This window comes from Pseudomonas sp. ASL9, from assembly GCF_056680335.1.
Genome location: NZ_CM155277.1, coordinates 4995515 through 5051950 on the forward strand (window position 1 = coordinate 4995515; position 56436 = coordinate 5051950).

General features: G+C 57.4%; 48 protein-coding genes, 1 other RNA gene and 4 pseudogenes (2 of these 53 only partly in view). 22 read left to right on the forward strand and 31 right to left on the reverse strand.

What is annotated here, in order from left to right; all coding sequences use genetic code 11:
* The 5 genes from AC1ME2_RS22970 to AC1ME2_RS22990 all read left to right on the forward strand — a co-directional run.
* Window positions 1–273, forward strand: the final stretch of a protein-coding gene (locus AC1ME2_RS22970) for a GntR family transcriptional regulator (RefSeq protein ID WP_480437041.1). The gene continues 387 nt to the left of window position 1, outside the view; the window shows 273 of its 660 coding nt (coding positions 388–660); the start codon falls outside the window, past its left edge; it ends in the stop codon at window positions 271–273.
* 4 nt (window positions 274–277) lie between these two features.
* The gene (gene smc, locus AC1ME2_RS22975; protein ID WP_480437043.1) at window positions 278–3766 is read left to right on the forward strand and encodes a chromosome segregation protein SMC; all 3489 of its coding nucleotides are present in this window, start codon (window positions 278–280) and stop codon (window positions 3764–3766) included.
* Between the two features lie 274 nt (window positions 3767–4040).
* A complete protein-coding gene (zipA, locus tag AC1ME2_RS22980) occupies window positions 4041–4895 on the forward strand; it encodes a cell division protein ZipA (protein ID WP_480437044.1) in 855 nt (284 codons plus the stop codon).
* A gap of 99 nt (window positions 4896–4994) precedes the next feature.
* On the forward strand, window positions 4995–7355 hold the full coding sequence (ligA, locus tag AC1ME2_RS22985) for an NAD-dependent DNA ligase LigA (protein ID WP_480437045.1): 2361 nt from the start codon (window positions 4995–4997) through the stop codon (window positions 7353–7355).
* 392 nt (window positions 7356–7747) lie between these two features.
* On the forward strand, window positions 7748–8914 hold the full coding sequence (locus tag AC1ME2_RS22990) for a zinc-binding metallopeptidase family protein (RefSeq protein ID WP_480437047.1): 1167 nt from the start codon (window positions 7748–7750) through the stop codon (window positions 8912–8914).
* A 77-nt stretch (window positions 8915–8991) separates the two neighbouring features.
* On the opposite strand, the gene AC1ME2_RS22995 is transcribed toward AC1ME2_RS22990, so the two are convergent.
* On the reverse strand, window positions 8992–9486 hold the full coding sequence (locus tag AC1ME2_RS22995; protein ID WP_480437048.1) for an N-acetyltransferase family protein: 495 nt from the start codon (window positions 9484–9486) through the stop codon (window positions 8992–8994).
* Between the two features lie 389 nt (window positions 9487–9875).
* Here AC1ME2_RS22995 and ffs point away from each other — a divergent pair.
* Window positions 9876–9972, forward strand: an RNA gene (ffs, locus tag AC1ME2_RS23000) — signal recognition particle sRNA small type.
* Between the two features lie 309 nt (window positions 9973–10281).
* On the opposite strand, the pseudogene AC1ME2_RS23005 reads toward ffs, so the two are convergent.
* Window positions 10282–10489, reverse strand: a pseudogene (locus AC1ME2_RS23005) (energy transducer TonB family protein); the annotation flags it as partial.
* 202 nt (window positions 10490–10691) lie between these two features.
* On the opposite strand from AC1ME2_RS23005, the gene AC1ME2_RS23010 reads away from it, so the two are divergent.
* Entirely contained in the window at window positions 10692–16142 is a 5451-nt protein-coding gene (locus AC1ME2_RS23010; RefSeq protein ID WP_480437051.1) for a trifunctional serine/threonine-protein kinase/ATP-binding protein/sensor histidine kinase, read from the forward strand.
* Window positions 16143–16256: 114 nt separating this feature from the next.
* Here AC1ME2_RS23010 and tnpC read toward each other — a convergent pair whose 3' ends face one another.
* Window positions 16257–17789 (reverse strand): IS66 family transposase, encoded by a 1533-nt coding sequence (gene tnpC / locus AC1ME2_RS23015; RefSeq protein ID WP_480437053.1) that lies wholly within the window; start codon window positions 17787–17789, stop codon window positions 16257–16259.
* 17 nt (window positions 17790–17806) lie between these two features.
* Window positions 17807–18166 carry an IS66 family insertion sequence element accessory protein TnpB gene (gene tnpB / locus AC1ME2_RS23020; RefSeq protein ID WP_323569419.1) on the reverse strand — a complete coding sequence of 120 codons (360 nt, stop codon included), beginning with the start codon at window positions 18164–18166 and terminating at the stop codon, window positions 17807–17809.
* 186 nt (window positions 18167–18352) lie between these two features.
* Here tnpB and AC1ME2_RS23025 point away from each other — a divergent pair, with 186 nt between their 5' ends.
* From AC1ME2_RS23025 to AC1ME2_RS23045, 5 genes and pseudogenes are all read left to right on the forward strand, one after another.
* Window positions 18353–18940 carry a TetR/AcrR family transcriptional regulator gene (locus AC1ME2_RS23025; protein WP_480442296.1) on the forward strand — a complete coding sequence of 196 codons (588 nt, stop codon included), beginning with the start codon at window positions 18353–18355 and terminating at the stop codon, window positions 18938–18940.
* A gap of 194 nt (window positions 18941–19134) precedes the next feature.
* A pseudogene (locus tag AC1ME2_RS23030) lies at window positions 19135–19617 on the forward strand (hypothetical protein); the annotation flags it as partial.
* Window positions 19618–19639: 22 nt separating this feature from the next.
* On the forward strand, window positions 19640–20314 hold the full coding sequence (locus AC1ME2_RS23035) for a type 1 glutamine amidotransferase domain-containing protein (protein ID WP_480437054.1): 675 nt from the start codon (window positions 19640–19642) through the stop codon (window positions 20312–20314).
* A gap of 59 nt (window positions 20315–20373) precedes the next feature.
* On the forward strand, window positions 20374–20673 hold the full coding sequence (locus tag AC1ME2_RS23040; RefSeq protein ID WP_480437056.1) for a putative quinol monooxygenase: 300 nt from the start codon (window positions 20374–20376) through the stop codon (window positions 20671–20673).
* Between the two features lie 102 nt (window positions 20674–20775).
* Window positions 20776–21012 (forward strand): annotated as a pseudogene (locus AC1ME2_RS23045) (3-phosphoshikimate 1-carboxyvinyltransferase); the annotation flags it as partial.
* A 20-nt stretch (window positions 21013–21032) separates the two neighbouring features.
* Here the strand turns inward: AC1ME2_RS23045 and AC1ME2_RS23050 are convergent.
* Window positions 21033–22091, reverse strand: a complete 1059-nt coding sequence (locus AC1ME2_RS23050) for an SDR family oxidoreductase (RefSeq protein ID WP_480437059.1) — start codon at window positions 22089–22091, stop codon at window positions 21033–21035.
* Between the two features lie 130 nt (window positions 22092–22221).
* Between AC1ME2_RS23050 and AC1ME2_RS23055 the strand changes: the two genes are divergently transcribed.
* Together AC1ME2_RS23055 and AC1ME2_RS23060 are read left to right on the forward strand one after the other, a co-directional pair.
* Window positions 22222–23091: a LysR family transcriptional regulator gene (locus AC1ME2_RS23055; RefSeq protein ID WP_480437061.1), complete on the forward strand. Its 870-nt coding sequence runs from the start codon at window positions 22222–22224 to the stop codon at window positions 23089–23091.
* 170 nt (window positions 23092–23261) lie between these two features.
* Window positions 23262–23834, forward strand: a pseudogene (locus tag AC1ME2_RS23060) (IS630 family transposase); the annotation flags it as partial.
* Here the strand turns inward: AC1ME2_RS23060 and AC1ME2_RS23065 are convergent.
* From AC1ME2_RS23065 to AC1ME2_RS23080, 4 genes are all read right to left on the reverse strand, one after another.
* Entirely contained in the window at window positions 23823–25055 is a 1233-nt protein-coding gene (locus tag AC1ME2_RS23065) for a ubiquitin carboxyl-terminal hydrolase family protein (protein WP_480437064.1), read from the reverse strand. The pseudogene AC1ME2_RS23060 and the gene AC1ME2_RS23065 overlap by 12 nt on opposite strands.
* A gap of 98 nt (window positions 25056–25153) precedes the next feature.
* Window positions 25154–25531, reverse strand: a complete 378-nt coding sequence (locus AC1ME2_RS23070) for a VOC family protein (protein ID WP_480437066.1) — start codon at window positions 25529–25531, stop codon at window positions 25154–25156.
* A gap of 16 nt (window positions 25532–25547) precedes the next feature.
* On the reverse strand, window positions 25548–27152 hold the full coding sequence (locus tag AC1ME2_RS23075; protein WP_480437068.1) for a GMC oxidoreductase: 1605 nt from the start codon (window positions 27150–27152) through the stop codon (window positions 25548–25550).
* The gene (locus AC1ME2_RS23080; protein ID WP_480437071.1) at window positions 27145–27591 is read right to left on the reverse strand and encodes a hypothetical protein; all 447 of its coding nucleotides are present in this window, start codon (window positions 27589–27591) and stop codon (window positions 27145–27147) included. The genes AC1ME2_RS23075 and AC1ME2_RS23080 overlap by 8 nt, the downstream gene beginning before the upstream one ends.
* A 427-nt stretch (window positions 27592–28018) precedes the next feature.
* Between AC1ME2_RS23080 and AC1ME2_RS23085 the strand changes: the two genes are divergently transcribed.
* Window positions 28019–28522 carry a TlpA disulfide reductase family protein gene (locus AC1ME2_RS23085; RefSeq protein WP_480437072.1) on the forward strand — a complete coding sequence of 168 codons (504 nt, stop codon included), beginning with the start codon at window positions 28019–28021 and terminating at the stop codon, window positions 28520–28522.
* 44 nt (window positions 28523–28566) lie between these two features.
* Here the strand turns inward: AC1ME2_RS23085 and AC1ME2_RS23090 are convergent, their stop codons facing one another.
* Together AC1ME2_RS23090 and AC1ME2_RS23095 are read right to left on the reverse strand one after the other, a co-directional pair.
* On the reverse strand, window positions 28567–29592 hold the full coding sequence (locus AC1ME2_RS23090) for a TonB-dependent receptor (protein ID WP_480437073.1): 1026 nt from the start codon (window positions 29590–29592) through the stop codon (window positions 28567–28569).
* Window positions 29593–29675: 83 nt separating this feature from the next.
* A complete protein-coding gene (locus AC1ME2_RS23095; RefSeq protein ID WP_480437075.1) occupies window positions 29676–30062 on the reverse strand; it encodes a DUF2946 domain-containing protein in 387 nt (128 codons plus the stop codon).
* Between the two features lie 452 nt (window positions 30063–30514).
* Here AC1ME2_RS23095 and AC1ME2_RS23100 point away from each other — a divergent pair, with 452 nt between their 5' ends.
* Complete coding sequence (locus AC1ME2_RS23100; protein ID WP_480437076.1) at window positions 30515–31570, forward strand: HoxN/HupN/NixA family nickel/cobalt transporter; 1056 nt, start codon at window positions 30515–30517, stop codon at window positions 31568–31570.
* Window positions 31571–31676: 106 nt separating this feature from the next.
* Here the strand turns inward: AC1ME2_RS23100 and AC1ME2_RS23105 are convergent, their stop codons facing one another.
* A complete protein-coding gene (locus AC1ME2_RS23105; RefSeq protein ID WP_480437077.1) occupies window positions 31677–32567 on the reverse strand; it encodes a DUF2167 domain-containing protein in 891 nt (296 codons plus the stop codon).
* A 275-nt stretch (window positions 32568–32842) separates the two neighbouring features.
* Between AC1ME2_RS23105 and AC1ME2_RS23110 the strand changes: the two genes are divergently transcribed.
* The gene (locus tag AC1ME2_RS23110) at window positions 32843–33304 is read left to right on the forward strand and encodes an aminoacyl-tRNA deacylase (protein ID WP_480437078.1); all 462 of its coding nucleotides are present in this window, start codon (window positions 32843–32845) and stop codon (window positions 33302–33304) included.
* A 62-nt stretch (window positions 33305–33366) separates the two neighbouring features.
* Window positions 33367–33606 (forward strand): DUF2789 domain-containing protein, encoded by a 240-nt coding sequence (locus tag AC1ME2_RS23115; protein ID WP_480437079.1) that lies wholly within the window; start codon window positions 33367–33369, stop codon window positions 33604–33606.
* A 29-nt stretch (window positions 33607–33635) separates the two neighbouring features.
* Here AC1ME2_RS23115 and AC1ME2_RS23120 read toward each other — a convergent pair whose 3' ends face one another.
* Together AC1ME2_RS23120 and AC1ME2_RS23125 are read right to left on the reverse strand one after the other, a co-directional pair.
* Entirely contained in the window at window positions 33636–35330 is a 1695-nt protein-coding gene (locus AC1ME2_RS23120; RefSeq protein ID WP_480437080.1) for an acid phosphatase, read from the reverse strand.
* Window positions 35331–35473: 143 nt separating this feature from the next.
* Window positions 35474–36259, reverse strand: coding sequence for a substrate-binding periplasmic protein (locus AC1ME2_RS23125; protein ID WP_480437082.1), 786 nt, complete (start codon window positions 36257–36259; stop codon window positions 35474–35476).
* A 164-nt stretch (window positions 36260–36423) separates the two neighbouring features.
* Here AC1ME2_RS23125 and dnaX point away from each other — a divergent pair, with 164 nt between their 5' ends.
* From dnaX to recR, 4 genes are all read left to right on the forward strand, one after another.
* A complete protein-coding gene (gene dnaX, locus AC1ME2_RS23130) occupies window positions 36424–38592 on the forward strand; it encodes a DNA polymerase III subunit gamma/tau (protein WP_480437085.1) in 2169 nt (722 codons plus the stop codon).
* A 64-nt stretch (window positions 38593–38656) separates the two neighbouring features.
* Window positions 38657–38983, forward strand: a complete 327-nt coding sequence (locus AC1ME2_RS23135) for a YbaB/EbfC family nucleoid-associated protein (protein ID WP_297832022.1) — start codon at window positions 38657–38659, stop codon at window positions 38981–38983.
* Between the two features lie 202 nt (window positions 38984–39185).
* Window positions 39186–40220 carry an NADP-dependent oxidoreductase gene (locus AC1ME2_RS23140; protein WP_480437086.1) on the forward strand — a complete coding sequence of 345 codons (1035 nt, stop codon included), beginning with the start codon at window positions 39186–39188 and terminating at the stop codon, window positions 40218–40220.
* A gap of 61 nt (window positions 40221–40281) precedes the next feature.
* On the forward strand, window positions 40282–40884 hold the full coding sequence (gene recR, locus AC1ME2_RS23145; RefSeq protein ID WP_480437087.1) for a recombination mediator RecR: 603 nt from the start codon (window positions 40282–40284) through the stop codon (window positions 40882–40884).
* A 52-nt stretch (window positions 40885–40936) separates the two neighbouring features.
* On the opposite strand, the gene AC1ME2_RS23150 is transcribed toward recR, so the two are convergent.
* The 17 genes from AC1ME2_RS23150 to ccoN (AC1ME2_RS23230) all read right to left on the reverse strand — a co-directional run.
* Window positions 40937–41485, reverse strand: coding sequence for an adenine phosphoribosyltransferase (locus tag AC1ME2_RS23150; RefSeq protein ID WP_480437088.1), 549 nt, complete (start codon window positions 41483–41485; stop codon window positions 40937–40939).
* Window positions 41486–41550: 65 nt separating this feature from the next.
* On the reverse strand, window positions 41551–42285 hold the full coding sequence (fnr, locus tag AC1ME2_RS23155) for a fumarate/nitrate reduction transcriptional regulator Fnr (RefSeq protein ID WP_480437090.1): 735 nt from the start codon (window positions 42283–42285) through the stop codon (window positions 41551–41553).
* Between the two features lie 184 nt (window positions 42286–42469).
* Window positions 42470–43852, reverse strand: coding sequence for an oxygen-independent coproporphyrinogen III oxidase (gene hemN, locus AC1ME2_RS23160; RefSeq protein ID WP_480437091.1), 1383 nt, complete (start codon window positions 43850–43852; stop codon window positions 42470–42472).
* Window positions 43853–43985: 133 nt separating this feature from the next.
* Window positions 43986–44669, reverse strand: coding sequence for a sulfite exporter TauE/SafE family protein (locus tag AC1ME2_RS23165; protein ID WP_480437092.1), 684 nt, complete (start codon window positions 44667–44669; stop codon window positions 43986–43988).
* On the reverse strand, window positions 44662–44892 hold the full coding sequence (ccoS, locus tag AC1ME2_RS23170; protein ID WP_480437093.1) for a cbb3-type cytochrome oxidase assembly protein CcoS: 231 nt from the start codon (window positions 44890–44892) through the stop codon (window positions 44662–44664). Before ccoS ends, AC1ME2_RS23165 begins: the two co-directional genes overlap by 8 nt.
* A gap of 25 nt (window positions 44893–44917) precedes the next feature.
* Complete coding sequence (locus tag AC1ME2_RS23175) at window positions 44918–47365, reverse strand: heavy metal translocating P-type ATPase (RefSeq protein WP_480437094.1); 2448 nt, start codon at window positions 47363–47365, stop codon at window positions 44918–44920.
* Window positions 47366–47374: 9 nt separating this feature from the next.
* Complete coding sequence (locus AC1ME2_RS23180) at window positions 47375–47914, reverse strand: FixH family protein (protein ID WP_480437095.1); 540 nt, start codon at window positions 47912–47914, stop codon at window positions 47375–47377.
* A gap of 12 nt (window positions 47915–47926) precedes the next feature.
* Window positions 47927–49342, reverse strand: coding sequence for a cytochrome c oxidase accessory protein CcoG (gene ccoG, locus AC1ME2_RS23185; protein WP_480437097.1), 1416 nt, complete (start codon window positions 49340–49342; stop codon window positions 47927–47929).
* 566 nt (window positions 49343–49908) lie between these two features.
* Window positions 49909–50886 carry a cytochrome-c oxidase, cbb3-type subunit III gene (ccoP, locus tag AC1ME2_RS23190; protein ID WP_480437098.1) on the reverse strand — a complete coding sequence of 326 codons (978 nt, stop codon included), beginning with the start codon at window positions 50884–50886 and terminating at the stop codon, window positions 49909–49911.
* Window positions 50883–51074 carry a cbb3-type cytochrome oxidase subunit 3 gene (locus tag AC1ME2_RS23195; protein ID WP_480437099.1) on the reverse strand — a complete coding sequence of 64 codons (192 nt, stop codon included), beginning with the start codon at window positions 51072–51074 and terminating at the stop codon, window positions 50883–50885. The genes ccoP (AC1ME2_RS23190) and AC1ME2_RS23195 overlap by 4 nt, the downstream gene beginning before the upstream one ends.
* Window positions 51075–51079: 5 nt before the next feature.
* Entirely contained in the window at window positions 51080–51688 is a 609-nt protein-coding gene (ccoO, locus tag AC1ME2_RS23200; RefSeq protein WP_480437100.1) for a cytochrome-c oxidase, cbb3-type subunit II, read from the reverse strand.
* Complete coding sequence (gene ccoN / locus AC1ME2_RS23205; protein WP_480437102.1) at window positions 51688–53130, reverse strand: cytochrome-c oxidase, cbb3-type subunit I; 1443 nt, start codon at window positions 53128–53130, stop codon at window positions 51688–51690. Before ccoN (AC1ME2_RS23205) ends, ccoO (AC1ME2_RS23200) begins: the two co-directional genes overlap by 1 nt.
* Before the next feature lie 69 nt (window positions 53131–53199).
* Window positions 53200–53460: a hypothetical protein gene (locus AC1ME2_RS23210; protein WP_480437103.1), complete on the reverse strand. Its 261-nt coding sequence runs from the start codon at window positions 53458–53460 to the stop codon at window positions 53200–53202.
* 190 nt (window positions 53461–53650) lie between these two features.
* Entirely contained in the window at window positions 53651–54601 is a 951-nt protein-coding gene (gene ccoP / locus AC1ME2_RS23215) for a cytochrome-c oxidase, cbb3-type subunit III (RefSeq protein ID WP_480437104.1), read from the reverse strand.
* Window positions 54598–54801, reverse strand: a complete 204-nt coding sequence (locus tag AC1ME2_RS23220; RefSeq protein WP_480437105.1) for a cbb3-type cytochrome oxidase subunit 3 — start codon at window positions 54799–54801, stop codon at window positions 54598–54600. Before AC1ME2_RS23220 ends, ccoP (AC1ME2_RS23215) begins: the two co-directional genes overlap by 4 nt.
* Before the next feature lie 3 nt (window positions 54802–54804).
* A complete protein-coding gene (gene ccoO / locus AC1ME2_RS23225) occupies window positions 54805–55413 on the reverse strand; it encodes a cytochrome-c oxidase, cbb3-type subunit II (protein WP_480437107.1) in 609 nt (202 codons plus the stop codon).
* Between the two features lie 10 nt (window positions 55414–55423).
* Window positions 55424–56436, reverse strand: partial view of a cytochrome-c oxidase, cbb3-type subunit I gene (ccoN, locus tag AC1ME2_RS23230; RefSeq protein ID WP_480437109.1) — the 3' portion only. It continues 412 nt past the right edge of the window; only the last 1013 of its 1425 coding nucleotides appear in the window; its start codon lies beyond the right edge, outside the window — the gene reads right to left on this strand; the stop codon is at window positions 55424–55426.

The following is a 56436-nucleotide window of genomic DNA, read 5'->3' on the forward strand; positions in this document are numbered from 1 at the left end:
GTTGAAGAGAGCTTCAACGTAATGCGCGCTGCTTACCCGTTCGCTAATAACCCGTACCTGCAAGAAACCGTCGAAAACCTGCAACCGTCCATGAGCCGTAACTATTACCTGGCACTGGATCAGCGCAAGGCGGAAATGAGCGAATACCTGTCCCTGTTCGCGCAACTGCTCGACGCGGTCGTGGCGCGCGACCACGCGCAGATTCGTAATGTGCTGGGCAGCTACGCCGAGCGCAGCTGCAAGTTGGTGTTGTCCGCCCTGGCGGCAGGCTAATTCCATGCGGCTCAAGTGTATAAGGCTGGCCGGCTTCAAGTCCTTTGTGGACCCGACCACCGTCAACTTCCCGAGCAACATGGCTGCGGTCGTGGGCCCTAACGGTTGCGGCAAATCCAACATCATCGACGCCGTGCGCTGGGTGATGGGCGAAAGCTCGGCGAAGAACCTACGCGGCGAATCGATGACCGACGTCATCTTCAACGGCTCCACCACCCGCAAACCCGTCAGTCAGGCCAGCATCGAGCTGGTATTCGACAATTCCGATGGCACCCTGGTGGGCGAATACGCCAGCTACGCGGAAATCTCCATTCGTCGAAAAGTGACCCGCGACAGCCAGAACACGTACTTCCTCAATGGCACCAAATGCCGTCGTCGTGACATCACCGACATCTTCCTGGGCACGGGGCTGGGCCCGCGTAGCTACTCGATCATCGAGCAGGGGATGATCTCCAAGCTGATCGAGTCCAAACCTGAAGAACTGCGTAACTTCATCGAAGAAGCCGCCGGTATCTCCAAGTACAAAGAGCGTCGCCGCGAAACCGAAAACCGTATCCGCCGCACCCATGAAAACCTCGCCCGCCTGACCGACCTGCGCGACGAACTGGAGCGTCAGCTCGACCGTTTGCACCGTCAGGCGCAGGCGGCCGAGAAGTACCAGGAGTACAAAGGCGAAGAGCGTCAGCTCAAGGCGCAACTGTCGGCCCTGCGTTGGCAGGCGCTGAATGAACAAGTCGGCCAGCGCGAAGCGGTGATCGGCAATCAGGAAATCGGTTTTGAAGCGTTGGTGGCTGAACAGCGCAACGCCGACGCCAGCATTGAGCGTTTACGCGACGGTCATCATGACCTGTCCGAGCGCTTCAACCTGGTGCAGGGCCGCTTCTATTCGGTGGGTGGTGACATCGCCAGGGTCGAGCAAAGCATCCAGCACGGCCAGCAGCGTTTGCGTCAGTTGCAGGACGACCTGCGCGAGTCGGAGCGCGCGCGACTGGAAACAGAGTCGCATCTGGGTCACGACCGCACCTTGCTGGCAACCCTTGGCGAAGAGCTGGAAATGCTCGAGCCCGAACAGGAAATCACCAGCGCAGCCGCCGAAGAATCCGCCGCAGCGCTGGAGGACTCCGAAAGCACCATGCACGGCTGGCAGGAGAAGTGGGACGCTTTCAATCTGGACTCCGCGGAACCGCGGCGCCAGGCCGAAGTGCAGCAGTCGCGCATCCAGCAGTTGGAAAGCAGCATGGAGCGATTGGGCGAACGGCAACGGCGTTTGGGCGAAGAGCGACAGTTGCTCGCCGCAGACCCGGAAGACGCAGCAATTCTCGAACTCAGCGAAGAACTCGCCACCCGCGAAATGACCCTGGAAGAGCTGCACGCCAGCGAAGAACAGTTGGTCGAGCGCCTGGAACAACTGCGTGGCGAGCTGCATCAAGCCAATCAGGCGCAGCAGCAGGCTCAGGGCGATCTACAGCGCCTTAACGGTCGGCTGGCCTCGCTGGAAGCCCTGCAGCAAGCGGCGCTCGATCCGGGCACCGGTACCGCCGAGTGGCTGCGAGAACAGCAACTGGCCGAACACCCACGACTGGCTGAAGGCCTGCGGGTCGAGTCGGGTTGGGAACTGGCGGTGGAAACCGTGCTCGGTGCCGACCTGCAAGCGGTGTTGGTGGATGACTTCGCTGTACTGGATCTGGCCGGTTTCGAACAGGGCGACCTGCGCCTGCTCAGCCCGTCGGCCGAGGTGATGCGAATCCCTGGCAGCTTGCTGGACAAGGTTGAAGCGTCGGTCGACCTGTCGGCGTGGCTGGGGCAGGTCAAGCCGGTAGACAGCCTTGAAGACGCCCTGGCCTTGCGCGCTCAGCTCGGGGCAGGGCAGAGCCTGATCAGCCGCGATGGTTACTGGGTGGGGCGGCACTTCTTAAGGGTGCGCCGCGCCAGTGAAGCAGAAAGTGGTGTGCTCGCCCGTGGTCAGGAATTGCAGCGCCTGGGGCTGGAGCGTGAGGAGCGCGAAGCCACCCTGGCGGCCCTTGAAGAACAGCTTGTCACCCTGCGTGAACAGCAGTTGCAACAAGAAGACGCCCGCGAGCAACTGCGTCGGCGCTTGCAGGATGAAGCGCGTCAGCAAGGCGAACTCAAGGCTCAGCTGTCTGCTGGCAAAGCCAAGGTCGAACAGTTGACCCTGCGCCGCATGCGTCTGGACGAAGAGCTGGGCGAATTGGGTGAGCAGCGCGCTATCGAACACGAACAACTCGGCGAGTCCCGCCTTCAATTGCAGGACGCGCTGGACAGCATGGCCATCGACACCGAGCAGCGTGAATTGCTCCTGGCCCAGCGCGACAGCCTGCGTGAACGTCTCGACCGGGTGCGCCAGGAAGCGCGTCAGCATAAGGACCATGGCCATCAATTGGCGGTGCGTCTGGGCTCGCTCAAGGCACAGCATGACTCCACTCGCCAGGCCCTTGAGCGGCTGGAATTGCAGTCCGAGCGCCTGAACGAAAAGCGCGAACAGCTCAGCCTGAACTTGGAAGAGGGCGAGGCGCCGCTAGAAGAGCTGCGCCTCAAGCTCGAAGAACTGCTGGAAAAACGCATGGCCGTCGACGACGAAATGCGCCAGGCGAAGATGGCGCTGGAAGACGCCGACCGCGAATTACGCGATGCCGAAAAACGCCGCACTCAGGCTGAACAGCAATCGCAACTGGTACGCGGCCAGCTTGAGCAGCAACGCATGGAATGGCAGGCGCTCACGGTGCGGCGCACAACCTTGCATGACCAGCTACTCGAAGACGGCTACGACCTGCACGGCGTATTGGCCACGCTGACCAGCGAGGCCAACGAAAAAGACGCTGAAGAAGAATTGGAACGCATCGCCCAGCGCATTCAACGCCTCGGCGCGATCAACCTCGCGGCCATCGACGAGTACCAGCAACAATCCGAACGCAAGCGCTACCTTGATGCACAGAATGCCGACTTGGTCGAAGCGCTGGACACCCTGGAAAACGTCATCCGCAAGATCGATAAAGAAACGCGTAATCGCTTCAAAGAGACCTTTGATCAGATAAATAGCGGTTTACAGGCACTTTTCCCAAAAGTTTTCGGTGGTGGCAGCGCTTATTTGGAACTGACGGGCGAAGATTTACTCGATACAGGTGTGACAATTATGGCGCGACCACCTGGCAAGAAGAACAGCACCATCCATTTGCTGTCCGGTGGCGAAAAAGCCCTGACTGCATTGGCTCTGGTTTTTGCTATTTTCAAATTGAACCCGGCGCCGTTTTGCATGCTCGACGAAGTTGACGCACCGCTGGATGACGCTAACGTAGGACGTTACGCCCGACTCGTGAAGGATATGTCGCAGACGGTGCAATTTATCTACATTACCCACAATAAGATTGCCATGGAGATGGCAGATCAGTTGATGGGTGTAACCATGCACGAGCCTGGGTGCTCGCGATTGGTTGCGGTGGACGTGGAGGAAGCAATGGCGATGGTGGATGCCTGACGTGCAGGCCTTGTAGGGCGCGAGAAATGGCATTTTAATGGCCACTTTGCTATGGGAATGCGCGGCGTTATCAAGCGTCTGAGGAGTTTTGGTCACTTTTGAGCGGCCGGCCCTTTGCATCAGACGGTGTAAAGTTATCTTTGGTCGTGCTAGTTTAATGACCACTTTTTCTTTTGCGTGGGTAAAACGCCTGTCAGAACATAGAGTTGGCGCCACGTTTTAAAGGGGTTTCGGCCTTTATTTTTCAGCATTTTTATTAGAGGCACTGGATTACATGGAAATCGGTCTGCGCGAGTGGCTGATCGTCATCGGCATTATTGTCATTGCCGGTATTCTTTTTGATGGCTGGCGCCGGATGCGCGGCGGCAAAGGTAAATTGAAATTCAGGCTGGATCGGAGCTTCTCCAATCTACCAGAGGACGACGAAGCCACGTCCGCCGAGGTGCTGGGGCCGCCGCGTGTGCTGGATAACCAGAAAGAGCCGCAATTGGATGAGCACGACCTGCCGTCGGTGAACATCAGTTCGCGTGATTCCAAGCGCAAACGCAAGGACGAACCGCATCAAGGCGACCTGAATCTGAACCTCGAACTGGACGGGCCAAGCTTGTTCACTGATCGTGATGACGATTTTCCGGACGAGAACAAACCCGTGCGACGTGCGGACGATACGGCGCGCCGTACCGAAGATCTTCCTCCGGTTGAAGAAGTGCTGGTGATCAGCGTGATCTGCCGTGACGAGAGTGGCTTCAAGGGCCCTGCGTTGCTGCAGAACATTTTGGAAAGCGGTTTGCGTTTCGGCGAGATGGATATTTTCCATCGTCATGAAAGCATGGCCGGCAACGGTGAAGTTCTGTTCTCCATGGCCAACGCGGTCAAGCCGGGCGTATTCGATCTCGATGACATCGACCACTTCAGCACCCGTGCCGTGAGCTTCTTCCTTGGCTTGCCCGGTCCGCGTCATCCGAAACAGGCCTTCGAAGTCATGGTGGCCGCTGCTCGCAAACTGGCCCACGAACTCAACGGCGAATTGAAAGATGACCAGCGCAGCGTCATGACCGCGCAGACCATTGAGCATTACCGTCAGCGTATCGTCGAATTCGAACGTCGTGCATTGACCCATCGCCGCTGATAGCGCTGGTGCTGAACCTGCTCCCACAGGGATTTTGCACAGACCGAACCAACATTGAGCAGCTTCGGCTGCTTTTTTGCTTTTCGAGAGAACACACGTATGACCGCCATCGAAACCCGCATCCTGGCACTGCGCGCAGAACTGGATCAGCACAACTATCGTTACCACGTCCTCGACGAACCGAGCATCCCTGACGTCGAGTACGACCGCCTGTTCCATGAACTCAAAGCCCTGGAAACCGAGAACCCGCATCTGGTGACCCCCGATTCGCCGACTCAACGGGTTGGTAGCGCAGCGCTGTCGGCGTTCACCCAAGTGCGTCACGAAATCCCCATGCTCAGCCTGGGCAACGCCTTCGAAGAAAACGACATGCGCGAATTCGACCGCCGTGTCACTGAAGGCCTGGACCTGCCAGTAGGCGACCTGTTCAGTGACGGCGCGCAGGTGCAATACAGTTGTGAACCGAAACTCGACGGCCTGGCGGTCAGCCTGTTGTACCAGGACGGCGTGCTGGTCCGCGGCGCCACCCGTGGCGATGGCACCACAGGTGAAGATATCAGCGTCAACGTGCGCACCGTACGCAACATCCCGCTCAAGCTTCACGGCAGTGGCTGGCCGCAAACCCTCGAAGTGCGCGGCGAAGTGTTCATGTCCAAAGCAGGCTTTGAACGGCTCAACGCCAGTCAAATTGAAGTGGGCGGTAAAACCTTCGCCAACCCGCGTAATGCTGCGGCCGGCAGCTTGCGTCAGTTGGACTCGAAGATCACCGCCAACCGTCCGCTGGAATTCTGCTGCTACGGCCTGGGCCAGGTCTCGGAAGAGTTCGCCGATACCCACACAGGCAACCTGCAAAAGCTCAAACAATGGGGCGTCCCCGTCAGCCGTGAGCTGAAACTGGCCAACGGCATCGATGAATGCCTGGATTACTACCGCGATATCGGTGAGCGACGCTTGTTGCTGCCCTATGAGATCGATGGCGTTGTGTTCAAGGTCAACAACCTGGCCTCTCAGCGCGAACTGGGCTTCCGCGCCCGCGAACCGCGCTGGGCCATCGCCCACAAATTCCCGGCCATGGAGGAACTTACCGAACTGCTCGACGTGGAGTTTCAGGTCGGCCGGACTGGCGCAGTCACGCCAGTCGCACGCCTCAAGCCGGTCAAGGTCGCGGGTGTCACTGTCGCCAACGCCACGCTGCACAACATGGATGAAGTAGCGCGTCTAGGTTTGATGATCGGCGACACGGTGATCATTCGTCGTGCCGGTGACGTTATCCCGCAAGTGGTGCAGGTCGTCCTCGACCGTCGCCCTGACAACGCCCGCCCCGTACAGATTCCGGAAACCTGCCCGGTCTGCGGCTCTCACGTCGAGCGCACACAACTGGTCAAACGCAGCAAAGGCAAGGAAACCATCAGCGAAGGCGCCGTGTACCGTTGCGTCGGTCGACTGGCCTGTGGCGCGCAGCTCAAGCAGGCGATCATCCATTTCGTTTCCCGTCGGGCGATGGACATCGAAGGCCTGGGTGACAAGAGCGTCGAACAGTTGGTGGATGAAGGGTTGGTGGCATCCCCGGCTGACCTCTACACCCTGAAGTTCGAGCAGATCGTCGACCTTGAAGGGTTTGCCGAGGTCTCCAGCAACAAACTGCTCAAGGCCATTAGCGACAGCAAAAAGCCAACCCTGGCGCGGTTCATCTACGCCTTGGGCATTCCCGACGTTGGCGAAGAGACCGCCAAGGTGCTGGCGCGCTCGCTGGCCTCGCTGGAGCGTGTTAAGCAGGCGCTGCCGGAAGTGTTGACGTATTTGCCGGATGTCGGGCTGGAAGTCGCCTACGAGATCCATAGCTTCTTCAGGGATGACCACAACATCAAGGTCATCGAGCAATTGCTTGAGCGCGGCCTGGAATTGCAGGATCAGGGCGAACTGGGCGCCGAGTTCGCCGCCAGCACCACCTTGGGCGGCATGATCGACAAACTGCACATTCCTGCGATTGGACCGGGTGCGGCGCAAAAACTGGCAGACAAGTTCGGCTCGCTGCAAGGCATCATCGACGCCGACTGGCTGGACATGCGCCAGGCCCTGGCCGAGAAGCAGGCGAAAGCCGTGCGTGATTTCTTCGACGTCAAAGAACATGTCCAGCGTGCGCTGGAGATCGAAGCGCAACTCAACGACTTCGGCATGCACTGGCAGAGCGAGAAAAAAATCGTCGAAGGCTTGCCGCTGGCCGGGCAAACCTGGGTGCTGACCGGTTCGCTCGAGCGGATGAGCCGCGACATCGCCAAGGAAAAACTCGAAAGCCTCGGCGCAAAAGTCTCAGGCTCCGTCTCCGCAAAAACCCACACCATAGTCGCCGGCCCTGGCGCAGGCTCGAAGCTGACCAAAGCCAATGAGTTGGGGCTCAAAGTGCTGGATGAAGAAGCGTTTGTGGTGTTTCTGAAGAAGCACAATATTGAAGTGAGCTGACATAAATCTCTGTAGGAGATGTCGCCCCGTCTGCGACGCCGCGCTGTCGTGCAGCAAACTGGGTCCAAGGAGCTGCCGAAGGCTGCGATAGGCCGGGGTCGCGGGCGACCGGCACGACCTTCAGCAATCCAGAGTTTACGACTGCCACGGTCGGACGCGACCCCGGACCGATTCGCAGCCTTCGGCAGCTCCTACGAATCTGCGTTTTGCTGAAAATATAATGACATTTATACTTTGTTTTTCAATCACTTATAGGTTTTTTGATCGGAGCGAATTTATTCGCGAAGAATGCGACTCGGTGTGTCAGGCGTAACACCCCTGTGCGACATGAAATGCACGGAACCGTCTCCGCAACGGATGATCCAGTGCAAGCACGCCCAAAGGAGATCGTCATGTACCGCTTCTTCGAGCAACTCAGTTCCCGCATCGCCGCACCGTTTGTGGGCGAGGCCAAGCTCAACAGCAAGGTCTGGCAGTGCCGCTGCGGACAGTCGATCTTCTTCCCCAACACCCGGTGCCTGGCCTGTTCGGCCGCGCTGGGTTATTTGCCGGAGCAGGGCAGGCTGGCCGCGCTCGAACCTGGGCCTGATCAAAATACCTGGCGCCTGATCGACGAACCCGGTGCAGGGCTTTATCGACGCTGCGCCAATCTCGACACGCCCGCTGCGTGCAACTGGCTGGTGCCTGCGCACAACCTAGGTGAGTTCTGCATTGCGTGCAGCCTCAACCGAACCATTCCCGATTTGTCGATCCCGGAAAACGCCGGTCGCTGGTGCAAAGTCGAAACCGCCAAGCGCCGCTTGGTTGCGCAATTGATTGCACTGGGTTTGCAGGTCATTCCGAAAACCCAGGACGAAGATACCGGCCTGGCCTTTGATTTCGTCGGTATCGACCTGGAAGGCAAGCGGCCTTCCACCGGCCATGCCAACGGCTTGATCACCCTCAACATCGAAGAGGCCGACGACGCACATCGCGAAGCCATGCGCGTGAAGATGCACGAACCGTATCGCACCTTGCTCGGGCATTTTCGGCATGAAGTGGGCCACTATTATTGGGATCGTCTGATCCCCGGCAGCCCCTGGGAAAATGGTTATCGCAACCTGTTCGGCGATGAGCGCGCCAGCTATGCCGATGCCCTTGAGCGCCACTATCAGAACGGCCCCCCGGCTGACTGGCAACAGGGCTTCGTCAGTGCCTACGCCAGCATGCACCCTTGGGAAGACTGGGCCGAAACCTGGGCCCACTACCTGCACATGATGGATGCCGTCGACACCGCGCTCGGTTTCGGCATGAGCGCACGGGACATGGACTTCGACTACCAGCCATTTCTCCCGGAAACCCTCTACGCCCCCCTGCACCCTGGCGGTCCGGCCTTCCTCTCATTCGTCAACGCCTGGATCGAACTGGCCGGGATGCTCAACGAACTGTCCCGGAGCATGGGCCAGCCCGACTTCTACCCCTTCGTCCTGTCGCCAGCCGTCATCACCAAACTGCACTTCATCCACTTGGTCATCCAGCAAGCTGGCGGCAGGGCGGACGAAGCACTGCTCGACGTGTAGGAACGAATTCATTCGCGATCGACTGCGCAGCGGTCGCGGTGCTGGCCTGGCTCGTCGCGGCGGGATGCGTAGAAGAGCTACGGGCGCCGCAAATCCAACGCCAACCGCCGCTCAAACCCAATGCGCCCGCGATACGCTTCCCCTGTGTCCACCCAGCCCTGGCCAAGATAAAGCCCAAGCGCCGTCTGATTATCCGCATCCACCGACAACATCAACTGCGCCACATCAGGCCACACCGAGCGCGTCATAGCAGGAACAGCCCGCAAAAAAACCTTCCCCAGGCCATGCCCCTGCATCCTGCGATCAAGCTGCAGGGCATGCAGCGTGGCGGCATCCTGATCTGCCCAGTGCGGTAAATACGGCCCTCGCTTTAGCATAAAAAAACCAATGGGATAGCCGTCGGCAACCAGCGCAAAACCTCTGATATTGTCATTGGGTTTACCCTGCAGCGCATTCAGCGCGCTGTAGATATCCCCGGAAAACGCCTTCTGCTCCGGCAACACTTGAAGGTGTTGCAGTTGCTGGCGTTGAACATCTGACAGGTCTTCATAACAGACCAATTGAGTTTGCATCGATCGAATCCTGCGAGGACGCATCGCGTCACGGCCAGATAGGGTAACGCAAAAGCTCAAATACCGAATCCACTTCACTCTGCGGGAGCAGGCTTGCCTGTGAAGGAATACCAAATCCACTTCACTCTGCGCGAGTAGGCTTACCTGTGAAGGAATACCAAATCCACTTCACTCTGTGGGAGCAGGCTTGCCTGCGAAGGGCTTCCACGGTCAGTCAGGATAACGTCTACGCTTCGCATCGCCCGACCTGCCCGGAACGCCAGCGTCCTCCCGCCACACAAGTGCTTGAGCCCCCTCAGATTTTTTAATTTTAACCAACGGTTGTAACTTACTGTCAGACCGGTACAATGGCGCCGTTCGCCGTCAGGTGAACGTCGTTATGGTGACCCCATCGGTCCCCCCGCAACGATTACCCGTGAACCTGGTCAGATCCGGAAGGAAGCAGCCACAGCGGGAACATTGTGTGCCGGGGTGTGGCTGGTGGGGTTGCCTCCATAACGCAGATCCTTGATCCTACAAGGATTTATGAGTCAAAAATCTCGAAATATGACAGTACTTAAGTACACCTAAGTGGTGCACTGTGCTGGCGATCCTACGTTGCTCACTTTTCTCTCACCATCGAAATCTTTCAGCTAGCAGCGTCATCGGTGATTTTTCAGTAGCTGAGGGGTAGGGATCAAGTTTCGTTGTTCTTTTGAAGACCTGTCAGGTTCAAATCCCTATATATCCACCATTATTAGAAAAGCCCTGCAGATAAAGTGAACTGCACCCGACGCGCGTGCCGAGTGCTATTGATCACGAGGTTAGAGCCTTGGGCGCGAATGTCATTTTGAATGAACGGTAAGGTTGGAAATTACTCGGCTTCAGCCCGTTCATTTCTAATAAAGGGACTAATGTTTTTGACCGCCTTCACCGCCGCGCTATCGAAAGGAGTGTCTCCACTGGACTCGGCAATGTTGACTGAGGTCACCGTGCCATCCGGTAACATATTGATCCGCAGCACCGTAAGCGTCCGGGCAACACACCTTTTTGCTGCTCTCTGGGGTCTCAGATGCCGCGCTAGAGGGACCTGAGGGTCGTCGAGCAGTGAAAGTGGAAGTCTTTTTGCTTCGGTCTATAGTCCCTGCACAGGCGCTGCTATACAGTCTTCTGGAGTAAGGGCCGGAATGCGAGGCGCTTTTTGAGGTGCAGGACATGGAGAGGTCATGAGCGAACTGCCGGGATTTATAGCGCGAGAAGAAATTTATCGGAACGAGTCAACGGTCGTCATGCGGGCGGTGCGGCAGCAAGACAATCTTCCGGTTGTTATCAAATATTCAGCCAATGAATATCCTCCTCTCAAGCAAGCGGCAAGTCTGCGGAATGAGTTCGATATTTTGCAAGGGCTCCAATCGCCTCAGGTTATTCAAGCCTATAGCCTGGAGCGGCTACACAACAGAATGCTTTTAGTCCTGGAGGATTTCGGCGGTTCACCGATCCTTCACTATTTTTCCGGGAAAAAAATCTCCATCCAGGTTTTCCTGGAAATCGCGATTGAGGTGACTGACGGTCTCCTCGCAATCCACGAATATGACATTGTTCATAAAGATATTTCCCCAACGAACATTCTTTTCAATCCGGACACTCACGAAGTCAAAATTATAGATTTCGGGATTTCCACCCGCATTTCTCACGAAACCCAAGTACTCAAGAATCCCGATGGGTTTGAGGGAACGCTGGCCTATATTTCGCCAGAGCAAACCGGGCGAATGAACCGTACCCTCGACTTCAAAACGGATCTGTACTCCCTGGGAGCGACCTTTTATCACTTGCTGGGAGGCATGCCACCCTTCGAAAACACCGATGCGATGGAGCTGGTGCATGCGCATATCGCCCGGCAACCTCGCCCGCTCAGCCAGATCAATGAGGAGATACCTCAAGTAATATCAGATATTGTCACCCGGTTGATGTCCAAAGCGGTGGCGGATCGCTACCAGAGCGCAATCGGGTTGAGACACGATTTGCAGCAGTGTCTGAGTCAATGGGTTGAACGAGGAGAAATTAATCCGTTCCCACTGGCTGAGCGAGATGTGTCCACAAAACTCGAAATACCACAACATATCTTCGGGCGCGAAGCTGAAGTCGACACGTTGCTACAAGGTTTCGATCGTGTTGTTCAAGGCGATACAGAACTTCTTCTGGTGGGGGGATATTCGGGTATTGGTAAATCGTCCCTGGTCAGGGAGGTGCACAAGCCTATCGTCAGGCAAAAGGGTTACTTCATTGCCGGCAAGTATGATCAATTCGATCGTGGGGTTCCGTACTCTGCGCTCGCGCAGGCTTTCGATCAAATGGTGCAGAGCATCCTGACCGAGTCATCCGAGCAAGTCGCCTCCTGGCGATCCCAGGTTCAGGACGCGCTGGGTCCTAATGGTCAGATCATCGTTGATGTCATCCCGCTACTCGAACAGCTGATTGGACCACAACCCGCTGTTCCGACACTTCCCCCCACAGAAGCGCTGAGTCGTTTTAACCAGGTTTTCCAGAACTTTGTTCGCGTCCTGGCGCAGGCCAGGCATTCCCTGGTTATCTTTCTTGATGACTTGCAATGGGCAGACAATCCTTCCCTTGTCCTGCTGGAAGGTCTTCTGTGTCAAAGTAATATTGCCCACCTCTTTGTCATCGCCGCCTATCGGGACAACGAAGTTGATGCAGCGCATCCGTTCATGCTGGCCGTGCAGGCCATCAGGAAGTCCAAAACCAACGTCAGTGCCATTGTCCTTTCTCCGTTGACACCTGGCGATGCAGGCGCGCTCATTTCGGGAACACTTCGTAGTAGCCAGGAGCACACAGTTCCTTTGGCTCAGTTGCTGTATGAGAAAACAGGAGGCAATCCATTTTTTCTGATTCAGTTGTTGTACTCGCTTCATGAAACTCATCAACTGACCTTGAGCCCTGACGATGCAAAGTGGCGTTGGGATATAAAAGAGCTGCAAAGTACCGGTATCACTAACAATATCGTTGAGTTGATGAGCGCTCGACTTAAACATTTACCCAAGCGGTGCATGGACTTCCTCAAGACGGCGGCGTGTATCGGTAGCCAGTTTGATCTCAAGATGCTATCGACTGTCTCGCAAACGCCGTACCACGTGACGGCGCAACATATCTGGCCCGCGTTGATTCAGGGTCTTATCGTTCCTATCTCCAAGGATTACCAGGCCGCTCACGAGTTAATACCCGCGCAGACCTATTCGAGCAAAAATGCCGAGCCCCTTCGAGCCGGACTCAATGAAGCATTGCGTGAAGAGATTGAGTCGGGGCGATTCAATGCACATTATCGTTTTCTCCATGACCGTGTGCAGCAGGCGGCTTATCTGTTGATTCCGGAGCAGGACAGAAAATTCGAACATCTAAGAATCGGTCGCCTTCTGTTGGCAGGATGCAACACTGAAGTTCAACGTGAGGAGATGCTCTTCGAGGTGACGAGACATCTCAATATCGGTATCGATCTGGTCATTGATGAGTCCGAAAAAGTAGTACTTGCCAAGCTCAACTTTCAAGCCGGCAAGCGCGCCAAAGCGGCCGCCGCCAACAAGGCGGCCGTTCAACATTTTTCCATCACCCTTAGCCTCTTGGGTCCACAGGCATGGCGACAACACTATGAGCTCCTGTTTGAACTGCACAACAGTCAGGCTGAGTGTCAGTATCTGATCGGAAACTTCCAGGCGTCTGACCGCCTCAGTATGGAGGCTGTCACTCACGGCAGAAGTCAAGCGGACAAGGCGACGGCTTATTCCACTCGCGTTCAATTATTCATGACAGGATCGGAGTTTTCGAAAGCCCTTCAGGCTGGGATCGAAGGCCTCACGCTGCTGAATTTCAACGTGCCGAGGAGTGACGACGAAAAGACACGAGCCTGTAACGCGGAACTGGCGGGAATCAACGAGCGCTTGCACGGTGTTGCGGTCGCGACCCTGGTCGAGCTCCCGGCGATGAAGGATCCGGTGAAAAAAACTGCCATGGATCTTCTGGTGCCCACCTGGTGTGCAGCCTACTTCGCAGGCGATATGAAATTGAGCGCCCTCACAGTGTATTGGATGGTCTCGACCTCATTGGAATATGGCAATTGCGATGCTTCTGCGATGGGCTATGTACTCCACGGCATGCTGCTGGCGATTGAAGGAAACTACCGGCGAGGTTTCGATTTCGGCATGCTTGGGAAAACCTTGAACGAGGAGAAGTTCGTCAATCCTGTCTATACGCCTAAAGTCTGCAACATGATGGCGAATTCACTGAATCCCTATTTCAACCACCTCGAAAGCAACTTGCCGTACTACATGAAAAGCTACACGACCGGCCCTCAAATCGGAGACATCTTCTATAGTTTATGGGCCGCTCACCTCATGATTTTGGTCAGAACGATGAAAGGCGACAATTTGGACGACGTCTTGAGAGAGTCCGACAAATACGTACATTTCGTCAGGGATATCAAAGACGGGAATATTATTAATGCCTATGATTTGCATCGCCAGATTCTGCTTGGTCTTCAGGGGCTGACGAAAAGTCCGGGCTCGCTCGACACAGATACCTTCAATGAAGCTGAGCATGTGCAGTATTTTCAGGACAGCAAATTCCACGTTGGAACGCTTTGGTATGGCGTTTTCAAAACGGGATTACAGGTTATGCTGGGGCAGTTTTCCGAGGCCTTGCAGACCGCCGAGCTCACTGAGAGTGCCATTCCCTACGATATTGGACTGTGGTCGACCACCAACCACTTTTTCTATCAGTCCTTGGCCATCACCAAGGCCTATGCCGACGTCGCTCAGCCGGAAAAGACCCGCTATAACGAACGCCTGAAGAGGAATCTGGAAAAATTCAAACTCTGGTCGGAGAACGGCCCGGCTAACTTCTTGCATCGCTATCAATTGATGAGCGCAGAGCAGGCGCGGCTGGAAGGGCGGGACGCGGACGCGCAGACGCAATACGATCTGAGTATCGAGAATGCCGCAGCAGGGAAGTTTATCCATGATGAAGCGCTGGCGCTGGAATTTGCAGCACTTTTCTATTTGCAGAAAGGCCGTAAACGAGTGGCCCAGGTTTACTTGAGCGATGCCTACTATGCCTACAGGCGCTGGGGGGCGAGTTCAAAAACCAATCTCTTGGAGCAAGAGTTTGGTGAGCTCTTGCTTAATGCCGGGGTTAAATTAGACACGATCAAAACCGGAAATACCGTAGCGGTGACTCGCTATATCTCGGTGACCGACGGTAATAGCAGTCTCGACTTCGCCACGGTGATCAAGGCAAACCACGCGATATCCCAGGAAATCGTCCTGGACAAGTTACTGGGCACGTTGATGTCGACACTGATGGAAAACGCTGGGGCTGAACGAGGGGTTCTGATTTTTGAGAAGCACGGGGAACTGTTCATTGAAGCGCAAGCAAGTATTCAAGGTTCCGCCGTCGTTAGACGCCCTTTGCAAGATTTTCCGGACCTGATCCATGGCGTCGTCAACTTTGTCCACAGAACGCACGATAACCTTATCCTGGACGATGTCTATCAAGATCATCGATTTATCAATGACGAGTATGTGGTGAGGGCAAAGCCGAAGTCAGTGCTCTGTTTACCCGTTATGAACCAGGGCCGGCTGCTCGGCTTGGCCTATTTTGAAAACAACCTCTCCAGCAATGTGTTTACCGTGAACCGAATCACGGTACTTGAGCTGCTGATATCCCAAGCGGCTATTTCTATCGAGAACTCCACGCTCTACCAAGAACTCGAGCAGCGGGTACAGGAACGTACCCAGGAACTCAGAGAGGCCCAGAGCCAACTCGTTGCAACTGCCCGTCAGGCCGGCATGGCCGAAATCGCCACCAACGTCCTGCATAACGTTGGCAACGTCCTGAATAGTGTGAATGTCTCCGCCAGCCTGGTGACTCTCAAGCTGAGCACCAGCAAGATCTCAGGGCTCGGCAGGGCGGTAAAGTTGATGAACGAGCATGCCGAAGACTTGGGCGACTTCATCTCTCGAGACGAAAAAGGCAAGTTTCTGCCGGGGTACCTGAACCAACTGGTGGACACCCTGGCCCTCGAACAGCAGAGCATGACCGCCGAACTGGCGCAATTGACCAAAAGCGTTGAGCACATCAAAGAAATCGTCGCCACCCAGCAATCTTATGCGGGCGCTTCCAGTATCGTCGAGACCGTGCAGATACGGGCTCTGGTGGAAGATGCTTTGCGTATGAACGCCGGGTTACTCGCAGCGCGTCGGATAGAGGTTCTGAAAGATTTCGCAGAAGCTCCCGTGCTGCAACTGGACAAGCACAGGGTGCTGCTGATCCTGGTCAACCTGATTAAAAATGCCTGCAGTGCAATGGACAATAGACCGGATCGACACTCTCAGATCACGTTACATATTGAGGTGGCGCAGGGGCAGACCTTGACGATCAGCGTGTTCGACAATGGAGAGGGTATTGCGCAAGAGAACCTGGAGCGCATTTTTGCGCATGGATTCACCACCCGCAAAGACGGCCATGGTTTCGGTTTGCATAGCTGCGGTCTGGCAGCCATGGAGATGGGTGGTTCGCTGAAAGCGAATAGCGATGGGCCGGGAAAAGGTGCGACCTTTACGCTTGAGCTGCCGATCAAAGCCTCGAATGAGGGCGTTACTCTAACGTGAAGATGGGACCATCGGCTTGTCACCGGCCTCATTGATCGCGCGTGAGCTGAAACAATGGGACAGTGGATTGTAAGCGACCCATAAACCCCACGTACCGTTAGATGGGGTTTACGTTTACCTTGGCATCTCTGGCGAGCAGTTCCAAGGCAGCAAGGCTTCGAAGTCTTCTACCGACGAGGCTTGTGGCAGGCGTTCAAGTACGTGGCGCAGCCACGTATAGGGCTCCTGGCCGTTGGCTTTGGCAGTTTCGACCAGGCTGTAGATCTGGGCACTGGCGGTGGCGCCCTTGGGTGTGTCGCTGAACAGCCATGCCTTGCGACCTATCACAAACGGCTTTACTGCTCTTTCGGCGACGTTGTTGTCGATGGGTAAAAAGCCAGCCTCTGTGTAGCGCTCAAGCTTGCTCCAGTTGCTGGCCAGGTAACTGACGGCTCGGCCGAGCACGCTCTGCGGCGTAATCTGCGGATGTGTTTTCTCTAGCCAGCTTTTCAGTTGCGCCAAGACCGGCAAACTCTTTTCCTGCCGACCGACAAAACGTTGTTCATCGCTTACGTCTTTCAGTTCACGCTCGATACCGTACAGCTTGTTAATCATCGTCAGGGCTATATCGGCACGGCCAGTTTTGCCCTTGGGTTGCACTTTTTGCGCTTCGACGAACTTGCGTCGAACGTGCGCCAGGCAAGCCAGTCGCGTAACGCCCGGTTGCACACCCAAGGCGTTATAGCCGGCGTAATCGTCGGTCATCAGGTAACCCCGATAACCTTCAAGCAGGCGCAGCGGCACCTCCTGCGCACGGCTGGTCGTGTAGTCAAACAGCACTACTTTTCGATCCGGCGGCCCGCTGGCCTGCACCCACATCCAGGATTGGCTGGTCGGGTCTCGACCCGGCTCTTTCAGGACTTGCACCCGAGTTTCATCGCAGTGGACGACGGGGCTTTCCAGCAATCGGTCCCGCATTAAATTCAGCAGAGGCTGCAAGTGTTCGCCGCACTGGATAACCCAGCGCGCCAATGTCTGGCGCGGGATATCCACGCCGTGGCGGCTGAGTACTGTTTCGAAGCGATGCAGCGGCAGTCCGTCGACATACTTGGTGGTCAGCAGCATCGCGAGGACACTGGGGCTGGCCATGCTCTTTTCAATCAACTGCGCCGGTTTGTCAGCGGTGACCGGGGCGGTTTCACAGCCACGGCACCCGTAAATTTTGCGGATGTGTTTGATGACGCGGATCTGCATCGGCACGATCTCCAGCTGTTCGCTGGTTTCTTCACCGATGGTGTGTTTGCGGCAACCGCAGGCACAGGTCAGTTCGTGTTCGGGCAGCTCGTGGATGACTTCAATGCGCGGCAGGTCGGCAGGCAGTGGTTTGCGTTTGCCACGACGTTTGGTGGGGGCAACGACTTCTTCGTCAGACTCTTCACTGACCGGAATCACGATGCTTTCGGGCTCATTAAAGAGCGCGAGTTGCGGCGTCTGCGGATCGACTGTTTGCTCGGACTTGCGACCGAATAATCGGTCGCGCAACAACTTGATCTGCTCTTTCAGATCGACGATCTGGCCCTTGTCTACTTGACGCTCACCGAGCATCTGCACAAGCATTTGCTTGAGCAGAACCGGATCATCAGGAAGGTTATCAGGCATCAAATTCATGCCCGGATTATATCCGATCAGGCGACGAATCGAGGGGTTAAAACTTGATGTGGGCGGTTGCGCCAGAGGTCAAAACCATCCAGCAACCAGTTCAGTTCTTGAACGGTCAGCACGATGGCCTCGTCAGTGATGTCGGGCGATGTTTTGAAACGTTCGGACTCCAGGCGCTTAAGCCAGAGGCAAAAACCGTTGCGCTCCCAGTAGAGTATTTTCACTCGATTACGGGGGCGATTCAGGAAGACGAAGAGTACAGGGTCGAACACTGCGACTTTGATATCCAGTTCGACCAGAGCGGCCAGGCCGTCGATTGACTTTCGAAAGTCCACCGGCTTGGGGTAGAGATACACTTTTTCAACTTTGGCGTCGGGTCGCATCATGACGGTGCTGGCTCCAGAGAGAGATCGGGAGCACAGCGTCAGGCATTAGCCGACGGCTTGGAATGTGTGCTTTATGGCGCGCTTACAGTGGATTCAAGCTGGCTGGACGATAGTCGGACAAGGCTACAATGGCGACATGAAAAATCCTCTAGACGACTGGTCTATTTAGTGAGTATTCTCTGCACCATGAAAAACACGTACGACGATACCCGGCAGCATCTACTCGACACCGGTCTGCGAATGATGGCTGTCAAAGGGTTCACCTGCGTGGGCCTGAACGAGATTCTGCAAACCGCTGGTGTACCCAAAGGCTCGTTCTATCACTACTTCAAATCCAAGGAATTGTACGGTCAGGCGTTGCTGGAGGACTACTTCCATAAGTATCTGGTCGAGATGGATCGGCGGTTCTCACTGGAAGGGCAGACTGCCAGTGAGCGTCTGATGGGCTACTGGCAGAAATGGCAGCTCAGCTACTGCGAACCCTGTGATGAACAGAGGTGCCTGGTGGTCAAACTCAGTGCCGAGGTGGCTGATCTGTCCGAATCCATGCGTATTACCTTGCGTGATGGTGCGCAGCAGATCATCGAGCGAATCGCCGGCTGTATTGAAGACGGTCAACGCGATGGTTCGCTGCCCAAACTCGATGCCGGACAGAACGCTGCGACGCTCTACCAGCTCTGGCTTGGAGCGAGCTTGCTGACCAAATTGCACCGCACCAGCCAGCCCTTGGAACAGGCGATGACCATGACCCGGACAGTGCTCGGCAGCCAATAATCAACAGGATGTAAGCCCGCCTATTGATGGTGGGTTTTTTTTGAAGTTGTTTCTAGTTGACTGGTCTAATAAATCGATTTTTTAGATGAGTATAGCGACCGGCAAACGGGGCATGTCATCAGCTTTTCGAAGCTGCCCCAAACCCCTCTGACCATAAGGAACATACAAATGTCACAGTCTACTCAGATGAATCGGCCGCACCGGTAGCCGTGGCCGACGTCATGGTCGGCGCGACGGTGAGTCGGGTGCAGGTCTCGAATCACCCAGATTATGCGGTCGGTGCCACGGTCGGGCAAATCGGCAAGCTCAAGGGCTGCCATGTAGTGGGTGTCGCAGGCGGCCCGGAGAAATGCCGGCATGCGGTTGAGGTGCTGGGGTGTGGGTTGATCGCTCAGTACAACGCGACGTCCCTGTTGGATGGGCCCGATCGGCTGGCGCTATTGATGCGCACGGTTCTGAGTAGACGAATCAAGATTCAGGGCTTCATTATTTTTGACGACTACGCGTCGCGTTATGACGAGTTTTACCAGGGCATGTCGATCTGGTTCAGCGAGGGTCGAGTCAAGTATCGGGAAGATTTGGTGAATGATCTCGAGAATGCTCCTCAGGCTTTCATCGGCTTGCTTGAGGGCAATAATTTCGGAAAGCTGGTGATACGTGTCGGCAACGACGATTGATCTCAACAAGCAGGAGAACGTTATGAAGATTCTGATGGTATTGACCTCCCACGACCAACTCGGCGACACCGGAGCCAAGACCGGCTTCTGGCTGGAAGAGTTCGCGTCCCCTTATTACGTGTTCAAGGACGCCGGTGCCGAAGTGACCCTGGCCTCACCCAAGGGCGGCCAGCCGCCACTGGATCCGAAGAGTGACGAGCCAGGAGCGCAAACCGCCGCCACCGAGCGCTTCCGCAAGGACCCCGCGGCTCAGGCTGCACTGGCAGCTACGTTGACGCTCAAAGGCCTGAAAGCCGACGACTACGATGCCGTGTTCTACCCGGGTGGACATGGGCCGTTGTGGGATTTGGCGGAAGACCGCGACTCGATCGCCCTGATCGAGGCATTCGCTGCCGCCGCCAAGCCGATTGCAGCTGTTTGCCATGCTCCGGGGGTATTCCGGCACACCAAACGAGCCGATGGCGAGTTCCTGGTCAATGGTAAAAAGGTCACCGGCTTCAGCAACTCCGAAGAAGCCGCGGTGCAATTGACTGATGTGGTGCCGTTTCTGGTCGAGGACATGCTGCAAGCCAACGGTGGCATCTACTCGAAAACCGCGGACTGGCAGAGCCACGTCGTGACGGATGGCCTGTTGGTTACAGGGCAGAACCCAGGCTCGTCCGACGCCACGGCTGAGGCGGTCTTGGCACTGGTCTGATGGTTCGAGTCCTTCGGCCGTCTCATTGATTTTTTTGTGTGACTCAAAAGGTAGTCGATATGACCCGTGAAATTCGTGTAGTAGCCATCCTTGAAGCAAAGTCCGGCAAGGCCAAGGAGGTCGAGCAGATTCTCAAAGCCTGCGTGGCGCCCTCGCGAGCCGAAGCCGGTTGCCGTTTCTATACCCTGCACGTTGATCTGGAGAATACGCAACGCTTTGTATTTGTCGAACGCTGGGCCGACCAGGCGGCGATCGACTTTCACAAAAAAACCGACCACTACCTGGCCATGGCCAGCGCAGCAGCCGACTTGTTGCTCGACCGACAAGTCTTGCTGCTGAACGAAATCGACGTGGCCTAGGTCCGTTTGATCCCTCGGCCGAGGCCAACTACAAGCGCCAGGGCAGGCGCTGTTTCTGGGTAACGCCGGGACTGCGATGCGCTTCCTGACCGCAGCAGTGGCGACGGTGACGACCTGCTGGTGGCTGCCGACCCTGAGCTGGCGGGTACTTCCTGCGATGCGCTGATCGATACCCACGCTGACCATCGGATTGCCATGTGTTTTGCGTTGGCGGGATTGAAAGTGAAGGGGGTCCGGATTCTCGACCCTGATTGCGTGGCCAAGACGTACCCGGGTTATTGGCAAACGCTGGCTTCTCTCTGCGTGCAGATGGACACCGAGAGCGCTCCGGTTGACTGAACAGTCCTGAATGGCAGCGATCAACCCTGACGTTGGTTAAGACTGGTGAGGTCTCTCATTGAGGTGGTCGGCAGTTTGCCATGGGTCAGATACCAATTGACCTCATCTCGAAGGGTCTCGGTGATTGGCCGGAATGCCAGGCGCAGTTCGGCTTGACTCTTTGAGAGGTCAAAGTGAGATCGGTCTATCTCTCTACGCATCACTCGCACGGTGGCCATGCTGAGCAATGCCGGCCGCCCGCTGATACGCGCGATGATTTCCTGGCAGCCGGCGACGACCCAGAGCAGCAATGGAGGAATAGCGCGAGTGGGCGCGGTGATCCCGGTCACTTCCTGGTACACGCGCATCAGGTCGCCCATGCTGATGTGCCTGCCAGCCGCGAGGTAATGCTCACCTCGTCGGCCGTTATCAACGGCCGAAATCATCGCGGCCGCTACGTCACGCGCATCGACGAAGGAGACGGTCGCCGGGGGGATGCCGGGCAGCTTGCGTTGCATGAAGTCGAGCGTGAATTGTCCGGCCGAAGTCGGTCCGATATCGCCAGGCCCGTGCATCCAGCCCGGCATGACGAATACGCCGAACATGTCCGGATGACGCAGCAGAAAGTCCGACACGACCCTGTCGCAAAGGATCTTGCTGCGGTAATAGTCGTCTGCCTCGCTCACCTCCCGTTTCATGCTCTCGTCAATTAACGCACCCGGTGGGCCATTGACCACCGCGATCGAGCTGGTATGGACGAAACGGCGGATGCCGGCAGCATAGGCGGCATTCAGCAGGTCGTTCGTACCCTTAACGTTGATGCGCTCCAGCAGGGTCCAGTGTCGGCCACCGTAATAACTATCGCGGAAATAGGCCGCGGTATGGAACAACGCATCACACCCCACCAGTGAGTCGGCGAAGTCCGCCACGTTCTGCATGTCGCCTTCGATGATCTCGATGTTCGAGAGTCCATTGAACTGCTCCCGCGCCTTATGTCGAGAGCGGACCAGCGCACGCACGGTCATTCCTTTGGCGATAAGCGCACGGACCAGGTTGTTCCCGAGCAGTCCGGTGGCTCCGGTGACAAATACGGTTTGCATGGTCTAGTCCTTTAAGTGGTCTTTTCGTTTGAGAGGACTGGTATACCGTGAGGCTGTTTTGCGAAAAACAGTGATAGATGCACAATAGCTTTGCGAATATGCAAAGCAACGGCCTGAACAGGATTTAAACGTGGAAACCAATTGGGATGACCTGCGCCTTCTCCTCGCGATCTCGCGTCGGGGTAGCTTTCTGCAGGCTGGACGAACACTGGGTATGGCGGCTTCCACGTTGTCGCGGCGCATTAGCCAACTAGAGGAGGCGGTTGGTGAGCTGCTGGTAGAGCGCGGAGTGGAGGGCTGCCGGATTACCGAACGCGGTCTGGCCCTGGTGGCAGTTGCCCAGGCGGCGGAAGAAGGTTTGCAGCGTCCCTATGGCGCAGCGGCCGACCTCGATAACGCGGTACTTTCGGGCAACGTCGTAGTGACCGCTGGCGAGGGCTTCTCTCCTTATGTCATGGAGGCGGCGGGACGCTTCACCTCTCTGCATCGGCACTGCTCGGTGAAGTTCGTGATGGAAGCCGAGTTTTGCAAGGTCGCACGCGGAGCCGTGGACATTGCCATTCGCACCAGTCATCTGGGGGAGCCGTCGCTGATCTACCGGCCTCTCGGCAACGTCGTCTATGGCATTTTCGCAGCGCCTGCCTACGTTGAGCGGGCAGGGGGCGGACTGACACCGGAGACAGTGTCCAGCATTGCGCTACTACCGCCGCTGGATGCGCTTGCGCACATGCGTGCCGCGAGGGTGGCGAAACTGAGGGGCGCTCAGATCAGCGTGAACTCTTTTGCCGCACAGGTGGAGGCGGTAAAAAGAGGGCACGGCGTCGCGGTGCTACCGCGCATTTTGGCGGGCGGATTGATTGAGCTGTTCCCGGAAATCGAACTTCCCGAGATGGAGGTCTTTCTCGTCACACGTCCACAAGCCCTGAAACAGCCTCACATCAAAGCGCTGTTTGGAATCCTGGATGACGTTCTTCGATCCGCACTTATCAAAAAACTGTAAGTAATTGAAAAATAAAAATATATTTATTGGATTTTCAGCCAACCGCTGACCCTCTGAGCTGACTTGTCTGCGATCGGCTGCGATCGGCTGCGAAGCGGTCGCAAATAGGCTGGACACGATATCGCTGGAAGGTCCTTCGTGTCGGACGCGACCCCGGCCTTTCGCAGACAAGACTGCGCGTCCCGGTCTCTCTGGCTGATGGATTGACGCCCAAGGCTGTCGGCGAGCAGTTGCAGGTCACGCCGCCGACAGTATTCAAGTGGCGAAAACGTTGTCTGGAGGCGGGAATCGAAGGGTTGAGTGATCTGCCGCGCAGCGGCCAGCCACTCAAACTTGGGCCCGAAAAAATCAACGAAATCCTGACACTGACCACCCGGCGCGTACCCCAGGAAGCCACTCACTGGAGCGTTCGCTTGATGGCCAAGTATGCGCGGGTCACCACGTGGCAGGTTCGGCAGGTCTGGGCCGCTTTCGACCTCAAACCCCATCGTCTGAAGACCTTCAAAATCAGCAGCGATCCCCATTTCGCCGACAAGGTAATCGACGTGGTCGGGCTCTATCTGAACCCACCAGATAACGCCATTGTGTTGTCGGTTGACGAGAAAACCCAGATCCAGGCGTTGGATCGCATCCGGCCGATGCTGCTGCAGCTACGCCCAGGTCAAGTTGAACGCCGGACGCATGATTACAAGCGCCATGGTACGGCGAGTCTGTACGCGGCTTTCGACATCTTAACCAGCCGTTACAGGTTGCAAGGTGATACTCCAGACGTCTTTGCCCTGAACGGTCGATTGTTCGACCGCCATGACCTGGAACGCCGTGCCTGGCGCGAAGGTGTATTCGATTTTAGTTGGGTCATCCGATAGCGCCGTGATGTAGCTGGCCGCATCCCAGACCCAGGCATCCGTTGGTGGATTGGCGGTCAGGACAATGCCGTTCTGATACTTCATGGCTTCGTCCAGCGAGCTGCCGAAACTCCAGACCATCTTGGTGGTGATGATCTGGCCGACCTTAATGTAAGTGTCGAGCGCATCCTGCAGTGGTATCTGCAAAGGGACATTGTCTGACCCTTCATTGAGGGGGCATTGCAGGAACTCGATTCCGAAATGTTCGGTTCCCAGTTGGGAAATATCCATCTGCCCGCTGAACAGTTGAGGCTGACTTACAACGCTGGTTCGTGGCAACGCCTGGAACGCCGCGCACAGCAGGCGGTTTTCGGTATCGCTGAATGTTTGCAGGGCTGTGGCAACCTGCGTCAATTGTGTCTGGACATCTTGCTGAGAATTGGCTGGCGTCATCATGAACGAGTTCATGTAATCGGCGTCTTGCGGCGTGTAGGTTCCCCAGTTTGATTCCCAGATCGCAGCCGCAATACTCGGCTGGTCAAGGGGATAAGGTGTCGGTCCCATGCTGGTGTATTCAAATATTTTCATCAGGACGATGCGGGTGAAGGATGCGCTCGTCCAGTCATAGACGGCCATCGCCAACTGAAAACTGTAGGGTGAGAACGGGAACAGTTGTAGTCCTAGCGCAGCAATCTGCGCCGTGGTTTTGCCAGGCGCGTCGGGGATGTTCTGGTAGGGGACGTACTTGTCAGCGATCATCTGATCGAGGTAGTCGGCGTCAGCGGCTGAAATCGTCGGCAAGGGTTTTAGCTGGCCGGATTGGGTGATGCCCGTGCTGCTCTGCGTGACGTAGAAAACCCCATTACCCGGCAGGCTCAGCGCGAGCTGCACGGTGGGATTGGGTGTGTAGTCGAAGTTTTTTCCGTTGAGATCTACAACATCCATGACCGGCCCAGTGGGGAAACCGTTCTGAAAATCGGTAATGTCCAGGAAGCCCTGGTCTGCGACGATCAGGCGGCTGGAAACGCCTTTACCGCCACGAAGAGCCCCCAGCGGTTGGCCGTCACTGAACCATAACGAAGCGTTTGACGGGTTATCGATGCTCTGAAACTGCCACATGATCAAGCTCCTCCATAAAAGTAATGTGCAGAGCAAAGAAGCCGTGGCGTTGCATGGCGATCTTTGCCCTTACTCATCCAGCCGGCGCGCTCAGTGTGTTATGGCACGCTTGGGTCGTTCTCCCAGAAACCAAAGGCATTGCCCAGCGGGTCGCGCAACTCGGCAAAAAATCCCACGCCTGGTACCGGCGTTTTACCCATCACTACAGGAGCGCCCAGTGATTGCGCGCGCTGCAGATACTCGTCGATGCCCACCACCGTGTAGTACTGCATGGGGCCGCTGGGCGTACCCGGGCCGGACATGATCGCCAGGTAGGCGGTCTGCGGAGTCTGCCCGTCGGCCCCGGTGATCTCCCAAAAGGTGTTGGGTGGCTGGTAGCGAAAGTGCCAGTCGGGGAACAACGCGGCATAAAAATTCTTGCCCGTTTGCTCCGCGTTGTCGGGAATGATGCAGTGAAAGTTCAGCGATCCGGTCATGGCACAAACTCCTTTTTTAAGCCGTTTTTGGCACTTTTCCCGCCAGACGCGCCAACGCAGTGTCGCTGCCCATCGCTTTCAAAACCAAGGCCACAAGGGTGAGCGTGGGGTTGGCGGCGGGCAGAGTGGGCATGACGCTGTTGCTGACAACGTAGAGGTTGTCCACGCCGAAGACCTGCAACTCGGTGTTGACCACGCCTTCTTTGTCGTTGCTGGCCATGCGCGTGGTGCAGGCCACATGATCGCCGCGCTGGGGATAGGTGTCCGAGCGGATGTCGCTGCAGCCCATGGTGCCCAGTACGTTTTCGAGAATGTTCCTGTATTCCTGGGCGGCCACGGGATCGTATAGGGGGGCAGGGGTGTCGATGAGGGTGCGCGGCAGTCCGAAGCGCGTATAGCCGGTGGTGGGCGTGACGCGGTTCTGGTACTGCGGTAATGCCGAAAGGTTGCCGTAGAGCTGAAAGGCTGCGGGCGCGGTGCAGGCCGCCTGAATCTGGCTCACGCTCTGACCTTGGGCCATCAGCAGGCCCAGATCAATATTGGGTGTTTCGTAATTCATCGAGATGAAAAACTTGCCCTTTTTCTGGTAGGCCGGTGTGTCGTAGGCACGTGAACACAGGCTGGGAAAGCCCAGCTCCTCCTCAAAGGACTGCGGATTGGACTGGTTGCCAGAGGCGTAGAAAAACTGCGTGGCGCTGACGAAGCGACCCACCAGATCGTTGTCATTGCCAATGCCATGAGGCCAGAAACTGGAGGTGGAGGTCAGCAGCAGCTTCGGAATCTCGAAAGCGCCGTTGCACAGGATGACCGCCTCGGCGTCCAGCTCCACGATGTCGCCGGTGGCCAGGTCGGTATAGGTTACGCCCGCCACCTGCTGCTTGTTGATCATGCGGATGGCGGTGACCGCAGCGCCCAGGCGCACGCTCACATTCGGGTTGCCGGCGAGCAGGGCCAATGGCTGATCGCCCGTAAAGCGGCCGGCCACCGGACAGTAGTCGCATGTGCCAGTGGTACGGCAGGGGCCAGCGTTGCCATTGGCCTTCCCGTAGCGCGCCACGGGCAGGTGACCGTAGCCGATCTGCAGTTGCTCGAAGGCCTTGATGAAGGGGCCCGCCGAGATGGGATAGGGCGCGGCCCCATAGGCATAGGGCTGGCTGCGCGGCGGGCAATTGTCGCCGGAGTCGCCGCTGGCGCCCAGGTACTGCTCGGCCTGGTTGTAGAACGGTTCCAGCGCGTCGTAGCCAAAGGGCCAGTCGATGCCCTGGCCGGTGTTTGTGTAAAGCGCGAAGTCCTCGGGCATGAAGCGAGGCACCCAACCGCCCCAGTGCAGCATGGTTCCGCCTGCCCCGAAGATCCGTCCGCCCATGATGTCCCAGGGATTGGCGCCAGTAGCATCAAAATCGCCGGGCTCGTCGTAGAACGCCGCATAGGGCGTGTTGTCGGTACCCCCTCCGCGCGCCAGATGGTGGAACCACCAGCCCGGGTCCGCCATGGGAATGTTCGGTCCGGTTTCCAGGACGGTCACACCGTCAAGGCTCGAGCACAGGCTGGCCATGAGGCTGCCTGCGACGCCGGAGCCGACGATCACAATGTTGGCTGATTCTTTACGTACCTTAGACATGATTGCCTCCCAGGGTCTGAACTTGGACGCTGACGGGGAGGGCGCGATAGGGCGGCGGCTGCTGCAGGAAGGAACCACCGCCCATCCAGCCGTTGTAGTTCTCGTAGCCGAAGGCCTTGAAGCCTCCAAAAGCGATGTTCCAACGCATGAACTCCAGCAGTACGAAGTTCGCTACGTTGGATGGATTGGTGGGGTGATAGCGGTTTTCAGCGAGGAGCGCCGCCATGGCTGGCGGCGGTGAACCGTATTGTTCGAGCAGTTGCTGGTACTCGGCCACGGCTTGCTGGTAATAGCCTTGATAGGCCGGGTCGCGTTGCATCTGCCATTGCAGCACCTGCTGGAATTGCGTCTGAGGCATGGCGCAATCAGCGGAGGTGCCCCAGTTCTGGCCGATATAACCGAACACGGCCCAGAGTACGTCGATCTGGTCATCGTTCATGCGGATTTTCCTTTATCCATTTGTTTGGAATCGTGGTTATAGAACCGATGAAATGAAGAGTTGAGTGTCCGTTTCGAAAACAGCCACCACCCTCTCACCGGCGCTTCGCTATGTCTGAACGACGTTGATTCGTCTGCTTAGAACGATCCTCTGTTTTTTGCCTGACCCATGCGTGCTCCTCCCTGTTGATGCATTCTCGCGAACACAATCACTGATATCACTATGCCAGTGCAAGCTCGAAAGCGCGGCGGATAATGTCCGTGTCAACAGTTAGGTACGGCTTACTGTGATCGAGGCGTTGATTTGTATATTTCGTACTGTTTTGTGCTCCCTGAAAAATCTGAACTGGACCCAGCGCTTCAGCCCGTTCGACTGTAATATTTGTGCCCTTAGCTGTTGATTCGATAAAGCCCTGAGGTAGTGTCCGATGTCGGCAAAAAAAATACTGTCATTGCTGGTGTTGTGTTGCAGTTTTGCTTCCCTGTCTGCTCGTGCTGTCGATGTAGGTGAGCATGCTCCGGCGTTGACGGCGAAGACGCTCAATGGCGATACGTTCGATTTGCAGGCTGAAGCCCATCAGGTTGTTATCGTGAATTTTTGGGCGTCTTGGTGCGAGCCGTGTCGCGAAGAAATGCCGGCGCTGGAAACTTACTACCAGCAGCATAAAGGTGAAGGGCTGAAGGTTATTGCGATCAGCATGGATGAGCCTGAGGATGACGCGATGGTGCATAAAGTCATGGCCCACTACAGCTATCCTGCGGCGTTTCAGCGTGATGCAAACTTCAAGGGGTTTGGCCGCATCTGGCGTATGCCGATGACGTACGTCATCGACCGGCAAGGGGTGGTGCGCAAGGATGGCAGTGTGGGCGAACCGAAGATCGATCTGACCTTGCTGGATACGCTCGTTACGCCGTTATTGAAAGCGCATTAAGCTGCTGGGCGAAAGTCGGCGGCGAGCCACCGACTGCCTGGGGCCTAGAACGAATAGCGAGCGCCCATCGTTGCCGTGTAGCGAGGTGCAAGCTGCACACCGTTGACGTTTTGGTACACCGGCAACTGCACAAAGCTGTACAGCGAGATTTTCTGGCTGATCGGGACCGTCACGCCAGGGCTGAGATACGCCAGCGTTCCGCCGGTGCTGATGGTGTCAGCCTGGGCGCCTTCGTCACGCTCAACGTGCCGCACGTTTAGCTGGAGTTGCGGCATGACGTAGGCGTTGCCCATATAACGCAGGCCCACATTCAAATTGATGCCATCGCCGGGGCGATATTGGTCGCTTGAGTCCATGGCCCTCTGCACCATCCCTTGGGCGAAATAGTCCCAGTTCTTGTTCAGCGCATCCATGTAATAGACGCCCAGAATGGCATCGGTGGTGCCGGATCCGGGTTGCAGGCCACGATCGATCGCCACGGGGCCGGGGGCGGTAGGGTCGCTGGACTGGGCGGTATCGTCATGGGCACCGGTGGGCAGTTTTACGCCAAACAACACACCGAAATTATGCTGCGGCGTGAACCCCTGGTAACGGCCGATGATTTTGACATCGCCCAAGCTTGAAGTCCTGGAGCCATATTGGCCGCCGCCATCGCCCGTCGTTACGCCGTCCGACGCCGTTCCCAGCGTGCTATGGCTGCGAAAGATGTAAGGCACCTGCAGGTCTACTCCCCAACTTGGGTTGAAGCTGTAGTCCAGGCCGAGCGTCAGGTAATCGTTGCGTGTGTATTTTTCAACTTCCTGCGCATCGCCCTTGTTGGAGATCTGGCTGGCAGCGGTTGGAGAAATGGTGCTGGTGCCGCTACGGAGCTGGTCTTGATTCAGGTAGTCGTAGCGGATATCCAGCTTCAGCCCGGATGAGCTGCTGATGCCTAGGTTGTCCCAGTCGGAGCTGAGCGTGCAGCCGCAGCTGGCGCAGGCCAAGGCGACGTGCGGAAATAACGCCGCGATAGACAGCGCGGCGAGCGGCACTACATTAATCCGGGTGCGGCGGCGTGATGGCATGACCATGGTGTGGGCATTCCTTGGTTAAATTGCAACGCATAAAGGTGACCATCCCGAGAAGGCTGGGATGATGGGTCATCGCAATAAAATCAAGAAAAGACAGGAGGGCCGCGTGGCTCGGCGATCAGCCAGACTGCACTGGCGTAGGGTTTATAGACCGTTCGAGCAAGCGCTATGTCTGCGCGGCCGGACAGCTGCCACTGGATGATGCTGGGTGGTAAGCCGACGTCTACCGCGTGAACGACGCACAGCAGGCAATGGCATTCGTGATACTGATCCGGCGCGGTGGGGTTGTCGGTGCCGGGGGGCTGGGCGTGGCCGGTCATGCCGCTCATACCGGCCATGTTGCAGTGTTCGCCCATCTCCATCGACTGCCCGTGAGCAGCCGGAAGCATCAGCATCACGCTTGGCAGTAATACTGCAAACATGGCCAGGTAAATGGCGAACTGGCGCAATGAGCGGGGCAGGTGAGACATGGGTACGAAGAGTACGTCGCGTATTGGCTTTTCGCCGACATGGCCAAAGCGTCCGGATGGTAGCGCTTCAACAGGAAGACGGCAATTTTGATCTCGTATGGCCATCCCTTTAGTCGTCTTGACGGGCCGGTCGCAAAGAGAGGATCCCCGTTCAGGCACATCGACCTGCCTTGTCCCCTCCCTTTACGCTTCGTCAATGCAGGCGAAGATACGTCGAATGAACCCTTGATCTACTCAACCGTAGTGCGATAGCCGTGGCTCCGTACGTGAGTCAGGTACACTGCATGTGCTTTTAAAATATGTTGTTACGAAGGGGGAAGCCGGTTGAATCCCGGCACGGTCGCGCCACTGTATCTGGCTTATAAGCGCACAGCTTATAGCCCAGGAGTCAGACCTCCCTTTGCAACGGTTTCCGATCCCGCCTGGACGCGCATTCCTAAAGGTTATGCTTGATGATTCTTCAACTCTCCCAGATTTTCAGCGACTCAAACACCCATGTGCGCGCCAGGCTTTTTGGCATTTATGGGTTGTTAATCGGTATTAACGTGCTTGCCTGGGTTTGGGCGTTGGTGGCCTTCCATGACTATCCCTTACTGCTAGGGACCGCTTTATTGGCATACGGCTTTGGTCTGCGGCATGCAGTCGATGCCGATCACATTGCCGCCATCGATAACGTCACACGCAAACTGATGCAGGAGAAAAAGCGTCCGGTGTCCGTTGGCTTCTTCTTTTCTCTTGGGCATTCGACTGTCGTGGTACTTGCCTCGATGGGTGTCGCGCTGGCCACCTCGGCAATGAAAGGTAGTTTTGACCACTACAAAGAAATCGGCGGGGTCATCAGTACGTCGGTCTCGGCGTTGTTTTTGTTTGTCATTGCATTGATGAACCTGATTATTCTGAGGTCAATCTACAAGGCGTGGCGTCACGTCAGAGCCGGTGGGGTCTATGTCGAAGACGACTTCGATATGCTGTTGGCTGATCGAGGTTTTCTTGCCAGATTTTTCCGGCCTTTGTTCCGCTTGATCACCCGTAGTTGGCACATGTTCCCCATGGGATTTTTGTTTGGTATGGGGTTCGATACTGCAACCGAAATTGCCTTGCTCGGTCTCTCTGCAAGCCAGGCATCACAGGGGTTGTCTCCTTGGGCAATCATGGTGTTCCCGGTGCTGTTCAGTGCTGGTATGTCACTGGTTGATACGCTTGATGGTCATCTGATGCTTGGCGCCTACGGTTGGGCGTATATGAAGCCTATTCGCAAGATTTACTACAACATGACGATTACGCTTGTATCGGTCGTGGTGGCGGTCGTCATTGGCAGTATTGAAGCGCTGGGGCTGATCTCGGGCAAGCTGGACTTGCAGGGTCCGGTGTGGAGCGTGGTTGGCAAGCTCAACGATAATTTCGGCACGCTCGGCTACATCATTATCGGGATCTTCTTATCGAGTTGGGTCATCTCAGTGATGGTCTACCGCCTAAAGAACTTCGATGCCCTGGACGTGAAGCGCTAGAGGCTCATCGCGCGCCTTGATAGACAGTCAGGCCTGACGGTATGTCTCGCGCAGTGCAGCGCTGGGCCTGACGTTCACGTTTTGAGGTGCTGGCAGGGCAACATGCCTAAGGTTTGCGATTAAACAGCTTACGCACGAACCCTGCTGCCACGAGCACGCCAACGACGATGAATTTTTTAGCCGCAAGCAACACCAGTCCCAGTTTGGCGAACAGTCCGGCCTTGCCGGCGATCCCGCCGGCAACCAGGGCTGCAAGTCCGTATTTGGCCAGTTTGTCGGTGCCGGGGTCGTAATCGGCGTAGCGGTTGCCGTCGGTGAAGTTGGTGAAGGCCAGTATGTTGGGTAGTTCTTTCTGGATGGTCGGCAGATCAGTCATCGATGCCACGGCATTGAGTTCCAGCACGCCCGACCGCCCGAGCACGCGGATGCTGTAGTTGAGGGTGTTGTCCGGCGCGTTGTCGACTTTCAGTTCCCGTGCCCAGAACATTTTGTGGCTCTGTTCGTCGTAGCGCGGTGGCTCGGCCCAGCCCAGTAGTTCCAAGCCGGCATAGCCTTGTTTGATCCGTTCTTTATTGTTTTCCACGTCTTCGTCCTGCATTTGCTTCAGCAGTTCGGTGTAGTCGATTTTGGCCGCGTCATCGTCCGAGATATGCCCGTCGTCCTTGTAGCCCACCAGCACGCCCCAGCCTGCGCGCGACATCGGGCTGGTTGCCTGCGGAATGATCATGCCCAGCGTCTTGTTGCCGGGCGGGTTGCCCCAGCCGTCAACGATCAACCGCTCGGTGTCGTCCGGCGTCAGGTAGTAGAAGTCGTCGTTGAGATTGAGGGTGGCAATGCCACCGGGCAGGTCGATGGTGCCGTGTTGTGGCTTCAGCGAAGCCAGAAACTGTTCGGCAGTCTGTTTGGGTTTTTCGGCATCGCTGGCCGTGCCGGCAATGGCATAAGTGTTCGCGGCACACAGCGTGAATGCCGCCAGCAAGCAGCGCAGACGTTTCATCGTAATCTCTTACATGTCGAATTAATTTGGCTGGCAGCTTATCCGAAGCGGCCATGGGATCACTAGAGGCGGATGGCCAAACCAGAAAGTTCAGGCGGGTGGGTGATGCGGGATCAAGACAACACCTGTTCTTAGTTCATTCTCGGCTATCGACGTCGCTGCATAGTCTTAACTGTTACAGCCATCCGCCCGCCGCCACGCTGTACGCTGCCTAGACTCTAGTTGGGATTACAAGCAACTGCCTTGCCGCTCCGTGCAGGGCATGGAGGTGCATCATGCGTTTGGCAAGAACAGTACAACGTAGCCTGGAACAGGCACATTGCGACTACGACATCGTGGCTCATCCGCATTCGGCAACGAGTATGGAGTCCGCTCGGGTGGCCAGCGTTCCGGCAGAACGGCTGGCTAAATCGGTGATTATCGATGACCGGCACGGGCATTACATGATGGCCGTGCTACCCGCCGATAGGCATTTGGATTTGAGCAAAATACAAGCCAGTGGGGATTGGCAACTCACTCGCGAAAGTGGCTTGCCGCACTTGTTCGGCGACTGTGAGCGTGGCGCGATTCCGGCACTGGGCGAGGCGTATGGCATCAAGATGCTGATCGATCCGATGTTGACCCGCCAGGAGGATATCTACCTGGAAGCCGGTAATCACCACTATCTGGTGCACATGCGCATGGACCAATACCTGAAACTGGTGCCGCATGCCGAGGTGCGCGAGGTCAGCCAGTGACACCTATCAATCCCAGCACCAGGTTGTGGCCGCAGCGCCCAACCTGGGCCCAGGAGTGACCCATGGAATCACCTGTGCATAGCCTGCCGTCTCTGTTTCAACAGCTGGGGCTTGCGGCCGACCCGGTCGGCATTGATGTATTCCTTGCCACCCATTCACCGCTCAAGGCCAACCTTGCGTTAGCGGACGCTTTTTTCTGGACGCCCGCACAGGCTGCATTTCTACGCGAGGAAATCCTTGAAGACGCCGACTGGGCCGAGGTTGTCGATCAGCTTAACCTGATGCTGCGAAAGATAGGCTGAACACCACCGTTCATTCTACGGAGGCGTTGCTATGCCTCGAAAAACTGCAACGCCTGGGTCAAGTCCCCCATGGGCTCCTGCCCCCTTGTGAGCATTTCCTCATCTCGCTCCTTCAGCCCATCCAGCTTCTCCAGCCCGTGTACCCGAGTAATTAACCGCAGGATTGAAGCGGTGTCATAGACGGTATGGTCAACAACCCCTCTGCGGGCAAAAGGCGAGACAACCAGCGCAGGAATGCGTGTGCCAGGGCCCCAGCGGTCGCCTTTTGGCGGGGCGACGTGGTCCCACCAGCCGCCGTTTTCATCGACGGCGATGACGATGACCATGTTTTCCCATTGCGGGCTATTGCGCAGGACTTTAATGGCGCGAGTGATGTGCCGGTCTCCTGAGGCGACGTCGGCGTAACCGGCGTGCATGTTGAGGTTGCCTTGGGGTTTATAGAAGGTGACGGCAGGCAGCTTGCCGGCTTCGGCATCGGCGAAGAATTTATTGGTTCTGGACTCATCACCCAAACCTCCATCACGCAAGCGTTTGCTGCGTTCTGCGGGGTTACCGGGGCCGAGGTTTTTGAAGTAGTTCAACGGCTGGTGGTGGTACTGAAAGTTCGGGATTTTCGGAATGCCGGCAGAGTCTTTGAACTGGTCGATGGTGGCCTGCCACCCGCCGGCGTACCACGCCCAGTCGATGTTCTTCTTCGACAGTTTGTCGCCGATGTGGTCGTGGGTCTGCGGCACCAACACGTTGGCCAGACCCGGTTTTGAGTAATCCGGGCGATCGGGGTCGCGCAGCCAGGTCGGCCAGTACGGCGGGGCCAGGGTGTTGACGGCGTAACCGTCGGGCGTCAATGCGCTGGGGCCGAATTGCGGCGGGCCGGTCATGGCGCTGGCGGGGGATTTTTCCAGCGGCTTGAGCCGCGTCTCGTGCGGATTGTCGCTCTGCAGCGTGGCGATTTGTTGTTTGGCCGGTGAGTTCGCGGCGTCCGGGTAAAACGGCACAGTGGCGGACACCAGGTACTGGTGATTGAGAAACGAGCCACCGAAAGCGCCCTGAAAGAAGTTGTCGCACAGCACAAACTCCGCAGCCACGTCCCACAGCCGCAGGGAGTACTGGGTTTGCGCGTAATGGCCCATGGTCAGGGCACCCGAATCGGCCCAGGCGACGAAGCTGTCGTTTTTGCCGCCGTTGATTTGCATCTGGTTCTGATAAAACACGTGCCACAGGTCGCGGGTGACCACGCTCAGCGGCAAGTCTTCGCCATTGGGGCCTTCGAGGGCAAAGGGCGCGTTGATCAGGTGCTCTTGAAACTGGGTTTCGGCGGGGTAGGTCACGCCGTCTACGGTTTGCGGGCCTATCTGCAAGACACCGCCCCACACCGGGGGCAGGGTTTCCAACAGACTGCCGTCACGGTCGCGTTGCTGATAGTCGCTTGATTGAAGTGCCGCCAGCGGTTTTTCAACACCGGGGAAGTTACCGAAAAGGTTGTTGAAACTGCGGTTTTCGGCGTAGATCACCACCACCGTTTTAACCTTGTCGCGCAGCGCCTGATCCAGTGCGGCACCGGTTAAAGGCTTATTGCCGGGCGGCAATTCGTTACCCGACACATAAGCGCTGAGGGTTGCGCCGACGCCAAGCGCCGCGACACCACCAAGGAAGCGCCGTCTACCGGCATCGGAAGGGTTGTCGTCAGAAGGCAGCTGTAACGCGTCGTCGTCTTTATCGCTCATGGCGGTTATCTGCTCACATTGTTGTAGTGGGTAACAAATGATCTCGGAGGAGGGTAATCAGCTAATGTGGCACTCATGCTACAGCGTGGGCGTGACGCGTTTAGTGATGAACGCAGCGGCGGATTGGGCTGCCCCTCCGGCTACTAGCCGCCTGCGGGTGAATGCTGTTCGGGGGTTAACGGTGCCTGTGCGCCATAGCGCTGAATGATTTGATCAATCTCCCCTGACATTTTCATGCGCAGCAACGTGCGCAGAATTTTCTGCACCGGCACGTTCGGGTCGTTGCGCACGAGGCAGCCTACCGCTTGTTCTTCGATGATGGAAACACTGCGCAATTGTTTATCCGGCGGCAGGTGACGGTTGTGCCATCTGAGCGACCATTCATTGGCCACGGCATAGCGATAGCGGCCAGCCGCCAGTTTTTGTAGAACCTGCTCTTGGCTGCGGGTGTCTTCGCGCTGCAATTGATGGTTGTCGAACAGGTGTTGCAGGAGCGGATAGGTATAGCCCAGGACGGTGCCGATGCTTTCTTTATTGAGCTGGTCGGTGCGGATCGGGGTCGCATTGTCGGCGGTGCTGATCAATAAATTGCGTTCGATCATCAGCGGCAGGCTCCAGGTGTAGTCACCGGATAAGTTGGGTATCCAGGATTGCGCTGCGTAACAACGCACATCGACTTCGCCGCGGTCCAGGGCGCTTTGCACGCGCATGCGGGCCAGCACATGGTATTCAGCGGGGAGGCCGACCTGGCGGGCCAGACTTTGCATGATGTCGAACAGAAAACCGGCATCGGGCTGGTCGTCGTCGATCTGCACCATTGGCATCGACCAGCTGTCGGCAATCGAAAAGCGCAAGGGTGCCTCAGCGGCGTAGCTGGAGCATGAATAGGAGCAGATCAATAGCAACAAAGCGCTCAGTAACAGCCGCATTCGATTCCTTTGCGTGAGCAATACGATGTAAATCTGGATAGGTCGGTGCCGAAGTTTCCTCCATTTGAGCAGCGTAGTCACATTAGACAATGACATCGGATGCAATTTTGCCCTTGCTCCGCTAGCATTAGCGGTCTTCCGCTTCCCAGTTGCGACGGTTTTCGATGAGTTATCAGGTTCTTGCACGTAAATGGCGTCCGCGCTCGTTCCGCGAAATGGTCGGCCAGACCCATGTGCTCAAGGCCCTGATCAACGCGCTGGACAGCCAGCGGCTGCATCATGCCTATTTATTTACAGGCACCCGTGGCGTGGGTAAAACCACGATTGCGCGGATTATCGCCAAATGCCTGAATTGTGAAACAGGCATCACGTCGACGCCTTGCGGGACCTGTTCGGTCTGCCGGGAGATCGATGAGGGGCGTTTCGTCGACCTGATCGAGATCGATGCCGCGAGCCGGACCAAGGTCGAAGACACCCGTGAGCTGCTCGATAACGTGCAGTACGCACCGAGTCGTGGGCGCTTCAAAGTCTACCTGATCGACGAAGTGCACATGCTGTCCACTCACTCGTTCAACGCCCTGTTGAAGACCCTGGAAGAGCCGCCGCCCTACGTCAAGTTCATCCTGGCGACCACCGATCCGCAGAAGTTGCCAGCGACCATCTTGTCGCGTTGCTTGCAGTTCTCCCTGAAAAACATGACGCCGGAACGTGTGGTCGAGCATTTGACTCACGTGCTCACGGTCGAAAATGTACCGTTCGAAGACGACGCGCTGTGGCTGTTGGGCCGCGCTGCCGATGGTTCGATGCGCGATGCCATGAGCCTGACCGATCAGGCGATTGCGTTCGGCGAAGGCAAGGTCATGGCGGCGGATGTTCGCGCCATGCTGGGCACCCTGGATCACGGTCAGGTGTACGACGTGCTGCATGCGCTGCTGGATGGCGATGCGCGCGGGTTGCTTGAAGCCGTGCGTCATCTGGCCGAGCAAGGGCCGGACTGGAGCGGCGTGCTTTCGGAAATTCTCAACGTTTTACACCGCGTGGCCATTGCTCAGGCGCTGCCCGAAGGCGTCGATAACGGTCATGGCGACCGGGATCGGGTGCTGGCACTGGCTCAGGCGTTACCCGCCGAAGACGTGCAGTTTTATTACCAGATGGGCCTGATCGGTCGCCGTGATTTACCGCTGGCGCCAGACCCTCGGGGTGGTTTCGAGATGGTTCTGCTGCGGATGCTGGCTTTTCGCCCCGCTGACAGCATTGATGCGCCGAGGCAGCCGCTAAAGCCAGTGGGGATCAACCAGGCCACAGTTGATTCCAGGCAAGCAGTGGTCGGCGCAACGTCTGTTGCGCCGGTCGTGGCAGCCGCTCCGGTGGCGGCTGTAGTGCCTGCGCCTGTCGAGCCCGTGGTTGAGCGTCAGGCGCCTGTTGCGCCGCAGATCGTGCCTGAACCTGCTCCTGCAGAAGAGGTCGATCTGCCCTGGAATGAGCCCAAGGCCGTGCAGCCGGTCATTGAACCTGAACGGGTACCAGAAGCAGACGCCGAACCGACGTCTGAGTCGGAGTCTGAGCCCGTTGCTGAAACCGTCCCCGAGCCGATGCTCGACACTGTCGCCGAGCAGCCGGACCTGACACCCATGCCGATACCGGCGCCCGCAAGCCCGGTTCCCGACGCACCTGACGTGGTTGAGCCCGAGGACGTGCAGGCCGCCGCCAAGGTGGTGGCACCGGCCATGCTTGAGCCGATTCCAGAGTCAGTGGCGTTCGTTCCTGCGCCCATGGAGCGTGAAGACGAGCCGCCGGACGATGACGAGTTTTTCGATGTGGAGGTGGACCTTGATCCCGCGTCGTATAGCTACCTGGATGAACTGGCCCACGACAGTGTGACCGAGGTCGTGGCGCCTGAACCGTTGCCGGCCTTGACGCCTGCGACAGGGTTGGCGCTGGACTGGCTGAATCTGTTTCCGAAACTGCCCGTGTCGGGCATGACGGGTAGCATCGCAGCCAACTGCACCTTGATGGCCGTGGAGGGCGATAACTGGTTGTTGCACCTGGACCCGGCCCACAGCGCGCTGTTCAATGCCACGCAATTACGCCGACTCAACGACGCCCTGAATCAATACCACGGGCGAACGTTGAACCTGAGCATCGAGTTGATCAAGCCCGAGCAGGAAACACCTGCCCAGGCGGGTTCGCGCCGCCGTGCCGAGCGCCAGAGCGAAGCAGAAGCATCGATCCATGCCGATCCGTTCATCCAACAAATGCTGCAACAGTTTGGCGCGGTGATCCGAGAGGATACGATTGAACCTGTTGATGCTCCGGTGGCTCAGATTCTTTAACTGATGTGCGGGGTGCCTGTGGCGCTACGCAATAATGATCAATCAAAACTTGAGGTGAATTCCCATGATGAAAGGTGGCATGGCCGGCCTGATGAAGCAGGCACAGCAGATGCAAGAAAAAATGGCCAAGGCACAGGAAGAACTGGCCAATGCCGAAGTTACCGGCCAATCGGGCGCAGGCCTGGTCAGCGTGGTGATGACCGGTCGTCATGACGTCAAGCGCATCAGCCTGGACGACAGCCTGATGCAGGAAGACAAGGAAGTCCTCGAAGACCTGATCGCCGCTGCGGTGAATGATGCCGTGCGCAAGATCGAGCAGAACAGCCAGGAAAAAATGTCTGGCATGACGGCGGGCATGCAACTGCCACCGGGCATGAAGCTGCCGTTCTAAAACGTTTCAGCGTGACCAGAAGCCAGGCCCTGTGCCTGGCTTTTTTGTTGCGAAGAGGGTCCTGCGAGTCGAGCGCGACCCCGGCTTCGTGGGCGAGACCGCACCTGCACGTTTTTACACCGTAAGGTATTGACCGAACCCCCACTCACCCGCATGGTCTGCTGTTTATTAGCCCGAATTTATTGATTAAGGAGCTGCTCTGATGGCGCAAAAATTGATCCTCAACCAGCGCGTCGTGCTGGCCTCTCGCCCCAAGGGGGCGCCCACACCAGAGAATTTCCGTCTGGAACGCGAGGCGTTGCCTGATCTGGAGGACGGCCAGGTGTTGCTGCGTACGCTCTACCTGTCCCTCGACCCTTACATGCGTGGGCGCATGAGCGACGCGCCGTCTTATGCCGAGCCCGTGCAGATCAATGACGTCATGACGGGCGGGGCGGTGAGCCGTGTCGAGCAGTCACGTAATGCACATTTCAAACCAGGCGATCTGGTCGTCGGCATGACCGGCTGGCAGACCCACAGCATCTGCGATGGCACGCAAGTGCTACCGGTGCCCAAGGATTTGCCCAGCCCCTCGATGGCTGTTGGCGTATTGGGTATGCCGGGCATGACTGCGTACATGGGGCTGATGGAGATCGGCAAGCCCAAAGCCGGGGAAACCCTGGTCGTGGCTGCGGCGTCCGGTGCGGTCGGATCGGTAGTGGGGCAGGTGGCCAAGCTCAAGGGGTTGCGCGTGGTGGGCATCGCCGGCGGCGCCGAAAAATGCCGTTACGTGGTCGATGAACTGGGGTTTGACGCCTGTGTCGATCACAAAAGCGAGCACTTCGCCGATGAGCTGGCGAAGGCTTGCGGCAATGGCATTGACATCTATTTCGAGCTGGTCGGCGGCAAGGTGTTTGATGCGGTGTTGCCACTGATCAATGCCCGTGCGCGGATCCCCTTGTGTGGTTTGATCGCTCAATACAACGCGCAGTCGTTGCCGGAAGGTACCGACCATTTGCCACTGCTGATGCGCACGTTGCTGACCAAGCGTGCGCGGATTCAGGGGTTTATCGTGTTTGAGGAGTACGGTGATCGCCACGCGGAGTTTCTCGCCACCATGCTTCCGATGATTAAAGAGGGCAAAATCAAGTTTCGCGAGGATATTGTCGAGGGGCTCGAACAAGCCCCCGGGGCCTTTATCGGGCTGCTGGAAGGACACAACTTTGGCAAGCTGGTCGTGCGGGTCGCTGACGCTTGAATTGACGCTAACCGGAGGCGCGGGTATAAACCGCGTCTCGTTGTCTTGTCGGACCTTTCTCATGAGCTTCAGCCCCCTGATCCGCCAATTGATCGACGCCCTGCGCACATTGCCGGGTGTCGGTCAAAAAACTGCCCAGCGCATGGCCCTGCAATTGCTTGAACGTGACCGCAGCGGCGGCTCGCGTCTGGCGCTGGCATTGAGTCAGGCCATGGATGGCGTCGGCCATTGCCGGCTCTGCCGCACCCTTACCGAAGATGATCTGTGCCCGCAGTGCTCTGATGTCCGTCGCGACGACACGCTGCTGTGCGTGGTCGAAGGGCCTATGGATGTCTATGCAGTGGAGCAGACCGGCTACCGTGGTCGCTACTTTGTACTCAAGGGGCACTTGTCGCCGCTGGACGGTCTCGGTCCGGAAGCCATCGGTATCCCGCAATTGGTCACCCGCATCGAACAGCAGGGCACCTTCACCGAAATCATCCTCGCCACCAACCCGACGGTAGAAGGCGAAGCCACCGCGCACTACATCGCCCAGTTGCTCAGCAACAAGGGCCTGATCACCTCCCGCATTGCCCACGGTGTGCCGTTGGGTGGCGAACTGGAGCTGGTGGATGGCGGCACATTGGCGCATTCGTTTGCCGGGCGTAAGCCGATAGCGTTGTAAAGAGGGCGCACACCCGCCCTGCGAGGACCTCCTGCAGGTTGACCGGAGGTCCTTATCTATCCGTCAATGCAAAGCTGGTCAGGCAGAAGGTCGGGACGGACATGCCTTCCAGGCGCTGTGTGCCTCCGAGTTCTGGCAGGTCGATGATCGCCGCGGCTTCGTAGACATGGGCGCCCATGCGGCGCACCAGATTGGCGGCGGCGACCAGGGTGCCACCGGTGGCAATTAAATCATCGAACATCACGATGGCGTCGCCTTCACACAGGCTGTCGGCGTGCACTTCCAGCCACGCTTCGCCGTACTCGGTCTGATAGGCCTCGGACAACACGTCGGCAGGCAGTTTGCCTTGTTTGCGGAACAGAATGAGCGGCTTGTTCAACTCGTAAGCGACGATCGAACCAATCAAGAATCCGCGCGCGTCCATCGCCCCGACATGGCTGAATTCGGCTTCGATATAGCGCTGCACGAAGCTGTCGATCACCAGGCGCAGGGCCTTGGGCGACTGAAACAGCGGCGTGATATCTCGAAAAATAACGCCGGGCTTGGGGAAGTCCACCACCGGGCGAATAAGAGATTTGAAGCTGAATTCGTCGAAAATCATCAAGAAGATCCTGAGGCAGGTTGGCTGGCGCTAGTCTACAGCTCAGCCACCAAGGATCGCACGCTTCAGACGTCGACCGAGCCACCTGCCAAGGCACATAACTGGATCGGGTCGAGGATCTGGATTTCCTTGCCTTCGGCCGCGATCAGTTCGCTCGACTGAAAACGCGTGAAAACCCGCGACACCGTTTCCACGGCCAGACCCAGATAGTTGCCGATTTCATTGCGCGACATGCTTAGACGAAACTGATTGGCCGAAAAGCCGCGAGCGCGAAAACGGGCTGACAAATTGACCAGGAAAGTGGCGATACGTTCGTCGGCGGTCTTTTTCGAAAGCAACAACATCATCTGCTGATCGTCGCGGATTTCCCGGCTCATGATCCGCATCAGTTGTCGGCGCAGTTGTGGGAGTTGTACCGACAGGTCATCGAGACGATCGAAGGGGATTTCACACACGGATGTGGTTTCCAGTGCCTGAGCCGACACTGGGTAGGCTTCGGTATCCATGCCGGACAGGCCGACCAACTCGCTCGGCAGATGGAAGCCGGTGAGCTGTTCTTCACCGCCATCGCTGAGGCTGAAGGTTTTTAGCGCGCCCGAGCGCACCGCGTAGACCGAACCAAATGTGTCGCCCTGTCGAAACAGAAATTCGCCTTTTTTCAGCGGACGGCCGCGTTTGACGATTTCATCGAGCGCGTCCATGTCTTCCATATTCAAAGATAGTGGCAGGCACAGTGGCGCCAAGCTGCAGTCCTTGCAGTGGGCCTGGTTAGGAGCGCGCAGTTTGACAGGCTCGGACATGACTTCAATCCTTGTGGGAAAACACACAGAAGACGTAAGGGTAACTCAGCGCAAGCTATTCCGGCCAGCACCGGAAAGTTTAACGCGAGACAATAAAGCTCCCTGCGCTCCGGTCGCTGCGAAATAGTTACTGATGTGTATTGCGCCCCCGTCAAGCAGCACGGGGGGGGCAGGGTCGCCCGGGCTAGATCACCCGCGAGAAGCGTTGGCGATTTTGTTGGTTCAAGTAAGTATCGAACACCATGCACACTGAGCGCACCAACAGGCGGCCAGCAGGCAGCACCGTTATCCCCGTCTCATTGATTTCGATCAGGCCATCGCTGGCCATTGCCAGGAGTTGCGGCCATTCATCTTTGAAATAGCCCATGAAATCAATATTGAACGCGTATTCGATACCGGCGAAGTTTAGGCTGAAATGGCAGATCAATTGCTGGATCACTGCTCGGCGCACGCGGTCATCGGGATTGCACAGCAGGCCGCGCTTGGTGGCCAGTTGATCGCCGGACAGTAGGGTCTGGTATTCACTCAAATCACTACTGTTCTGGCTGTACAGGTCGCCAATCTGGCTAATTGCCGAGACACCCAGGCCGACCAGGTCGCAATGGCCGTGGGTGGTATAGCCTTGGAAGTTGCGTTGCAGCGTTGATTCCTCCTGAGCAATGGCCAGCTCGTCGTCGGGTAGCGCAAAGTGGTCCATGCCGATATAGCGATAACCGGCACTCGTCAGTTGTTTAATGGTGTGTTCGAGCATTTCCAGCTTTTGCTCTGGGGCGGGTAGATCAGCACTATTGATCCGCCGCTGAGGCATGAAACGCTCCGGCAGGTGAGCATAGTTGAACACGGACAGGCGGTCCGGTTGCAGCATGATGATTTCGTCAACGGTGCGGGCGAAGGACTCTGGCGTTTGTTTGGGCAGGCCATAGATCAGGTCAATATTCACCGAACGAAACTGCAGGGTGCGTGCCGCCTCAATGATGGCGCTGGTTTCTTCAAGGCTTTGCAGACGATTGACGGCGCGCTGGACCAGTGGGTCGAGGTCCTGGACGCCGAGGCTGACCCGATTGAAGCCCAGCTCGCGAAGCAGGCCCATGGTCGACCAGTCGGCTTCGCGCGGATCGATCTCGATGCCGTAGTCACCAGAGTCATCGTCAAGCAAGTTGAAATGCTTGCGCAGATGCGCCATGAGCTGGCGCAACTCGTCATGATTGAGGAACGTTGGGGTGCCGCCGCCGAGGTGCAGCTGTTCAACCTTTTGCCGAGGGTCGAGGTGGCAGGCAATCATCTGGATTTCCTGCTCCAGGCGTTGCAAATAGGGCAATGCCCGCCCGCGATCCTTGGTGATGACCTTGTTGCAGGCGCAGTAATAGCAAATATTTGCACAGAACGGGATATGCACATACAGCGACAGAGGGCGTAGAGCCTTGCGGCTATCGCGCAGCGCGTGCAATAGATCAAAGGCCCCGATCTGGGTCTGGAATTGCACCGCAGTGGGGTATGAGGTGTAGCGTGGACCCGCCAGGTCATAGCGGCGGATCAGATCGGAATCCCAACGAATGGCGTCGAGCATGCGGGCAATTCCCCGAATAGGCTGGCAAGATCCTTGAGTCTAGGGAGGTGTGGTCAGGGCGGTGTTGATTTGCATCAAGGGCGAGCGTTCTGGCGGTAAATCGCCGATGGCGCGTCAGTGTTGCCTAGGGTGCTTAATGACCCATGAGCCAGTGCTGGTGGGGTCCAGGCATTGTCCATATCCCGAACAGGATAACCAGCAGGCCGCCGGCCATGCGCACGCCACGTTTGCGCAGCAGGGCGGTGGTGCGTTCGGCGGCAAGCCCGGTGGCGAGCAGCACAGGCCAGGTGCCCAGGCCAAAGGCGAGCATCAGCAGCGCACTGTCGAGGGCATTGCCCTGGCTAGCCGACCACAGCAGGGTGCTGTACACCAGGCCGCACGGCAACCAGCCCCAGAGCGCGCCCAGCAACAATGCCCGAGGCAGGCTGGACACCGGCAGCAAACGGCTGGCAAACGGCTGGATATGCCGCCACAGGCCGCGACCCAGGCTTTCGATACGGGTCAGGCCGCTCCACCAGCCAGCGAGATACAGGCCCATTGCAATCAATAGCAACGCCGCGATGACGCGCATGACCATCGCGCCTGGGCTGTTCGCTACCGCCCAGCCCGCGAGGCCGATCAGTAAGCCTGCGGTGGCGTAGCTGAGAATTCGTCCCAGGTTGTACGCCAACAGCAAGCGAAAGCGCCGGCTACGTTGTTCTTTGGGGATTGCCAGGGTCAACGCGCCCATCAAGCCGCCACACATGCCCAGACAATGTCCGCCGCCGAGAAGGCCGAGGATCACTGCCGACACCAGCAGGGGGGCCAGTTCAAGCATGGGGTGGGACCTGGTCCTTGTTTTCTGCCTGAGGTGCCGGTTTGTGGTCGGTGGCTTCTTTCATGGCGGCGAGGTGTTGCGGGTCTTGATCGTCGAACAGGACGCTGTGCGCTGGACCGTCGAGGTCATCGTACTGGCCGCTGTCTACCGCCCAGAAGAAGATGAAGATGGCCACGGCGACGATCAGCAGTGCCGCTGGAATCATTACGTATAGAGCCGGCATGGAGCCTCCGAAGGCAGCTGCCGAATCACGCTGGCAACTGCCGGGTGTTGAGAAGGGTGGTGTCTTGCAGGCCTTTCATCCGCGTGAGTCGAAGGGCATTGAGTACCACGGTCAACGAGCTGACGGACATGCCGACCGCCGCCCAGATGGGGGTAATCCAGCCAAGGGCTGCGAAGGGCAACATGAGGCCATTGTACAGACCTGCCCACAGCAGGTTCTCAATGATTACCCTACGGGTGCGCCGCGCCAGACTGAACGCCTGCACCAGCGCTTGCAAGCGGTTGGACAGCAGCACCGCATCGGCAGTGGTTTTGGCCAGGTCGGTAGCTGAGCCCATGGCGACACTGATATCTGCTGCGGCCAGAACCGGGACATCGTTGACCCCGTCACCGAGCATCAACACCTTGCGACCTTGCTGATGCAGGGCTTGTAGCACCTGAAGTTTGTCGTCCGGGCGCAGACCGCCATGGGCTTCGTCGATCCCTAGTTCGGCGGCGACGCTGGCAACCATCGGCGACGTGTCGCCGGAGAGTAGAAGGGTCTTCCAGCCGCGCGCCTTGCACGCCTGTAGCAGTGCGGGGGCATCGGCACGCAGGCGATCATCGAGGACGAACCATGCCAGTGCACCCTGAGCGTCACCCAGCAGCAGCCACTGACCGGCTTCGTCGGGCATCGGTGGCAGGGTGCAGGCGCTGAGTTCGCAGACGAATGCCGGCTGGCCGATGCGCAAACGCCGTTCGCCGACGAGACCCTCCAGGCCGAGCCCCGGGGTGCTGTGGACGTCTTCGGCGGCCACTGGTGCACGTCCAAATGCCCGGGCAATGGGGTGTTCGGAACGGTTTTCCAGTGCGGCAGCCAGACTCAGGCAGCTATCGGCATCCAGCCCCCCCAGCGGGCGGATGGCGCGCAAGGCTAATCGACCCTCGGTGAGGGTGCCGGTCTTGTCGAAAATCACCGTATCGATCTGATTCAAGCCTTCCAGCACATGGCCGCGTGTCAACAGCAGGCCAAGTTTATGCAGGGTGCCGGTGGCGGCGGTCAGCGCAGTGGGCGTTGCCAGCGACAGCGCACACGGGCAGGTAGCGACCAGCATCGCCAGTACGATCCAGAACGCCCGCGATGGGTCGATCTGCCACCAGATCAGGCCGATGACGGCGGCGGCGATCAGCGACAGCAGCAGAAACCATTGCGCGGCGCGGTCGGCAATTTCCGCCAGACGGGGTTTTTCGGCCTGGGCGCGCTCCAGCAAACGGACAATGGCCGACAGGCGCGTGTCATGGCCCAGGGCCAGAACCTGCACGGTCAATGCGCCCTCGACATTGAGGGTGCCTGCGGTGACTGCATCGCCTACGGTTCGCGGCTGTGGCAGGTACTCACCGGTCAGCAGCGATTCATCGATGCTGGACTGGCCCTCGAGAATCGTGCCATCAGCGGGCAATACTGCACCGGGATGCACCAACACCCGATCGGTCAGGCGCAGCTCGCTGAGCAGGATTCGCTCGCTTTGGCCGTCGGCGCTGAGCCTCAAGCAAGAGGCGGGTAGCAAGTTGACCAACTGCGCCGTGGCCGCTGCTGTGCGTTCACGCGCACGGCGTTCCAGATAGCGGCCCGCCAGCAGGAACAGGGCGAACATGCCGACCGCATCGAAATACAGCTCGCCAACGCCCGTGACAGCAGTCCATATCCCTGCGATATAGGCGCTGCCAATGGCGAGTGAAACTGAAATATCCATGGTCAGGTGGCGCGTGCGTATATCTCGCATGGCCCCGCGAAAGAACGGTGTGCAGCTATAAAACACAATCGGCGTGGTGAGGAACATCGCGACCCAGCGCAGGATGGTGTGCATCTGCGGACTGAGGTCCATATTGAATTCGGGCCAGGTGGCCATGGTTGCCATCATGGCCTGGAACCACAGTAGCCCAGCGACGCCAAGTTGGCGCAAGGCCAGGCGATTTTCACTGGCCAGTTGCTCTGCGGCGCGGTCGGACTGATAAGGGTGTGCGGCATAGCCGATGCTGCGCAATTCGCTGAGTACTTGGCTCAGTGCCAACTGGCTGTCGGCCCATCGCACTTGCAGGCGATGGTTGGACAGGTTCAGTCGGGCTTCGGCTACCGCGGGCAAGCTGCGCAGGTGTCGCTCGATCAGCCAGCCACAGGCGGCGCAGCTGATGCCTTCCATGAGCAAGGTTGCTTCGGCCAACTCGCCTTCATGGCGCACGAAGGGTGCTTGCACGTCGGGGCGATCATACAAGGCCAGTTCGTCGACCAATTGCACGGGCAGCGTTTGCGGGTTGGCCGAGGCTTCACTGCGATGGCTGTAATAACTTTCCAGGCCGCCGGCAACAATGGCCTCTGCTACCGCCTGGCAGCCTGGGCAGCACAGTTCGCGGGTTCCCCCGAGCACGACAGCGGTAAAGCGACTGCCGGCAGGAACCGGCAGGGCGCAGTGATAACAGGGGATTGGCGTGGTCATCGAGTGGGATCAGTCTTTCGGATCTTCCTCGCCTTGGAGTGGCTCGTCACCCAACAACAGGTCTTGGTCATTGATGATTTGCTGTTCTTCAAACATGCGCCAGGTCTGGCCGTTCTGCTGCCCGAGAAGTTCGACGAAGCGCCGACCTTCGATCTTATCGTTCATCTGACCAACGTAGCGACCGGGTTCGGACGGGCTGCGGGTGAGGGTGATCTTGCGATCTTTTGCTGGCTGGGTCGGCGAAATCAGGTTCAGCTCCACGGTTTCTGGCTGGCTGTCACCCGTCAACCGCAGGTTGGTTTCGCCGGTCAGCTCATCCAGGTGCACGATGGCGCGCAGGTTGAGGCTCTTCGCCAACAGCTCACGGTCCAGCGAGCGATTGATGCCTTTGCCGGCCTCGTAATAGTTGTCGTTGACCAGGTTATCCGGGTTATTGACGGCGATGGTCACCATCGACAAGGTCAGCGTCACCGAGCAGGCGAGGATGCCGATGATGATCCATGGCCAGAGGTGCTTGTACCAAGGGCTAGAGGCATTTGCTACGGGCATGACTAACTTCTCTTAACGGATTTGTGGGCCGATGAAACGGCTCTTGGCTTGAATCTGTGAGCCACTGTCATCGGCGTCCTTGAGCGTGAAAGTCACCTCGTTGGTGCTCGATGGCAGTTGTTCAGGCGCGCTCGACAATTCTACCGGCATGCTAATGATCTCTCCCGCCTGCACCTTGAATTCGCGACGACCTTGCAGTTTCAGGTCAGGCAGGCCAGAGGCATCGAGAACATAGCTGTGATCGACCTGATCCTTGTTCATGACCTTGAGGCTGTAAACGTTTTCGATACGGCCCTCAGCGTTCTCGCGATACAGCACGCGGTCTTTGCTGACGTCGAAACCGACCAGCGGACGCATGAAAAAGGCGGTGGCGAGCAAGCCCATCATAGCCAGTAGCACCACTGCATAACCGATCAGGCGCGGACGCAGCTTGTGGGTTACTTGTCCGGACAGGTTGTGTTCGGTGGTGTAGCTGATCAATCCGCGTGGGTAGTTCATCTTGTCCATGATGGTGTCGCAGGCATCGACACAGGCTGCACAGCCAATGCATTCGATTTGCAGACCGTCGCGGATGTCGATACCCGTCGGGCAGACTTGTACGCACATCGTACAGTCGATGCAATCGCCCAGGCCCTGCGCTTTGTAATCGATGTCCTTTTTCCGTGTGCCGCGCTTTTCGCCGCGACGGGGGTCATAGGAAACGATCAGCGTGTCTTTGTCGAACATCACGCTCTGGAATCGCGCATACGGGCACATGTAAATGCACACTTGCTCGCGCAACCAGCCAGCGTTCCCGTACGTGGCAAGGGTAAAGAAGCCTACCCAGAAATACGCCCAGCCATCAGCCTGTCCGGTGAAAAAGTCGATGGTCAGGTCACGGATCGGGGCGAAGTAGCCGACGAAGGTCAAGCCAGTGACGAAACCGATGAGCAACCATAGGCTGTGCTTGCTCAGCTTGCGCAGGAATTTGTTGCCGGTCATCGGCGCTTTGTCGAGCTTGATGCGCTGATTACGATCACCTTCGGTGACCTTCTCGCACCACATGAAAATCCAGGTCCAGACGCTTTGCGGGCAGGTGTACCCACACCAGACGCGCCCGGCGAATACGGTAATGAAGAACAGGCCAAAGGCGCTGACGATCAAAATGCCCGAGAGCAGAATAAAATCCTGCGGCCAAAAGGTGGCGCCGAAAATATAGAATTTTCGCTCTGGCAGGTTCCACCAGACGGCCTGATGGCCAGCCCAGTTCAGCCAGACCGTGCCGAAATACAATAGAAAAAGCCCGGCGCCGCCCATCATCCGCAAATTGCGAAACAGTCCGGTGAAGGCGCGGGTGTAGATTTTTTCGCGTGAAGCGTAGAGATCGACACTACCCTTGTCGTTTCTAGACGGCGGAGTGACGTTGTGTACCGGAATCTGATTGCTCATTAATGCGTCCCACGGCAGTGGAAAAATGCCTCAGTCAGTGCGTGCCAACTAAGGTCAAAAGAGTATCGCTAAGGCGCCAATGATACGCCTCTCGTTCTAGCTCAGGGGTGCGACCTTTAGTCGCGTTGGGTGAAAGCGAATGTTGGTGTAATGACCTGAATCAATTGACTTATGAATTATGGGCGGTTTTTGGCGGGCAGGGCAAAATGTGGGGCGCAGTTCACAGGCTGCACAGATCACCAATCCCGGTGCAGGCTGTGTGAAAACTGCTGCGGGCTGGGCGACTTCGGCGCTACGCACACAATACTGCGTTAAAAACAGGTTCGTGCGCGAGTCCGATCGGAATGCTCATTTACAACCCGTAGACTCGCGTGCGAGCGCAGTCCGCTTCCTCGCCTGTTTTTGCCTTGTCTTGCCTTCGCTCGCTACGTTTTCACACAGCCTGGGTGGGAGCGAATTCATTCGCGAATAGGCCTGTACGGCCAAAGCATTCGTCAGCTGAAACCAAAACGGCCCCGCCAATTTCCACTGGCGGGGCCGTTTTGTGTTGCGGTCATGTGTTCGCTTTACTCAGCGCCGGCAGCCTTGTCTCCATGGGAGAGGCTATAGACGTAAGCGGCCAACAGGTGGACCTTGTCGTTGCCTTGCAGCAATTCCTGAGCAGGCATCTGGCCCTGACGGCCGTAACGGATGGTCTGTTGCAGTTGTGCGAAGCTCGAACCGTAGATGAATGCCGCCGGGTGAGTCAGGTTAGGGGCGCCCATTGCAGCGGTGCCTTTACCTTCCGGACCGTGGCACGCCACGCAATTGGTAGCGAACACTTTCTGGCCAGCAACCGGATCGGCGTTAGCGTCTTCAGGCAACTTGCGACCGTCCAGTTGGGTGGTCACGAATGCCGCGACGTCACGTACGCCCTGGTCACCAATTACCGGACCCCAGGCAGGCATGACCGCATGGCGGCCACCCATGATGGTGGTCTTGATGGTTTCCGGCTCGCCGCCCCAACGCCAATCTTCGTCGGTCAGGTTCGGGAAGCCGTAAGCACCCTTGGCGTCGGAGCCGTGGCAAACCGAGCAGTTGGAGGCAAACAGACGGCCACCCATCTTCAAGGCTTGCGGGTCTTTGGCGACTTCTTCAATTGGCATGGATGCGAATTTGGCAAAGATCGGACCGAATCGAGCGTCCGATTTAGCCATTTCCTTTTCCCATTCGTGAACGCCAGTCCAGCCGGATTGGCCGTTGGCGAATTCGGTTTTCTTGTCGTTGTCCAGGTAGGCATAGCCTGGCAGCAGGCCTTTCCAGTTGCCCAGACCCGGGTACAGCGCCAGATAGCCAAGCGCGAAGATGATGGTGCCCACAAACAGCATGAACCACCATTTTGGCAGTGGGTTATCGTATTCCTCGATGCCGTCGAAGGAATGGCCCACTGTCTCTTCCGTTGCTTCGCTGCGCTGGCCCTTGCGGGTGGACAGCAGCAGCCATGTCAGGGCGAAGATGGTACCCAAACTGAGGACTGTGACGTACAGACTCCAGAAAGTAGTCATTCTTTGTTACTCCTAGAAGCTTGCTCTTGCTCAACGTGCTTGATGGCTTCGGGGTCATCCGCGAAGGGCAGCAAGGTCGCTTCGTCGAACTCTGCCTTGCGTCGTCCGCTGAATATCCACAATGCCAGGCCGATAAAAGCCACCATCACTACGACGGTGCCCAAGCCGCGAATCATCCCCATATCCATCAATATCACCGTTTGCTTTTGATGATGGTGCCCAGACCTTGCAGGTAGGCGACCAACGCATCCATTTCAGTTTTGCCTTTCACGGCAGCGCTTGCACCGGCGATATCTTCGTCGGTGTAAGGGACGCCGAGCGTGCGCAAGACTTCCATTTTTTTCGGGGTATCTTTGCCGTCGAGCTTGTTCTCTACCAGGAACGGGTAGGCAGGCATTTTCGACTCAGGCACTACGTTGCGTGGGTTGTACAAGTGCGCGCGGTGCCAGTCATCGGAGTAGCGACCGCCGACACGGGCCAGATCGGGACCGGTACGCTTGGAACCCCACAGGAACGGGTGGTCCCAGACGCTTTCACCGGCGACCGAATAGTGGCCGTAGCGTTCGGTTTCAGCACGGAACGGGCGGATCATCTGCGAGTGGCAGCCGACACAGCCGTTGGCGATGAAAATGTCACGACCTTCGAGTTCCAGCGCAGGACGAGGCTTCATGCCTTGGACCGGCTTGTTGGTCACGTCCTGAAAGAACAGTGGGACGATCTGGGTCAGGCCGCCGATGCTGACGGCGATAACCATGAAGAAGGCCAGCAGGCCAATATTCTTCTCGAGTACTTCGTGTCTCATCAGTGAGCTCCAACTACAGCGATCTGAGCGGCGGCTTCAGCTTCAGCCGGGTTCGAGGCGCGTACGGTGCGGAACGTGTTGTAAGCCATGAACAGCATGCCGCTGGCGAAGAAGGCACCACCAATTGCACGGACGATGAAGCCCGGGTGACTGGCTTGCAGTGCTTCGACGAAGGAGTAGGTGAGGGTGCCGTCGTCGTTGATCGCACGCCACATCAAGCCCTGGGTAATGCCGTTGACCCACATCGACGCGATGTAAAGAACGGTACCGATGGTAGCCAGCCAGAAGTGAGTGTTGATCAAGCCGACACTGTGCATCTGAGGACGACCGAAGATTTTCGGGATCATGTGGTACAGCGAACCGATCGAGATCATCGCTACCCAGCCAAGAGCGCCGGCGTGTACGTGGCCGATGGTCCAGTCAGTGTAGTGAGACAGCGAGTTGACGGTCTTGATGGCCATCATCGGGCCTTCGAAGGTCGACATGCCGTAGAACGCCAGCGATACGACCAGGAACCGCAGAATCGGGTCGGTACGCAGTTTGTGCCATGCACCCGACAGGGTCATCATGCCGTTGATCATGCCGCCCCAGCTTGGCGCGAGCAGGATGATCGACATCGCCATGCCCAGCGACTGAGCCCAGTCTGGCAGAGCGGTGTAGTGCAAGTGGTGCGGACCTGCCCAGATGTACAGGGTGATCAGTGCCCAGAAGTGCACGATCGACAAGCGATAGGAGTAGATCGGACGCTCGGCCTGCTTCGGAACGAAGTAGTACATCATCCCCAGGAAGCCGGTAGTCAGGAAGAAACCTACCGCGTTGTGGCCATACCACCACTGGATCATGGCGTCAGTCGCACCGGAATAGGCTGAGTACGACTTGAATAAGGTCACGGGCAAGGAGGCATGGTTGACAATATGCAGCATCGCCGTCACGAGGATGAAGGCGCCATAGAACCAGAGGCCCACATAAATGTGCTTAGTTTTGCGCTTCATGATGGTGCCAAAGAACACCACAGCGTAGGTTATCCAGACGATGGCAAGCAAAATGGCGAGAGGCCATTCCAGCTCGGCGTATTCCTTACTAGTGGTGTAGCCCAGCGGCAACGTGATGCCTGCGCCAACGATTACTGCTTGCCATCCCCAGAAGTGGAAGGCAGCCATGGTGTCGGAGATCAGTCGCGTTTGGCAGGTTCGCTGCACGACATAGTAAGAGGTGGCAAACAGTGCACATCCACCGAAGGCGAAAATCACCAGGTTGGTGTGCAATGGGCGTAAGCGTCCAAAAGTCGTCCACTCGAGGCCGAGGTTCAACTCGGGCCAAACAAGCTGTGAGGCGATAAAGACACCAAGCCCCATGCCAAGGATCCCCCAGACCACCGTCATGATGGCGAACTGGCGGACTACCTTATAGTTATAAGCAGTCGGACTGATTGCTGTGCTCATTCTAAGGTTCCACGGTTTGGGTGTTTTTTAGGGATAAAAAAGCGGCCGCAGTATGGAGAAAGCGAGTTGCTATTGCAACGCGATCAACGCCTTGCAACTGCTTCCTGAAGCTGATTCTGTGGTCATTTCAGCATGGTCAGAGGGCAGCTTTGCACAGTGACGAAATGCCGCAGTGGACGAAAAAAAGTGAGGGTTCCAGGCAGGTGAAATGCAGTAGGCAGCAGACGAAACAACGCAGACGAGAAAAAACACAAGACCAACAAACAGCGGATGCTGGCTATTGAAAATGAGCTTTTTGCGCACGTTGTCGAGCACGATTGCCGAAAACATTCGTATCACTTGACCTGTGGCCCACCGTCGGAGGTCCACTATGCGGGCAAGCTTAGTCCTGAATGTCTGGAGTGGGAAGCTGTACTAATGAGGGGTGCGACACTTGGTCGCGGAAAAGAAGGGAGTTGCCGCTCCTGTAGCAGGAGCGGCTTTCAATCACAGCCTAGAAGTTATCCAGGTTGCTGAATCGTTATTGCGCCTTGGCTGTTAGGGCCTCGGATTGAGCAGCGTCCCGTGACAGGCTGTAAACATAGGCGGCTAATAACTGCACCTTGTCGTTACCCAATTGCTCGCTCTGCGCTGGCATCTGACCCTGACGACCATGACGGATAGTCTGCTGTAACTGGGCCAGGCTGCTGCCGTAGATGAAGCCGCTCGGTTGAGTCAGATCCGGTGCACCCATTGCTTGTGTGCCATGGCCTGCAGGGCCGTGACAGGCTACGCATGTGGTGCTGAACACTTTCTGTCCGGCTTCGATACTCGCGGTGTCATCAGTTGGCGATTGCAGTCCTGCAACGGAGTGACGTACATACGCTGCGACGTTTTTCACCCCTTCCTCGCCAAGAATCGGACCCCAGGCTGGCATGCCTGCTATACGGCCGCCCATGATGGTGGTTTTGATGGTGTCAGGGCTGCCGCCCCACCGCCAAATGGTGTCCGTCAGGTTAGGAAAGCCATACGCGCCCCGGGCATCCGAACCGTGGCAAACGGCGCAGTTGGAGGCAAACAAGCGTCCACCCATTTTCAGCGCCTGTGGATCTTTAGCAACTTCTTCCACGGGCATAGCGGCAAATTTGGCGAAGATCGGTCCGAACTTGGCGTCAGCCTTGTCCATCTCCTTTTGCCACTCATTGACGGCAGTCCAGCCATTCGAATAGCCGGGAAGGACGCCTTTCCAGTTGCCCAGGCCCGGATAAAGGATCAGATAGCCGACCGCGAACACCAAGGTTGCGGCGAACAACATGAACCACCATTGGGGCAGTGGGTTGTCGTACTCCTCAATGCCGTCGAAGCTGTGGCCCATGGTCTGATCGGTACTGCCTTTGGTTTCGCCCTTACGGGTGCCGATCAATAGCCAGGTGAGGCCAATCAGGCTGCCAATGGTCAGTACGCAGATGTACGTACTCCAAAATGTGGTCATTGCTGGGTACTCCGCTCAACAGGGTGCTTCACAACAGATAGTTCTTCAGCGGGAGATGACAGCGGTTCATCCGCGAAGGGCGCCATGCGCGCTTCAGCGAAGTCCGAATTGCGTTTATTGTTGAAGACCCAAAAGGCCAACCCGATAAATGCTATTGCCACCACCAGCGTGCCAAGACCACGTAAGTCTCCGATGTTCATGACTTACCTCTTGCTCTTGATCGAGGTGCCGAGTACCTGCAAGTAGGCAATCAGTGCATCCATTTGGGATTTGCCCTTGAGCGTTTCAACGGCCCCGGCGATGTCGGCGTCGGTGTAAGGCACGCCGAGGGTACGCATGGCTTTGAGCTTGGTTTCGGTGTGGCTGCTGTCAACCGGCTCGTTCACCATCCATGGATAGCCAGGCATTTTCGACTCAGGCACTACGTTGCGCGGGTTGTACAAGTGCGCGCGCTGCCAGTCATCGGAGTAGCGACCGCCGACACGGGCCAAGTCCGGCCCGGTACGCTTGGAACCCCACAGGAATGGGTGGTCCCAGACGCTTTCACCGGCTACCGAATAGTGGCCGTAGCGTTCGGTTTCAGCGCGGAATGGACGGATCATCTGCGAGTGGCAACCGACACAGCCGTTGGCAATGTAGACGTCGCGGCCTTCGAGTTGCAGCGCGGTGTAGGGCTTCATGCCTTCGACCGGCTTATTGGTTACGTCCTGGAAGAACAGCGGCACGATTTGGGTCAGGCCACCAATGCTCACGGCCAGCACCATCAACAGCATCAGCAGGCCGACGTTTTTCTCGATTGTTTCGTGTTTCATGGCGAACTCCTCAGGCCATCTGCGCTGCGGCGGCAGCTTCGGCAGGCACAGAGGCCTGCACGGTACGCCAGGTGTTGTAGGCCATCAGCAACATACCGCTGAAGAAGATCGCGCCGCCTATCAGCCGCACGACAAAGCCGGGATGGCTGGCCACCAGGGTTTCGACGAACGAGTACGTCAGGGTGCCGTCTTCGTTGACTGCGCGCCACATCAGGCCTTGCGCGATACCGTTGACCCACATCGAGGCGATGTACAGCACGGTGCCGATAGTTGCCAACCAGAAGTGGGCATTGATCAGGCCGAGACTGTGCATCTTTGGTCGACCGAAGATTTTCGGAATCATGTGGTACAGCGCACCAATGGAAATCATCGCCACCCAGCCAAGAGCGCCGGCGTGGACGTGACCGATGGTCCAGTCGGTGTAGTGGGACAGGGAGTTGACGGTCTTGATCGCCATCATCGGACCTTCAAAGGTCGACATGCCGTAGAACGCCAGGGATACGACCAGGAACCGCAGGATCGGGTCGTCACGCAGCTTATGCCACGCGCCTGAGAGCGTCATCATGCCGTTGATCATGCCGCCCCAGCTTGGCGCCAGCAGAATCAATGACATCACCATGCCCAGTGACTGAGCCCAGTCCGGCAGCGCGGTGTAGTGCAAGTGGTGCGGGCCTGCCCAGATGTACAGGGTGATCAGTGCCCAAAAGTGCACGATCGACAGACGATAAGAGTAAACCGGACGCTCGGCCTGCTTGGGTACGAAGTAGTACATCATCCCCAAAAAGCCTGCGGTCAGGAAAAACCCTACCGCGTTGTGTCCGTACCACCACTGAACCATCGCATCCGTCGCCCCGCCATATATCGAGTAGGACTTGGTCAGGCTGATGGGTATCTCGAGGTTGTTAACGAGATGCAGAAGCGCAACAGTGAGGATAAAGGCCCCAAAGAACCAGTTGCCAACGTAGATGTGCTTGGTGGTGCGCTTTTTCAGCGTACCGAAAAACACGATGGCATAGCTGACCC

What these genes read in the sequence shown, in the direction of transcription:
- AC1ME2_RS23105 (WP_480437077.1), bottom strand. Translation starts at nt 32,567, where the DNA reads ATGAAACGTCTGCGCTGCTTGCTGGCGGCATTCACGCTGTGTGCCGCG.
- AC1ME2_RS23090 (WP_480437073.1), bottom strand. Translation starts at nt 29,592, where the DNA reads ATGGTCATGCCATCACGCCGCCGCACCCGGATTAATGTAGTGCCGCTC.
- AC1ME2_RS23150 (WP_480437088.1), bottom strand. Translation starts at nt 41,485, where the DNA reads ATGATTTTCGACGAATTCAGCTTCAAATCTCTTATTCGCCCGGTGGTG.
- ccoP (WP_480437098.1), bottom strand. Translation starts at nt 50,886, where the DNA reads ATGACTACTTTCTGGAGTCTGTACGTCACAGTCCTCAGTTTGGGTACC.
- ccoO (WP_480437107.1), bottom strand. Translation starts at nt 55,413, where the DNA reads ATGAAACACGAAACAATCGAGAAAAACGTCGGCCTGCTGATGCTGTTG.
- AC1ME2_RS23035 (WP_480437054.1), top strand. Translation starts at nt 19,640, where the DNA reads ATGAAGATTCTGATGGTATTGACCTCCCACGACCAACTCGGCGACACC.
- ligA (WP_480437045.1), top strand. Translation starts at nt 4,995, where the DNA reads ATGACCGCCATCGAAACCCGCATCCTGGCACTGCGCGCAGAACTGGAT.
- AC1ME2_RS23210 (WP_480437103.1), bottom strand. Translation starts at nt 53,460, where the DNA reads ATGTTTTCGGCAATCGTGCTCGACAACGTGCGCAAAAAGCTCATTTTC.
- recR (WP_480437087.1), top strand. Translation starts at nt 40,282, where the DNA reads ATGAGCTTCAGCCCCCTGATCCGCCAATTGATCGACGCCCTGCGCACA.
- AC1ME2_RS23135 (WP_297832022.1), top strand. Translation starts at nt 38,657, where the DNA reads ATGATGAAAGGTGGCATGGCCGGCCTGATGAAGCAGGCACAGCAGATG.
- AC1ME2_RS23195 (WP_480437099.1), bottom strand. Translation starts at nt 51,074, where the DNA reads ATGGATATGGGGATGATTCGCGGCTTGGGCACCGTCGTAGTGATGGTG.
- fnr (WP_480437090.1), bottom strand. Translation starts at nt 42,285, where the DNA reads ATGTCCGAGCCTGTCAAACTGCGCGCTCCTAACCAGGCCCACTGCAAG.
- tnpB (WP_323569419.1), bottom strand. Translation starts at nt 18,166, where the DNA reads ATGATGCGACCCGACGCCAAAGTTGAAAAAGTGTATCTCTACCCCAAG.
- ccoS (WP_480437093.1), bottom strand. Translation starts at nt 44,892, where the DNA reads ATGCCGGCTCTATACGTAATGATTCCAGCGGCACTGCTGATCGTCGCC.
- AC1ME2_RS23080 (WP_480437071.1), bottom strand. Translation starts at nt 27,591, where the DNA reads ATGAACGATGACCAGATCGACGTACTCTGGGCCGTGTTCGGTTATATC.
- AC1ME2_RS23140 (WP_480437086.1), top strand. Translation starts at nt 39,186, where the DNA reads ATGGCGCAAAAATTGATCCTCAACCAGCGCGTCGTGCTGGCCTCTCGC.
- AC1ME2_RS23070 (WP_480437066.1), bottom strand. Translation starts at nt 25,531, where the DNA reads ATGACCGGATCGCTGAACTTTCACTGCATCATTCCCGACAACGCGGAG.
- dnaX (WP_480437085.1), top strand. Translation starts at nt 36,424, where the DNA reads ATGAGTTATCAGGTTCTTGCACGTAAATGGCGTCCGCGCTCGTTCCGC.
- AC1ME2_RS23075 (WP_480437068.1), bottom strand. Translation starts at nt 27,152, where the DNA reads ATGTCTAAGGTACGTAAAGAATCAGCCAACATTGTGATCGTCGGCTCC.
- ccoP (WP_480437104.1), bottom strand. Translation starts at nt 54,601, where the DNA reads ATGACCACATTTTGGAGTACGTACATCTGCGTACTGACCATTGGCAGC.
- AC1ME2_RS23065 (WP_480437064.1), bottom strand. Translation starts at nt 25,055, where the DNA reads ATGTGGCAGTTTCAGAGCATCGATAACCCGTCAAACGCTTCGTTATGG.
- AC1ME2_RS22990 (WP_480437047.1), top strand. Translation starts at nt 7,748, where the DNA reads ATGTACCGCTTCTTCGAGCAACTCAGTTCCCGCATCGCCGCACCGTTT.
- AC1ME2_RS23165 (WP_480437092.1), bottom strand. Translation starts at nt 44,669, where the DNA reads ATGCTTGAACTGGCCCCCCTGCTGGTGTCGGCAGTGATCCTCGGCCTT.
- AC1ME2_RS22995 (WP_480437048.1), bottom strand. Translation starts at nt 9,486, where the DNA reads ATGCAAACTCAATTGGTCTGTTATGAAGACCTGTCAGATGTTCAACGC.
- AC1ME2_RS23050 (WP_480437059.1), bottom strand. Translation starts at nt 22,091, where the DNA reads ATGCAAACCGTATTTGTCACCGGAGCCACCGGACTGCTCGGGAACAAC.
- AC1ME2_RS23085 (WP_480437072.1), top strand. Translation starts at nt 28,019, where the DNA reads ATGTCGGCAAAAAAAATACTGTCATTGCTGGTGTTGTGTTGCAGTTTT.
- AC1ME2_RS23175 (WP_480437094.1), bottom strand. Translation starts at nt 47,365, where the DNA reads ATGACCACGCCAATCCCCTGTTATCACTGCGCCCTGCCGGTTCCTGCC.
- ccoG (WP_480437097.1), bottom strand. Translation starts at nt 49,342, where the DNA reads ATGAGCAATCAGATTCCGGTACACAACGTCACTCCGCCGTCTAGAAAC.
- ccoO (WP_480437100.1), bottom strand. Translation starts at nt 51,688, where the DNA reads ATGAGACACGAAGTACTCGAGAAGAATATTGGCCTGCTGGCCTTCTTC.
- AC1ME2_RS23025 (WP_480442296.1), top strand. Translation starts at nt 18,353, where the DNA reads ATGAAAAACACGTACGACGATACCCGGCAGCATCTACTCGACACCGGT.
- zipA (WP_480437044.1), top strand. Translation starts at nt 4,041, where the DNA reads ATGGAAATCGGTCTGCGCGAGTGGCTGATCGTCATCGGCATTATTGTC.
- AC1ME2_RS23220 (WP_480437105.1), bottom strand. Translation starts at nt 54,801, where the DNA reads ATGAACATCGGAGACTTACGTGGTCTTGGCACGCTGGTGGTGGCAATA.
- AC1ME2_RS23040 (WP_480437056.1), top strand. Translation starts at nt 20,374, where the DNA reads ATGACCCGTGAAATTCGTGTAGTAGCCATCCTTGAAGCAAAGTCCGGC.
- hemN (WP_480437091.1), bottom strand. Translation starts at nt 43,852, where the DNA reads ATGCTCGACGCCATTCGTTGGGATTCCGATCTGATCCGCCGCTATGAC.
- AC1ME2_RS23110 (WP_480437078.1), top strand. Translation starts at nt 32,843, where the DNA reads ATGCGTTTGGCAAGAACAGTACAACGTAGCCTGGAACAGGCACATTGC.
- AC1ME2_RS23115 (WP_480437079.1), top strand. Translation starts at nt 33,367, where the DNA reads ATGGAATCACCTGTGCATAGCCTGCCGTCTCTGTTTCAACAGCTGGGG.
- smc (WP_480437043.1), top strand. Translation starts at nt 278, where the DNA reads ATGCGGCTCAAGTGTATAAGGCTGGCCGGCTTCAAGTCCTTTGTGGAC.
- tnpC (WP_480437053.1), bottom strand. Translation starts at nt 17,789, where the DNA reads ATGAATTTGATGCCTGATAACCTTCCTGATGATCCGGTTCTGCTCAAG.
- AC1ME2_RS23180 (WP_480437095.1), bottom strand. Translation starts at nt 47,914, where the DNA reads ATGCCCGTAGCAAATGCCTCTAGCCCTTGGTACAAGCACCTCTGGCCA.
- AC1ME2_RS23100 (WP_480437076.1), top strand. Translation starts at nt 30,515, where the DNA reads ATGATTCTTCAACTCTCCCAGATTTTCAGCGACTCAAACACCCATGTG.
- AC1ME2_RS23010 (WP_480437051.1), top strand. Translation starts at nt 10,692, where the DNA reads ATGAGCGAACTGCCGGGATTTATAGCGCGAGAAGAAATTTATCGGAAC.
- AC1ME2_RS23125 (WP_480437082.1), bottom strand. Translation starts at nt 36,259, where the DNA reads ATGCGGCTGTTACTGAGCGCTTTGTTGCTATTGATCTGCTCCTATTCA.
- AC1ME2_RS23095 (WP_480437075.1), bottom strand. Translation starts at nt 30,062, where the DNA reads ATGTCTCACCTGCCCCGCTCATTGCGCCAGTTCGCCATTTACCTGGCC.
- AC1ME2_RS23120 (WP_480437080.1), bottom strand. Translation starts at nt 35,330, where the DNA reads ATGAGCGATAAAGACGACGACGCGTTACAGCTGCCTTCTGACGACAAC.
- ccoN (WP_480437102.1), bottom strand. Translation starts at nt 53,130, where the DNA reads ATGAGCACAGCAATCAGTCCGACTGCTTATAACTATAAGGTAGTCCGC.